This window comes from Pseudalkalibacillus sp. JSM 102089 (genome assembly GCF_041366475.1).
Lineage (GTDB): Bacteria > Bacillota > Bacilli > Bacillales > Guptibacillaceae > Guptibacillus > Guptibacillus hwajinpoensis_B.
On record NZ_JBEWYW010000001.1, the window covers coordinates 921,943 to 970,822 of the forward strand.

The 48,880-nt window shown below is 39.3% G+C and carries 48 protein-coding genes (1 of these 48 cut by a window edge); 20 read left to right on the forward strand and 28 right to left on the reverse strand.

The features are described 5' to 3' along the window. Both ABVF21_RS04610 and ABVF21_RS04615 read left to right on the forward strand, forming a co-directional pair. Positions 1-569: the 3' portion of a cyclase family protein gene (locus tag ABVF21_RS04610; RefSeq protein ID WP_303536096.1), read on the forward strand. Its footprint begins 55 nt before the window's first position; the window shows 569 of its 624 coding nt (coding positions 56-624); the start codon falls outside the window, past its left edge; its stop codon occupies positions 567-569. An 84-nt stretch (positions 570-653) separates the two neighbouring features. Further along, positions 654-992 carry a hypothetical protein gene (locus ABVF21_RS04615; RefSeq protein ID WP_371017569.1) on the forward strand — a complete coding sequence of 113 codons (339 nt, stop codon included), beginning with the start codon at positions 654-656 and terminating at the stop codon, positions 990-992. A gap of 296 nt (positions 993-1,288) precedes the next feature. Here ABVF21_RS04615 and gndA read toward each other — a convergent pair whose 3' ends face one another. Next, positions 1,289-2,701 (reverse strand): NADP-dependent phosphogluconate dehydrogenase, encoded by a 1,413-nt coding sequence (gndA, locus tag ABVF21_RS04620; RefSeq protein ID WP_194221066.1) that lies wholly within the window; start codon positions 2,699-2,701, stop codon positions 1,289-1,291. Positions 2,702-3,046: 345 nt separating this feature from the next. Between gndA and rpiA the strand changes: the two genes are divergently transcribed. After that, positions 3,047-3,712 carry a ribose-5-phosphate isomerase RpiA gene (gene rpiA, locus ABVF21_RS04625; protein WP_303536091.1) on the forward strand — a complete coding sequence of 222 codons (666 nt, stop codon included), beginning with the start codon at positions 3,047-3,049 and terminating at the stop codon, positions 3,710-3,712. Between the two features lie 30 nt (positions 3,713-3,742). Here rpiA and ABVF21_RS04630 read toward each other — a convergent pair whose 3' ends face one another. Further along, positions 3,743-4,177, reverse strand: coding sequence for a universal stress protein (locus tag ABVF21_RS04630; RefSeq protein ID WP_371017570.1), 435 nt, complete (start codon positions 4,175-4,177; stop codon positions 3,743-3,745). An 82-nt stretch (positions 4,178-4,259) separates the two neighbouring features. Then, positions 4,260-5,540, reverse strand: a complete 1,281-nt coding sequence (locus tag ABVF21_RS04635; RefSeq protein ID WP_371017571.1) for a purine/pyrimidine permease — start codon at positions 5,538-5,540, stop codon at positions 4,260-4,262. 185 nt (positions 5,541-5,725) lie between these two features. Between ABVF21_RS04635 and ABVF21_RS04640 the strand changes: the two genes are divergently transcribed. The 5 genes from ABVF21_RS04640 to ABVF21_RS04660 all read left to right on the forward strand — a co-directional run bounded on the left by ABVF21_RS04640 (position 5,726) and on the right by ABVF21_RS04660 (position 9,359). Beyond that, complete coding sequence (locus ABVF21_RS04640) at positions 5,726-7,000, forward strand: NCS2 family permease (protein WP_303535896.1); 1,275 nt, start codon at positions 5,726-5,728, stop codon at positions 6,998-7,000. 107 nt (positions 7,001-7,107) lie between these two features. Continuing rightward, the gene (locus ABVF21_RS04645) at positions 7,108-7,947 is read left to right on the forward strand and encodes a polysaccharide deacetylase family protein (protein ID WP_371017572.1); all 840 of its coding nucleotides are present in this window, start codon (positions 7,108-7,110) and stop codon (positions 7,945-7,947) included. A 58-nt stretch (positions 7,948-8,005) separates the two neighbouring features. After that, positions 8,006-8,125, forward strand: coding sequence for a DUF6254 family protein (locus ABVF21_RS04650; RefSeq protein WP_226612411.1), 120 nt, complete (start codon positions 8,006-8,008; stop codon positions 8,123-8,125). A 60-nt stretch (positions 8,126-8,185) separates the two neighbouring features. Next, complete coding sequence (locus tag ABVF21_RS04655) at positions 8,186-8,392, forward strand: heavy-metal-associated domain-containing protein (protein ID WP_371017573.1); 207 nt, start codon at positions 8,186-8,188, stop codon at positions 8,390-8,392. Positions 8,393-8,558: 166 nt separating this feature from the next. Then, the gene (locus tag ABVF21_RS04660; RefSeq protein ID WP_303535903.1) at positions 8,559-9,359 is read left to right on the forward strand and encodes a sensor histidine kinase; all 801 of its coding nucleotides are present in this window, start codon (positions 8,559-8,561) and stop codon (positions 9,357-9,359) included. On the opposite strand, the gene ABVF21_RS04665 is transcribed toward ABVF21_RS04660, so the two are convergent. Together ABVF21_RS04665 and ABVF21_RS04670 are read right to left on the reverse strand one after the other, a co-directional pair. Further along, positions 9,356-10,207: a YihY/virulence factor BrkB family protein gene (locus ABVF21_RS04665; protein ID WP_194221059.1), complete on the reverse strand. Its 852-nt coding sequence runs from the start codon at positions 10,205-10,207 to the stop codon at positions 9,356-9,358. The two genes, ABVF21_RS04660 and ABVF21_RS04665, sit on opposite strands and share 4 nt — an antisense overlap. A gap of 144 nt (positions 10,208-10,351) precedes the next feature. Beyond that, a complete protein-coding gene (locus tag ABVF21_RS04670; RefSeq protein ID WP_371017574.1) occupies positions 10,352-11,386 on the reverse strand; it encodes an LCP family protein in 1,035 nt (344 codons plus the stop codon). Between the two features lie 259 nt (positions 11,387-11,645). On the opposite strand from ABVF21_RS04670, the gene ABVF21_RS04675 reads away from it, so the two are divergent. The 4 genes from ABVF21_RS04675 (at position 11,646) to ABVF21_RS04690 (ending at position 16,499) form a co-directional block, all read left to right on the forward strand. Further along, entirely contained in the window at positions 11,646-13,295 is a 1,650-nt protein-coding gene (locus ABVF21_RS04675) for a PAS domain-containing sensor histidine kinase (RefSeq protein WP_303535909.1), read from the forward strand. Between the two features lie 130 nt (positions 13,296-13,425). Then, positions 13,426-14,454 (forward strand): SEC-C metal-binding domain-containing protein, encoded by a 1,029-nt coding sequence (locus ABVF21_RS04680; protein WP_371017575.1) that lies wholly within the window; start codon positions 13,426-13,428, stop codon positions 14,452-14,454. Positions 14,455-14,665: 211 nt separating this feature from the next. Continuing rightward, positions 14,666-15,511, forward strand: a complete 846-nt coding sequence (locus ABVF21_RS04685; RefSeq protein WP_303535914.1) for an STAS domain-containing protein — start codon at positions 14,666-14,668, stop codon at positions 15,509-15,511. Between the two features lie 304 nt (positions 15,512-15,815). Next, positions 15,816-16,499 carry a DNA alkylation repair protein gene (locus ABVF21_RS04690; protein ID WP_303535917.1) on the forward strand — a complete coding sequence of 228 codons (684 nt, stop codon included), beginning with the start codon at positions 15,816-15,818 and terminating at the stop codon, positions 16,497-16,499. Between the two features lie 33 nt (positions 16,500-16,532). Here ABVF21_RS04690 and ABVF21_RS04695 read toward each other — a convergent pair whose 3' ends face one another. Continuing rightward, entirely contained in the window at positions 16,533-17,324 is a 792-nt protein-coding gene (locus ABVF21_RS04695; RefSeq protein WP_303535919.1) for a CAP domain-containing protein, read from the reverse strand. Positions 17,325-17,631: 307 nt separating this feature from the next. Continuing rightward, positions 17,632-18,186 carry a signal peptidase I gene (gene lepB / locus ABVF21_RS04700; protein ID WP_303535920.1) on the reverse strand — a complete coding sequence of 185 codons (555 nt, stop codon included), beginning with the start codon at positions 18,184-18,186 and terminating at the stop codon, positions 17,632-17,634. 167 nt (positions 18,187-18,353) lie between these two features. Between lepB and ABVF21_RS04705 the strand changes: the two genes are divergently transcribed. Beyond that, positions 18,354-19,022 (forward strand): haloacid dehalogenase type II, encoded by a 669-nt coding sequence (locus ABVF21_RS04705; RefSeq protein ID WP_371017576.1) that lies wholly within the window; start codon positions 18,354-18,356, stop codon positions 19,020-19,022. 301 nt (positions 19,023-19,323) lie between these two features. After that, entirely contained in the window at positions 19,324-19,659 is a 336-nt protein-coding gene (locus ABVF21_RS04710) for a hypothetical protein (RefSeq protein ID WP_303535922.1), read from the forward strand. Here the strand turns inward: ABVF21_RS04710 and ABVF21_RS04715 are convergent. Further along, on the reverse strand, positions 19,654-20,487 hold the full coding sequence (locus ABVF21_RS04715; RefSeq protein WP_303535924.1) for an STAS domain-containing protein: 834 nt from the start codon (positions 20,485-20,487) through the stop codon (positions 19,654-19,656). The two genes, ABVF21_RS04710 and ABVF21_RS04715, sit on opposite strands and share 6 nt — an antisense overlap. 164 nt (positions 20,488-20,651) lie before the next feature. Beyond that, positions 20,652-23,816, reverse strand: a complete 3,165-nt coding sequence (locus ABVF21_RS04720) for an efflux RND transporter permease subunit (RefSeq protein ID WP_303535926.1) — start codon at positions 23,814-23,816, stop codon at positions 20,652-20,654. Between the two features lie 227 nt (positions 23,817-24,043). Between ABVF21_RS04720 and ABVF21_RS04725 the strand changes: the two genes are divergently transcribed. Next, on the forward strand, positions 24,044-24,928 hold the full coding sequence (locus tag ABVF21_RS04725; RefSeq protein WP_303535928.1) for a TetR/AcrR family transcriptional regulator: 885 nt from the start codon (positions 24,044-24,046) through the stop codon (positions 24,926-24,928). Between the two features lie 398 nt (positions 24,929-25,326). Then, the gene (locus ABVF21_RS04730; protein ID WP_303535931.1) at positions 25,327-25,809 is read left to right on the forward strand and encodes a sigma-70 family RNA polymerase sigma factor; all 483 of its coding nucleotides are present in this window, start codon (positions 25,327-25,329) and stop codon (positions 25,807-25,809) included. An 83-nt stretch (positions 25,810-25,892) separates the two neighbouring features. Here ABVF21_RS04730 and ABVF21_RS04735 read toward each other — a convergent pair whose 3' ends face one another. After that, on the reverse strand, positions 25,893-26,135 hold the full coding sequence (locus tag ABVF21_RS04735; protein ID WP_048310190.1) for a type B 50S ribosomal protein L31: 243 nt from the start codon (positions 26,133-26,135) through the stop codon (positions 25,893-25,895). A gap of 338 nt (positions 26,136-26,473) precedes the next feature. Between ABVF21_RS04735 and ABVF21_RS04740 the strand changes: the two genes are divergently transcribed. Beyond that, on the forward strand, positions 26,474-26,641 hold the full coding sequence (locus ABVF21_RS04740; protein ID WP_194222344.1) for a hypothetical protein: 168 nt from the start codon (positions 26,474-26,476) through the stop codon (positions 26,639-26,641). On the opposite strand, the gene ABVF21_RS04745 is transcribed toward ABVF21_RS04740, so the two are convergent. From ABVF21_RS04745 to ABVF21_RS04755, 3 genes are all read right to left on the reverse strand, one after another. Further along, positions 26,594-26,716, reverse strand: a complete 123-nt coding sequence (locus ABVF21_RS04745; RefSeq protein WP_194222263.1) for an aspartyl-phosphate phosphatase Spo0E family protein — start codon at positions 26,714-26,716, stop codon at positions 26,594-26,596. The two genes, ABVF21_RS04740 and ABVF21_RS04745, sit on opposite strands and share 48 nt — an antisense overlap. Positions 26,717-26,973: 257 nt before the next feature. Next, the gene (fbpA, locus tag ABVF21_RS04750; protein ID WP_303535944.1) at positions 26,974-27,153 is read right to left on the reverse strand and encodes a Fur-regulated basic protein FbpA; all 180 of its coding nucleotides are present in this window, start codon (positions 27,151-27,153) and stop codon (positions 26,974-26,976) included. A gap of 16 nt (positions 27,154-27,169) precedes the next feature. Next, positions 27,170-27,868, reverse strand: a complete 699-nt coding sequence (locus tag ABVF21_RS04755; protein ID WP_303535947.1) for a DUF421 domain-containing protein — start codon at positions 27,866-27,868, stop codon at positions 27,170-27,172. A gap of 258 nt (positions 27,869-28,126) precedes the next feature. On the opposite strand from ABVF21_RS04755, the gene recQ reads away from it, so the two are divergent. After that, positions 28,127-30,217, forward strand: coding sequence for a DNA helicase RecQ (recQ, locus tag ABVF21_RS04760; protein WP_371017577.1), 2,091 nt, complete (start codon positions 28,127-28,129; stop codon positions 30,215-30,217). A 38-nt stretch (positions 30,218-30,255) separates the two neighbouring features. On the opposite strand, the gene ABVF21_RS04765 is transcribed toward recQ, so the two are convergent. The 13 genes from ABVF21_RS04765 to ABVF21_RS04825 all read right to left on the reverse strand — a co-directional run bounded on the left by ABVF21_RS04765 (position 30,256) and on the right by ABVF21_RS04825 (position 46,412). Next, a complete protein-coding gene (locus tag ABVF21_RS04765) occupies positions 30,256-31,443 on the reverse strand; it encodes an ABC transporter permease (protein WP_303535952.1) in 1,188 nt (395 codons plus the stop codon). Next, positions 31,440-32,132: an ABC transporter ATP-binding protein gene (locus ABVF21_RS04770; RefSeq protein ID WP_371017578.1), complete on the reverse strand. Its 693-nt coding sequence runs from the start codon at positions 32,130-32,132 to the stop codon at positions 31,440-31,442. Before ABVF21_RS04770 ends, ABVF21_RS04765 begins: the two co-directional genes overlap by 4 nt. Beyond that, complete coding sequence (locus tag ABVF21_RS04775; protein ID WP_303535957.1) at positions 32,129-33,250, reverse strand: efflux RND transporter periplasmic adaptor subunit; 1,122 nt, start codon at positions 33,248-33,250, stop codon at positions 32,129-32,131. The genes ABVF21_RS04770 and ABVF21_RS04775 overlap by 4 nt, the downstream gene beginning before the upstream one ends. Before the next feature lie 3 nt (positions 33,251-33,253). Beyond that, positions 33,254-33,934: a Yip1 family protein gene (locus ABVF21_RS04780; RefSeq protein ID WP_371017579.1), complete on the reverse strand. Its 681-nt coding sequence runs from the start codon at positions 33,932-33,934 to the stop codon at positions 33,254-33,256. 700 nt (positions 33,935-34,634) lie between these two features. Next, positions 34,635-35,879: a DHH family phosphoesterase gene (locus tag ABVF21_RS04785; RefSeq protein WP_371017580.1), complete on the reverse strand. Its 1,245-nt coding sequence runs from the start codon at positions 35,877-35,879 to the stop codon at positions 34,635-34,637. Between the two features lie 246 nt (positions 35,880-36,125). Next, positions 36,126-37,688, reverse strand: a complete 1,563-nt coding sequence (locus ABVF21_RS04790; protein ID WP_371017581.1) for a fatty acid--CoA ligase — start codon at positions 37,686-37,688, stop codon at positions 36,126-36,128. A gap of 183 nt (positions 37,689-37,871) precedes the next feature. After that, complete coding sequence (locus ABVF21_RS04795; protein WP_371017582.1) at positions 37,872-38,468, reverse strand: TIGR00730 family Rossman fold protein; 597 nt, start codon at positions 38,466-38,468, stop codon at positions 37,872-37,874. A 22-nt stretch (positions 38,469-38,490) separates the two neighbouring features. Further along, a complete protein-coding gene (locus ABVF21_RS04800) occupies positions 38,491-38,979 on the reverse strand; it encodes a GNAT family N-acetyltransferase (protein WP_371017583.1) in 489 nt (162 codons plus the stop codon). Positions 38,980-39,096: 117 nt separating this feature from the next. Then, positions 39,097-39,810: an NAD-dependent deacylase gene (locus tag ABVF21_RS04805; RefSeq protein ID WP_303535970.1), complete on the reverse strand. Its 714-nt coding sequence runs from the start codon at positions 39,808-39,810 to the stop codon at positions 39,097-39,099. Between the two features lie 189 nt (positions 39,811-39,999). Continuing rightward, entirely contained in the window at positions 40,000-40,824 is an 825-nt protein-coding gene (locus tag ABVF21_RS04810; protein ID WP_303535973.1) for an STAS domain-containing protein, read from the reverse strand. Between the two features lie 212 nt (positions 40,825-41,036). After that, complete coding sequence (locus ABVF21_RS04815) at positions 41,037-42,608, reverse strand: glycine betaine uptake BCCT transporter (protein ID WP_303535976.1); 1,572 nt, start codon at positions 42,606-42,608, stop codon at positions 41,037-41,039. 193 nt (positions 42,609-42,801) lie between these two features. Further along, entirely contained in the window at positions 42,802-43,089 is a 288-nt protein-coding gene (locus ABVF21_RS04820) for an HNH endonuclease (protein ID WP_303535978.1), read from the reverse strand. Between the two features lie 80 nt (positions 43,090-43,169). Further along, positions 43,170-46,412 (reverse strand): SNF2 helicase associated domain-containing protein, encoded by a 3,243-nt coding sequence (locus tag ABVF21_RS04825; protein WP_371017584.1) that lies wholly within the window; start codon positions 46,410-46,412, stop codon positions 43,170-43,172. A gap of 337 nt (positions 46,413-46,749) precedes the next feature. Here ABVF21_RS04825 and ABVF21_RS04830 point away from each other — a divergent pair, with 337 nt between their 5' ends. Continuing rightward, positions 46,750-47,388, forward strand: a complete 639-nt coding sequence (locus ABVF21_RS04830) for a LysE family translocator (RefSeq protein WP_303535982.1) — start codon at positions 46,750-46,752, stop codon at positions 47,386-47,388. 84 nt (positions 47,389-47,472) lie between these two features. Here ABVF21_RS04830 and ABVF21_RS04835 read toward each other — a convergent pair whose 3' ends face one another. After that, positions 47,473-47,667, reverse strand: a complete 195-nt coding sequence (locus tag ABVF21_RS04835) for a hypothetical protein (protein ID WP_194221031.1) — start codon at positions 47,665-47,667, stop codon at positions 47,473-47,475. A gap of 132 nt (positions 47,668-47,799) precedes the next feature. On the opposite strand from ABVF21_RS04835, the gene ABVF21_RS04840 reads away from it, so the two are divergent. Then, positions 47,800-48,651 carry a glycine betaine ABC transporter substrate-binding protein gene (locus tag ABVF21_RS04840; protein WP_371017585.1) on the forward strand — a complete coding sequence of 284 codons (852 nt, stop codon included), beginning with the start codon at positions 47,800-47,802 and terminating at the stop codon, positions 48,649-48,651. Positions 48,652-48,783: 132 nt separating this feature from the next. On the opposite strand, the gene ABVF21_RS04845 is transcribed toward ABVF21_RS04840, so the two are convergent. After that, a partial coding sequence (locus ABVF21_RS04845; protein WP_160917705.1) for an IS3 family transposase occupies positions 48,784-48,880 on the reverse strand: 97 nt, incomplete at its 5' end.

The following is a 48,880-nucleotide window of genomic DNA, read 5'->3' on the forward strand; positions in this document are numbered from 1 at the left end:
ACAAGGAAGAAAAACAGCCTGAAATCAACACGAAGACGAATGGACATGTAACAGAGTCTCGTCTATCACTTGATGTACATACGGGAACTCACGTAGATGCTCCGCTTCATATGGTGAATGATGGAGCAACGATTGAATCGATTAATCAAGAAGATCTTGTTGGTAAAGCCAAAGTAATCGACGTCACCAATGTAAAAGGTGCGATATCTGATAAAGATATTGAAGCAGAAGACATCCAAGAAGGAGACTTTATCCTTTTCAAATCACAAAACTCTTTCGAAGAGGAATTTAACTTTGACTTTGTTTTCGTTGGTGAAGACGCTGCACGCTACCTTGCAGAGCGAAACATTCGCGGAGTTGGCGTAGATGGTCTTGGTATTGAACGTAGCCAGCCTGAGCACCCTACACACCGCTCTTTATTCGAAAAGGATGTTATCATCATGGAAGGCTTACGCCTAAAAGACGTGGCCGCTGGAGAATACTTCATGGTTGCTGCACCTTTAAAACTTCAAGGAACAGATGCATCACCTGCTCGCGTTTTATTGTTTGAAGGATTAAAAGAAGCATAGTACAAAGAAAGCCAGGGAGAATCCCTGGCTTTCTTACTATCTTCTGTGATTGATTTACCCATACTGATAATATGGAGGGTTTTCATGAAGTCCCTACTTTATCTTTCTAGTAAGTTAAATTCTCGATTGACTCCATGTATATGGTTCTTCTCTGTGGTCATTTTCGCCTTATTTCTCGCATTTATTCTTCCTGAAGTATCGGAAAGATCTCATGAAGTCACTGGGACAAGTGATTCTCCTGATGGCTCTTTCTTTTATACTCCCGAAAAGCTATATAGCGTTGCAGAGCAATATGGAGAAAGCGGGAGAAGCTATTATATTAAAGAGCGTTTCAGCTTTGATATTATTTGGCCGCTCGTTTACTGGTTCTTTTTAACCACATCGATTACTGTTCTCTTCCGATCTATTTCCAACGAAAAATAGCTTCTTCTTAACTTACTCCCCGCTTTCGGTGTTCTATTTGATTACTTAGAAAACATTTCAACATCTGCTGTCATGTATTTTTATCCAACTACGTTCTCATTCATTTCATGGAGTGCACCATTCTTCACCTCAATCAAATGGTCATGCATTTATGCTAGTTTTTTACTCATACTCATTGGCGTTCTTTTGCAATTCATTCAAGTTGGCATAAAGATGGTGTATAAATTAAAAAACTGAAAGTAAAAAAACCGCTAACCCTCCCTTAAGGAAGTGATTAGCGGTTGTTTGTTTAACTTTTAGTCTTCAAGCCATTCTGTGTGGAACACACCTTCGCGATCAATACGCTGATACGTATGAGCGCCGAAATAGTCTCGCTGCGCCTGTAGAAGGTTTGCTGGAAGAGTTTCGCTACGATAGCTGTCATAGTAAGCAATCGCGCTTGCAAGCCCAGGAACAGGAATTCCACGCTGTACAGCAAGTGAAACGATATCACGAGCAGCACCCTGATAAGATTCAACGATTTCCTTGAAGTATGGATCAAGAAGAAGGTTCGTTAAGCTTGGCTCACGGTCATAAGCTTCTTTAATGTTTTGAAGGAAACCAGCACGGATAATGCAACCACCGCGGAAGATCATAGCGATTGAACCGTAATCTAGGTTCCAATCATACTCATCTGAAGCAGAACGCATTTGTGCGAAGCCTTGTGCGTAAGAACAAATCTTACTCAAGTAGAGAGCTTTACGAATCTTCTCAATTAGTTCTTCTTTATTACCATCAAACGCTGGGACATTAGGTCCAGCAAGAAGTTTGCTTGCTTTCACGCGCTCTTCTTTCATTGCAGAAATGAAGCGGGAGAAAACAGATTCCGTAATGATTGAAAGTGGTACACCAAGATCAAGAGCACTTTGACTTGTCCATTTACCTGTACCTTTTTGTCCAGCTGTATCGAGAATGACGTCTACAAGCGCTTTGCCTGTTTCAGGGTCTTTCTTCGTAAAGATATCAGCTGTAATTTCGATAAGGTAGCTATCAAGCTCACCTTTATTCCATTCTTTAAATACTTCGTGAAGCTCATCAGTCGAAAGACCAAGCACGTTCTTCATCATGTAATAAGCTTCGCCGATTAACTGCATGTCACCATACTCGATGCCGTTATGCACCATTTTCACATAGTGACCCGCTCCATCTGGACCGATATATGTTGTACAAGGATCGCCATCTACGTTTGCAGCGATCGCCTTAAAGATATCTTCAACTTCACTAAACGCATCCGGTTGTCCACCAGGCATAATAGAAGGACCATTAAGTGCGCCTTCTTCTCCACCAGAAACACCAGTACCAATAAAGCGAATACCTTTTTCTTTCAAATCTTCGCTACGCTTTTGCGTGTCTTTAAAGAACGCATTCCCGCCATCAATGATGATATCATCTTTATCAAGATGTGGAAGCAACTGGTCAATCGTCGCATCCGTCGGCATGCCAGCTTTAACCATTAGCAAAATTTTTCTAGGTGTTTCTAGAGATTGAACGAACTCTTCAATGCTGTATGTATCCTGAAAATTTCGTCCTTCAACTTCTGACATCATTTCTTTTGTTTTTTCTTCAGATCGGTTATACACAGAAACAGAATAGCCGCGACTTTCGATGTTCATCGCAAGGTTCTTCCCCATAACCGCCAATCCAATAACACCAATTTGTTGTTTTGACATCTTATTCCCTCCAGCTCATTTCCTATTTTTCGTTAACTCACCAATCGCAAACCGTTTTGTTACAAGTGAACATACTATTTAAATAGTATGTTCACCTGCTATCAACCTAGTCACGCGAACAGTCTGACAGTATGCATTATACGTCTTTCCTGCTAACCGTGCAAAGATTAGTAACTAAATAACATGGTATAAATAACCTATAAATATCATGATTTAAAATGACCTATTCACTAGATCCTTATCACGCCAACGAAGTATGCGCTTACAAAATTCATCATTGGGAAACAGGGGAAATAACGATTATACTTAATGAGTTAACATAGATAGAAAAGGAGTGATTGAATTTTGAACGAAAAACAACGCGCAGGCGAAGAAGCCGCTAACTATGTTCAGAATGGAATGGTTGTTGGGCTCGGTACTGGCAGTACTGTCTATTGGACAATCCTCAAAATCGCCCGCATGGTTAAAGAGGGATTGGATATTAAGGGAGTAGCCACATCGACCAATACTGAAATACTCGCTCGCGATAACGGTATTCCCCTTCTATCCCTTGAAGAAGTGTCATCCATTGACTTAACAATTGATGGGGCAGATGAACTAACAGAAGATTTAACCCTTATAAAAGGAGGTGGCGGTGCCTTACTTCGCGAAAAAATTATCGCTTATCACTCGACACATATGATCGTTGTTGCTGACTCTAATAAATTTGTGAAAAAGCTTGGATCCTTTCCTCTTCCAGTAGAAATCGTTCCTTTTGGATATTTAAAAACCATTAACGCTTTAAAGAAATTTGGATGTCAAACGGCCATACGAAAAAATGAAGGTTCATTTTACGTCACGGATAATGGAAACTACATCGTCGATTGTCAGTTCGGAGAAATTGATTACCCTTCTACTTTGCACGACAATCTTAATCAGATTCCAGGTGTTGTAGACAACGGGCTTTTTATTGGCTATGCAGCTAAAGCCATTATTGGTCAGGAAAACACAATTACATATGTGGAGAAATAATAAAACCCGGCAGATATGCCGGGTTTTGCATTATTTAATGATTAACACGGGACAATGAGAACGCTGAAGGACCGTATGACTCACGCTTCCAAGGAACCACTCACGTAAACCGTTCAGTCCCCTGCTCCCCATAATAATAAGATCACGATTATGCTCATCTGCATATTTCACAATTTCATTTCCAGGGTTCCCTTCAAGAACCATTGTCTTCACTTTATGATTTGGTAGCTGAACGTCTAACTTCTCGCTAATTCCCTTCAGCATATCCACCGCTTCTTTTCTAAGTTCATTTAAGATGCTCGCGTAAACAACAGCAGAGCTAATTTGCGCTGTAGGGTTTAATGCAGTGACAACATCAATTTCAAGAGAGTCATTTTCTTTTGCCATGGCAATCGCGTCATTTAATGCTTTAACACTCAGGTCAGATCCATCAAAAGCTACAAGAATTTTATTATATTTTTTCATTGCAACATTCTCCTCCCCTGTTCTACTATCATTTTAACATAAGAAAAGAACTAGTCCTGTGACATTAATCACGAAGAGATGGTTATTTACGTTGCCTTTTGTAGAGAATTTGTTCTGTCAAAATAGCTGTAATGGAACCGAGAATAAGTCCGTTGTTTAGAATAGAAGCCGCAATTGGAGGTGCTTGCTGAAAGGCTTCGGGTGGAATAAACATTGTTCCAATCCCAACCATAAAGGAAATCCCTATTATAAATGGTTTTCCCTCTGACTGATCTTTCTTAAACTCATTAAAAGCAATTCCAACCATATTCACAAATACAATAAAGATAACAGCATACCCAACCGGTTCAGGTAGCGCTGCAAAGAAGCCCATTAAGGCTGGAAACAAACTAATGATAATAATAAATCCACTTCCAAGTACAAAAGGAAGTCTCTGCTTTAATCCTGTTGTTAATATAAATCCAGCGGCACCTGAGATCGGCACGCTTCCCACCGCAGAAAAAACGCCTCCAAGTAATTGATTTATGCCAGAAACAAAACCTGCTTGTCTATAGCGCCCCATTGGCTTCGTATTAGCCAACTTATTCAACACCTCTTCGACTACGCGTATACTCGCAATCATGTTGGTGAGAAGAAGCAGCGTGACTAGAAAAGCTGTGATAATCATGCCGGAATCCCATATAGGATAACCAAATGCAAGCACCTCTGGAAGCTCAATCATTCCTCCCTCAGGAACAACGATCGGTTTGGCTAGTCCAAACACCGCAAAAATGATCCACCCTATAATTAGGATAATGAGAATACTGTATTGTTGAATCATGGCAGGCATAGAACGTGAAAACCAAATGGAGATAAATACAAGTAAAAGCGATAGTCCAGCAATTCTAAGATCAATGCCTTCTTTTAAATAACCAACGCCCATCATCCCATTTAGAAACGATCCGCTAAGTTGAGCAACAAGAAGCAAGAGATAAATTCCTGTCACGACCGGTGTAAAGAGACGAGATAACTTTTCTACTAATCCAAACGCACTAAGCAGAATGAAGATCACTCCGCTTGCGATCATCGCAAGTTCAAGTGCTTGTAGCGTCTCTATATCAGATCCGAAAAGGGTAGAGCTTAATCCCGCATAAAGCACAAACACTCCCCACCATAACCCGGCAGGACCTTCGTTAATAGGTAATCGATGACCGAACGTTACTTGAAGTATTCCCGCTACGCCAAGCACAAACATCGTTCTTTGCACGAACCCTGCTGCCATCGCAGGATCCATATTGAACAAGCTAGCGATAGCAACGGGAGCAACGATTGACCCTGCAATCATAAAAACGGCCCATTGAAGGGCTGATAAGGTATTACGCATGTAAAAGCCTTCTTTCCTTAAAACAAATTATATACCCCACTTATTTTATCAAAGTGACTGAATGAGGTCATTACGTATTTTTCCACTATAAAAAAGATCAAGGCTCTGTTATACTATTTTATTGGTGATTTGATTTAATCAAATACACGGGTGGGAGAGGGAAACACAAGTAAGAAGGGAATAAAGTGAAAACGAAAATTAATTTTGATTTTCAGGCTCACGATACTTCACTGAAGAAAGAAATTCTTGCAGGCATTACATCATTTTTTACGATTGTTTATATTGCAGCGGTTAACGCGTCAATCCTTGCTGATGCAGGAATTCCTTTCGAAGCAGGAATGATTGCAACAGTCCTGACGTCAGTGTTCGGCTGCCTGTTAATTGGTTTCTATGCAAATGCACCGATTATCCTCGTACCAGGAATGGGTGTAAATGCGTTCTTTACGTATACAATGGTTGAATCAATGGGATTAAGTTGGGAGGTGGCACTCGCTTCCGTCTTTGTTGCAGGGATTCTCTTTGCGATCACGGCGTTCACACCACTATCCGGTGTCCTTTCAAAGTCAATCCCAAGATCATTAAAAGAAGCAATTACTGTTGGAATAGGCTTATTCTTAACATTTATCGGATTACAAAAAGGTGGCATTGTCGTTTCTAGCGATACGACTTTTGTAGAACTTGGAAACCTTGGATCTGCTCATGTTATTGCAACTCTTGTGACGCTTGCATTAGCAGCCATCCTGTTTATTCGAAATGTAAAAGGTCATTTCTTAATAAGCATGCTTCTCGGCACAGCACTTGCCTGGTCACTAGGCTTAATTTCAACCGGAAAGCAGGAAAGCTTTTCTTTTTCATCATACGGATCTGTTTTTGGAGCGATGTCATTCGATGATATTCTTATGCTCCCTTTCTGGATCGCCACCTTTTCGATGGCGATGATTCTTGTTTTTGAGAATATGGGCTTGCTTCACGGCTTACTTCCAGATCAATCGAAATTCGATAAATCCTACAAAGCAAATGCCATTTCAGCTATCTCGTCTGGTCTTTTCGGCACAAGTCCTACCGTCTCAACTGTCGAGAGCGCCTCAGGTATTTCTGCAGGAGGGCGTACTGGTTTAACGTCCATCACAACAGGATTATTGTTCTTAACGTCTCTCTTTTTCATACCTGTCTTCAAGATGATTCCTGATTCTGCGATCGCTCCAGTTCTTATTATTATAGGCGGACTGATGATCACATCCATTCAGAACATCTCATTGCAGGATTTCTCTGAAGGGTTTCCAGCGTTCTTAATCATTGTGATGATTCCACTCACGTATAGTATTGTGGACGGTATTGCATTTGGTTTTATCGCCTATCCTTTTCTTAAAATTGCTCTAGGCAAAGCAAAAGAAGTTCCTGTTCCAATGTACATTATCGCGAGTTTATTTTTCATTAACTTCTTTTTGCATACGATCTAACATTAACGTTGTAAAGGTATGAATGAAACCTCCCTTGTTGGGAGGTTTTTTTATTCTCCATCACTACATCCAAACATTGTGTGATAAGCTTAGAAAAGGTGATAAAATTGACGAACACGAAAACAGCTTTTCTTTTACTATCCTTTCTTCTTATCTCTGCTTGCGAGCAACGAGAAGCCCAACACTCCTTTTCTGAAGCCACTTTCATCAAAAGATCTATTCCCTATATGCATCATGACGTGCCAACAGAACTTATCCTTACAAAATACGAAACCGTTCAGCCAAATGAATGGGGGGAACGCACCACAGGAGTCCAAACACACTTTGAAACAACAGAAAAAGAAATCGCTCTTACATTCGATGCATGTGGTGGCCCTCATGGAAGTAACGTCGATCGTGAACTTATCAGATTTTTACAAAAAGAGCAGATCCCTTCAACCCTTTTCATTAATAGCAGGTGGATTGAAAAGAACACTAAACTATTTCAGCAGCTCGCTACTAATCCGCTATTTCAGATTGAAAATCACGGCACCCATCATCAACCTCTATCTGTAAACGGAAAATCCGCCTGGGGTATTTCAGGAACGGCATCAGTCAAAGAAGTGATTGCCGAAGTCAAAGAAAACCAGGAGAAAATAGAAAATCTTACAGGATCAAAATCAACTTTGTTTCGGTCAGGAACGGCATATTACGATGAAGTGGCAGTACAAATCGCTAAGGATCTTGGTATACAAATTGTAAACTATACCATTCTTGGAGATGTTGGTGCGACTTTTACAAGCGGACAAGTGAAGAACGCTCTTATAACGGCCAAACCTGGTGATATCGCTTTGTTACATATAAATCAACCAAAAAGTGGAACGTCTGAAGGCGTGAAACAAGCCGTTCCTATTCTCCACGAGAAAGGTTTTACCTTTGTTCAACTTCACAACCAGAATTTGCAGTGACTACAATTATTCTGAATGGTCACCTTATAAATGAACAACTAATAAGGGGTGACAACACATGAGCCAATCAAAAGGCCAGCGTGAAAGACAATTTCGAAAAAGAAAAGAAGCGCAAAACCCACATGGCAAGATTAAGTCGCTTGAACAGCTCGCTAACGAAACACCGAATAAACCTTAGGTCGATTAAACTCCTTCTAATATGGGTAAAGGTTTGTAGAGTAAGAAAGGAGTTTGTGATATGAATGAAATGACGGTATCCGTATCCGGTATGAAAGGTGAAGACTGCATTCAACGCATTGAATCTGCCCTTCTCTCTTTAAACGGTATCGATCGAGCTCTCGCCGATCTGAATGAAGAAACAGTGACCATTGTATATGATGAAGATGCCGTTGATCCATCGGCAATCATGCAAACAATTGAAGAAGCTGGCTATCAGCCTTCGTAGCTCCGTTAGAGTCTGTGCAAATTGCAGGCTCTTTTTTAGTGACGATATTCAACACATATCAACAAAAAAAATCGAATTCTTTCCTATGAACTTTCAATCTTCGCATTTTCATGGTGGTAAGGTATAACTATGCGCTAATGAAAAGTTAAGGAAAGGGGTGGCGTGAGTGGATCACACTAACCTGAATGTCGAAAAAAAACTCCCTCTAATGCCAGAACATTATCCATCACCTTGCTCATTAGAGGAATACAACGAGTTAATCGAGAAACTTGAAGCTTTAGCTTATGAAAATAAAACACTAAGTACTGTTCATTATCTTGTCGCAGGTGTAGCACATGAAATCAAAAACCCTCTTACCATCATGAAAGGTTTCCTCCAGCTCATTAAACCCGATTTGGATAAATTACAAAAAAACGATATAGCTGATTTACTATTATCAGAAATCCATCGAACCAATACATTGATTGAAGAATTTCTTCAAGCTGCACGTCCTATAGAACATATCAAAGAGCGTATTGATGTTGTGCCATTCCTAAAAAATATTATTCTTCTTTTCCATAGCCAGGCAACTCTGAACAGATGTGATATTACTACGAATCTAAATCACTTCTCCGAACCACTCGAAGTGACGATCGATTCAGGACAATTTAAGCAAGTGTTCTTAAATATGATTAAGAATAGTATTGAATCGATTCGTAGTAGCAATAAAGAAAACGGAAAGATTTCATTATCAATTGCAAAGCGTCTTCACTCCGTTACGATCAAAATTAGTGATAACGGAGCTGGCATGGATACGTCCACCCAACAAAAGGTCTTCCAACCTTTTTATACGACAAAAGAAAAAGGAACAGGACTTGGCCTATTCCTCTGTAAACAAATTATTCAAAACCATAAGGGAACGATTAAGGTGAGCAGTGCCCCATCGTTTGGAACAACTTTCACTATTCAATTACCACTGACTCATTAAAATCCAATTTGTTCGCTTTCTGCTGAAGTCGTTGCTCTCCTTCTGTTCTTATGGAGAAGCGCGTTTACCTCACCGCCTACGAGAAGAATGATGCCCGTTAAATAGAACCAAAGCATTAAGATAATGACACCACCAAGACTACCGTAAGTTGCTGAATAGTTACCGAAATTACTTACGTAAAAAGCAAAAGCAAGAGAAATCACTTGCCAGCCAATCGTCGCAACGACTGCTCCAATAATAACTTCTTTAAATGGAAAATGCTTATTAGGAGCAAATCGATAAAGAGCTGCCAGAATACACGCCATAATCCCTACAGCTATAACCCAACGTAAAATACGGAAAAGAAACTCAGTCGAGCTCGGAAGGTTAAGCGTCGAAGTAACAGCATCTATAATGACGTCGCCGAAAACTGGTAGAACAAGTGTGACAATAAAGACAAGTATAAGTCCAACTGTTAGGCAAATCGAAAGCAGTCTAGCTTTAATAAAAGATCTCGTTTCTTCAACGTCATATGCAAGGTTAAGGGCCCGCATCAGAGCCATCATACCGTTCGATGCAGACCAGAGAGTACCGAGTAAACCAATCGTTAAGAGCCCTCCCTGCGGCTCACTTATGATTGATAGAACGTTATCCTGAAGTATACTTCCGGTCTCTCCGGGAGCATATTTTGTGAGAAAATCCACTGCTTCCTGTTTATCAATCGATAAGTATGGAAGAATTGAAAGAATTAAAATAAGTAAAGGAAAAATGGAGAGCATAAAGTAGTATGCTAATTCTGCTGCAAGGCTTGTTACACGATCTTCTCCTATTTCTTTACCTAATTTTTTAACGAATGCAATCCCTGACATCTTTACTAGTCCCCTTTCTATAGTTCTTCCCTTCTATTCCCTATTATGACTCACTGTAATCATCAACACGAAAAGGGAGCAGACGCGATGTCTGCTCCCTTTAGGCCTTACTTTTTACTCACAATTTAAGTTCATCCATTCCATTTAAGGCGTTGTTGAACTTTGCTCTTCTTCTATAGCATTCATATTCCCATTTGGATCGTCAATTTGATCTTCCAGGTTCAAATGAGTTTTAAGCTCCGTTTTTGCAGTCGCTAGCGACTGATCGTCCAGTTTGAAATAATAAGTCCCAGCAGGTTGAAAATCAGTACCTGTTAACTGTAGTTTTTCAATTGAATCGATTTTCGAAATAAATGGATAAAGTCCTAGAGCTTCGTTAAATGTAAAGCTCATCGTTAAGTTCTCACCTATTCGATCTACTAAGTCCCCATATTTCGGAATAGAAGATAGTGAACTGACTTTATCAATGGCCGCAGTAATAACTTCCATTTGGCGCTGACCACGCTTCAAATCTGAATCAGCCTTACGGGTTCTTGCAAAAGCAAGGGCCTCTTTCCCATTTAGCGTCTGCTCTCCTACTTCTAAGTCAATTTTCCCTTTTGATTCCTTGTATAGTTGATCTGCGATAAGCTGCGAATCGATATTAACTTTGATTCCGCCCATTTCATCAATCACTGTTTTAAAGGCATCAAAATTAACTCTCACAACTTCATCAATTGGAATTCCTAACAAACCTTCCACTGTATCAATCGTCAAGTCAATTCCACCATAAGCATGAGCGTGAGTAATCTTGTCCATTCCTCTTCCGGGAATGTTAACATAAGAATCACGTGGGATACTAAGAAGCTTCATTGATTTATCATCTTGATTAAATGTGGCTACCATCATCGAATCACTGCGCCCATTCGATGTATCCTCTTCATCATCAACACCGAGTAATAACACAGAAAAATGATCTTTCCCCATATCAACTGCACCATTTCTAAGATCTGACTGGTTTCCACGTTCTGGCTGCATTACTGATTGGTCTGATACGCTGGAAACTTTATAATAAAGGTATCCTGCATACCCACCAAAACCGACTATAATAAATAATAGAATGAATAGCGTTATTCTTAATCCACGTCGTTTTTTCTTAGGCTTATATCGACTTCGAGGTTCCATCTGTTCATCATTCATAGAAATTTATCTCCTTCAATATAAATCTTCTTTTACTACATGCATAGATCATTCGTATCCCAAACCGAATGATCGTCGGTCTTTCGCTGACCGATTCCATTGTAAAAGGTTTATTCTGAAATAATCCTAACTATAAATGTATCACTCTTTATTACGACTTTCTACCTAAATATTTTTCCAATTAGTTGGGAGTACTTTGTAAAAATCTCGAGATATATGTAGAATACAATAAGATGCTATAGAGAAAGGACAAACTCCAGTGCACATAAAAACCGAATCAATCCCCTGGATCATTATAGGAAGCTATTTTCTATTCGGCTCAGTTTGGATATTGCTTTCTGATACAATTCTGTATCACTTCTCTTCCGATTTCTTAGCGAATAAGCAAATTGGTCTATATAAAGGCTGGTTTTTTATTTTACTAACTTGTTTGTTTCTTTATTTTCTATTGAAACACCTTCTCTATAAAAATGAAGTAATGGAAAATCAGCTTCTTGAGAGTGAAGAACGATATCGGCGCCTTGTTGAATCTTCTCCGTATGCCATTTGTCTTATGGAAAATGATGAAATCACCTATACCAACCGTACTGGACTGCAAATGGTAGGTGTTGAATCGATTCAAGATCTCTATGTTAATCGTCAATCACTTATCGCTAACTTGGAAGATACTGAGAGATTCAAAAGCCTACTAAATAAAATACAAGCTCAAGAGGAACCGTCTTCTGAAACAATTGAATACCAGTTGTTACGTTCAAATAACGAAGTCATAGATGTAGAATCAACGCTGATTCCTATTATGTTCAATCACAAATCCACCACGATCATCCAAACTCGAGACATTACAGAACGAAAAAAAGCTGTGAAAGAACTATGGGAAGCGAAACAACTCATACAAGCTATCATTAGCGCTTCTCCTATCGCCACTCTTGCCCTCGACATGGAGTCAAATATTCGATTGTGGAATCCAGCTGCCGAAAAAATATTTGGATGGAAAAGCGAAGAAGTGATCGGCAAGAAAAGTCCCATTGTTCCTGTAGAGGAAAAGGATATTACTATTCCTGAAATTATTGAATATGGACATATCGTAAACAAAGAAGTCAAACGGATGCGCAAGGATGGATCCATCGTCTATACAGCTTTGTTTACAGCGCCTATCCAAGATGAAAATGGTCAGATCAATGGGATCATGGCTGCGTTTATGGATATAACAGACAAAAAGAAGACAGAAGATGCTCTGCTAAAAACAGAAAAGCTATCCGCTGTTGGCCAACTTGCCGCTAGCGTAGCTCATGAAATACGGAATCCTTTAACATCAGTCAAAGGATTCATTCAGCTTCTAAGTAGTGATAATGATTTCGCTGATAAGACGCCGTTCCTTTCCATTATGCTATCTGAGATTGATCGGATGGATTCGATCATTAAAGATTTGCTTGTCCTTGCCAAGCCTCAGGCTGAGCATTTTACATTTTTTAATGTAAACACATTGCTCTCATATGTCGTACAGCTTTTAAGTACTCAGGCATCTCTGTACAACATTACTTTTATAACAGACTTCACGGAGCGTCATGAATCTCTATACGGAGAAGAGAATCAGCTGAAGCAAGTTTTTATTAATTTAATCAAAAATGCGATGGAAGCAATGCCTGATGGCGGCGTTTTACGATTAAAGACTGTAGTAAAAGACACTAACATTAACGTGATCATTGTCGACGAAGGTGTTGGTATCCCTGAGCACAAACTAAAAACACTTGGAGAACCTTTCTACACAACAAAAGAAGAAGGCACTGGTCTAGGTTTGCTATCTAGTTTTAAAATTATTGAGAACCATCAAGGGGAAATCGATTTTGATAGTACTGTCGGAATTGGAACCACTGTGACCGTTTGCTTTCCGATTGAACGTGAGACATGATAGGAATGAATACAAAAATAGTCATTTCCGCTCGGATTTTGTCCATTTTTTGTGCTTTTAGCCATTTCTATGCTAAAATATCATTCGTCTCTTATTCTCGAATAAGCTTGACCTGAAGGAGGAAGCAACATTGCAAAAAACAAAAAGAAATGATCCCTGTCCTTGTGGCAGCGGCAAAAAATATAAAAAATGCTGTATGACATCTGAAAGTGCACAGGATCAATTAGAAGAACAGCTTTATACACAAGAACTATATACAATTCAAGCACAGCTTGTAGAGTATGCGATGAGTGAACATGATCAAAAAATGGTCTCTCTAGCAAATGATTTATTTAACCGTTTTGAAATCCCCAAAAATCTTGAGGAAGCTTATATGCACGGTATTTTCCCATGGGCAATCTTCCATCAATCTCTTAACCAGTGGAACAAAACGATTGTTAGAGAATATCTTCAACTTTATGCGCACACCTTCTCTACTGAGAAAGTTAAAGAAACCGTGAACGACTGGCGCGATGCTTACATGTCTATTTATACAGTGGAAGAAGCATCAGGCCACACAGCGGTCGTAAAAGAACTGGGATCAAACCAACCGATCAGTGTCCTTCTACATGAAGAAGTAATCCTTACTAGCGGAGAAAGTTTAGCAGGCATTCTTCTTCCTGTCAAAAATGGTGCCATGCCATTTATTGAACTTCTTAAAATCGCACCAGATGCTATGGAAATGGTGGAAAAGAAACTTTCATCAGAAGAATCAAACTACAATGTTCGTTCTATGATGCAACGTGATTTCCCAGAAGTACTTAGTCAAATTGTGAAACACGGCAACGGTTCAGAAGAATCAAACGAATCGATTGAAATGATTTGGTCTAGAAAAGAAGATGCAGAAGTAGCTTCACTCTTTATGGAACAGGTTAGTGAAGAGTACTCTCAGGAACAAATTCAAGAAATTCTTCGTTTTTGGAAGAAATATGCTGATGATGAAAAGCCTATTGTTAGAAAAGCTTCTATCTTTGCAGCATCTCTTGAATATCTTGCTGCCAAAGTTTATGACACTTCAATTAGCCAGAGTACTCTTGCGAAAAAATATGGAACATCTGCTTCTAGTATTTCTAGTAAATATAAAGCTTTCCACGAACGCTTTATCCCTGCTATGAGCTAAAATTAATGATCTTACATTCAAGCTGGTTTTATCCTAAAACCAGCTTTTTCATTAATTTCGAATGAAATGTAAGATATAATAAGATGGTTACGTAAAGGAACATTGTAGTTTACAGCTCCTTTACGTTCTATAATAACCTATTACTACGAGCAAAAAACCGAGAATCAACAATAGAAACGAACTTGGCTAATAAGAAAAAGGGGGAACTGAAGTGACCGATCAAACATCTACTCAACAAGTAGGAACTTATATACTTGAGCAAGCCTTAGAGATTGCACAAAGTACATACGAACGACAGCGCCAGGACCTTGATGACGCAGATTTTAATAATGAACCGAAACTTTCCATAAAGAACACGACTTATCTTATAAAATTGATTGGTAAAAGTCTTCAAAAAGACAATTTGAACGCATTTGCAGCAATAGAAGAATTTGGAGAAGAATCTGGAGAACTTGTTCAAGACGAAAATGAGATGATCATTTCTCTTATTGTAACTGTACCTCTCATTCGTGAGGCGATATGGGAGGCAATTGAACCTGTCGTTGAAAAATTAAATATGAAACCACGGGATGTTATTCAACTACCAAGTAGAATTGACCCACTACTTGACCAGTTTGTGTATAGCTATGGGAGTTCTTATATCACTAGTAATCAACAGCTTGAAACAAAATATAACTCGACTCTCGAAGAACTTTCTACACCTATCATTCCTATTATTCAAAACCTTGCTATTCTTCCACTCGTTGGTAATATCGATACGTACCGCGCAACGCTAATCATGGAGAAAACGCTTGACCAATCTCGTAAACTTCAACTCGACCATATGATCATTGACTTGTCAGGAGTTGTGACAATGGACACGATGGTCGCAAAGCACTTATTTGACATAACAGAAGCGTTAAGTCTTATGGGCGTTCAAGTGACATTGACAGGGATAAGCCCTTCGATTTCGATTTCAGCGGTACAGTTAGGAATTGATTTACACAAACTAACCATCAAATCTAGTCTTCATAACGCACTTACTGAACTAGCCGTTCTTTCAAGCCCCTCTGAATAGTTCAAAAGGCTGTTCACAAATCTGTCATTCTTATCAAAAACATCCCATAATCCTCATTTCTTTATGAAAGCCTGCTATACTTTAGTCATTCCAGAAAAGCTTTCTCCCAACCCGGAAAGCTTCTCTGGTTCCAACGTATAGTAAATAATGCATCCCTTCCCTCCCCCGGGAAACCTCCTTATTTTAGTAAAGAAGAAGGCGCGTCGAATGACGCGCCTTCTTCTTTTTGTAGCAAAAAGTATTATTGAAATCGGTCATCATTCTACCAATAAAAACTAAAGCTCATGTAAAATATAGGAAGGAGGTGAGAAGTATTTTAACCGTAACCATTCTTCAACAAGAGCTTGAACCGCTCCAAAATCCAGAGCAAGCTAAAAAAATGCAAAAGTATATGCGAAATCAATTTCCCTTTCTCGGCATTAAGACACCAGAACGAAGGAAAGCAGTTATTAATGCGCTTAAAAGGCATGGGAATCCAGATCTTGATACCCTTAAAGAACTACTTGAAAAGCTTTGGGCATTACCAGAACGAGAATATCAGAATGCCGCCCTTGATCTTCTTGACCGAGTCAAACGTTTTCCCAAAGACTATATCGTTCTTATTGAACAACTTATTATCACAAAATCCTGGTGGGATACTGTAGATGGACTTGCTGTTCATAGTGCAGGTATTTATTTTCAACAATATCCTGATCAAATTGCACCGATTACAAACAAATGGGTGAACAGCCCAAACTTATGGCTAAACCGTAGTGCGATTCTTTTTCAACTTTCTTATAAAGATTCCACAGATTTTGGTCGACTCAAAAGATACATCCTACTACACAAAGATTCAAATGAATTTTTCATCCAAAAAGCCATCGGCTGGTCGCTCAGAGAATATTCCAAAACAGATCCAGAAACCGTGAAAACCTTTATAGAACATCAAACCTTACCTCCTCTTAGTAAACGTGAAGCGAGTAAGTACATTCATAAAGTAAAAAAATAACCCATCTGCTAGAGATGGGTTATCATTCCATTATTACTTACCAATAAATTGTTGTGTCCAAATATTACCTTCTTCTACATAACCAACACCAATATGTGTGAAGCTACCATTCATAATGTTCTTGCGGTGTCCTTCGCTGTTCATCCAAGCATTCACGACTTCTTCTGGTGTTTGTTGTCCTTTAGCAATGTTTTCTCCAGCTGATTGATAATCTACGCCAAACTGGTTCATCATATCGAAAGGTGAGCCGTACGTTGGGCTATTATGAGCAAAGTAGTTATTATCTCTCATATCTTCAGACTTTGCTTGTGCTACTTTACTTAGTTCAGTATCTACTTCAAGTGCTGGCAATCCAGCTTTTTCACGCTCTGCATTTGTAAGATTAACAACCTGCTGTTCAAATTCTGATAATCCTGTGTCTTCATTAGTTTCCTTAGCTGGTTCTGCCTGCTCTGTTTCTGGTGCAGGTGCTTCTTCTGGCTGTGCTTCAGAAGGTGTAGCTTCTTGAGCTTCGGCTTGTTTAGCAGGTTCTTCAGAAGGAGCTTCAGCTTTCTCAGTCTGCTCCTCTTGTGCTGGCTGTTCAGTCTTACCTTGCTGTTGGAAAAGCTGATCTAGATTAATAGAATCTTTAATAGAAATATTGTATTGATTTTCAAAACGATCCAGAATAGACTGCAACTCATTTATATTGTTAACCTGGAATGTTTGTGCATTAACTTCTGCTTTGACAGCGTGTTGATCACCTGTATTAGCAGAACTATTAGATGGATTTGCTGCCAGCAGGGCTGCTGCCGCTGTGACACCTAGAATAATTGACTTTTTCAATGTGATTCCTCCCTGATTGGTGAAATTTCTTACACACTGAGAATATCATAAGATTGCTAGTCTAAAAGACCATAATAACTTCCTACGCTAGTAATTCATACCAGGTAATTATTCGTATAAATCAGGTTAACTTTTCATCAAAACCCTTTTATACCAACGGTTTTGAGAAGAACCTCTTGAAATATTTGAAAATGTAAATTTGGTAATAGACCCACATTTTAGGAGGTTATTTACTGTTAACGTTTCATTTCAACTGTTTCAAAAACGTAACAAAAAAAGAAGAGCGATTACGCTCCTCTAGTTTACTTCAATTTGTTGATCTCACTTCTTTAAAAGGAAACCACACCACTTCTGCTTTTCCAACAACTTCTTCCAGCTCAATTTTCCCAAGACCATTTCGGCTATCCATACTTCTTAAACGATTATCCCCCATCACAAAAAGCTGTCCTTCGGGTACTTCAACAGGACCAAAATCTTCTGTTAATCTCATACCCATTGTTTCTGCATCAGCACGATTTCCGTCTAAGTAAGGTTCTTTAAGCTGTTTGTCGTTTACATAAAGGTTATCCTGATTCATTTCGATAATGTCTCCAGGTAATCCAATCACTCGTTTCACATAATGCTTCTCTGCATCCTCATCCTTAATAATAATAATGTCTCCTCTTGCTGGCTCTTCCTGCACATAGGAGATGAATTTATTAACGAGCAGACGATCTCCATCATGTAGCGTTGGATCCATTGAAGCTCCTTCTACAATGTATGGAGCGATGATAAACATTTTAATCACAAATGCCAGGATAATAGCAAAAAGGAGAGGTGCGCCCCAATCTTTTAGCCAATTTGCTTCTATTTCTGTTTTCATTTCACCCTCCAGCGTTCAATCAAGATTCTATATTAAGTCTAGCATAATTTTCCTATAAAGTTCCATATTAATACCACTGTCTTTCAGCCTATTTTGAGCAAAAAATTTTATCTTCCCTTCTTTTTGTGGAACACTTAATCAAGTTACATCTATAAAGGAGGATTCTTATGAAAAATATAAAGGCTTTCGTATTTGATGCATATGGTACGTTATTTGATGTTTTTTCAGTATCTAAAAAGTGTGAGGAATTGTTTCCTAGTAAAGGAGATCAAATCAGTCAAAGTTGGAGAAAAAAACAACTTGAATATAGCTATCTCAGACAAATGATGGGAAACTACCGACCTTTTTCTGAGGTTACTCGGGATGCACTTCGTTACGCTGTAGAAGAAGCAAAAACAGAGTTAAGTCATGAGAATGAAGAAATTCTTCTCGAAGCTTATCAGCAACTAGATGTGTATGAAGAGGTTCCAAAGGTACTTAAAGAATTAAAAGCACAAGGTATGACGCTTGCTATTTTTTCAAATGGTTCACACGATATGCTCGATCCGCTTGTAAAACAGTCTCCTTTATCTGAACACCTGGATTACATTATAAGCGCAGATGACATTAAACAATTCAAACCATCACCTGCTGCTTACACTCATGCACTTGATTTCCTTGAGCTTAAGCGAGAAGAAGTTCTTTTCATGTCCTCAAATGGATGGGATATATCTGGCGCCAAGAACTTCGGTTTTCATACAGCCTGGATCAATCGTAATGAAAACCCTGTTGAAAAGCTAAACCTTCACCCAGATAGTATCTACCATGAGTTAAGTGGTATAACGAGTTGGTCTTAATTCTTCACTCATAATCAAATGGATATCTCTCCGTTTCGCCCGCTTGCGTCAAACTAAGAGTATTAAATATACTTATGAAAACCTGAACGTAAGTTCGGGTTTTCGTATTGACGTTTTTTCCCCATGCTTAAATCAGAAACGATAAGATCGTTCTTTTACACGAACGATACTTTAGACCCACAGCCAAATCACCCATTTACCAAAATAGGCCCATTGACCAGCACTACGCTTAGCCGTATAATCTACACATCAAAGCGTTCATTTACTAAAATTTGAGAGAAAGAAGCCAGGTACTCGAACTATGATACAGGTAAATCATTCGATTCAGAAAGAAATCATTCGCTATCAGGAACAGCTACGTTTATTTCGTATTACACTAAAAAAGCTGCCAGCTAGTACGCCGGCAGAGCATGCAACTCGAGACTTGTGTAAAGAAATAGCCTTTAAACTCGCTTCAACCGAAGATCTTGTTAGGAGCATTTTTAAGTCAAGAAAATTACCCTATCGTGAGCTTTCAAAGCAATTCTTTTATAGCGTTAGCATCCTTAAACGTAATAGCAAATACATCATAGCTCTCTTTCTGTTGAGGCATGGCAATTATCAATTGCTTAATGAACACCTTACCTGCATGCTATAGAATAGCTCTCAAAGCTTGATGCAGGTGAGCATAAGTATTCACATTATTAAAATCAATTCCAAGCTGCACAGCGGTTTGCGCAATTTCTGGCCTAATGCCCGTTAGAATCGATTCAATCCCTGAGAGTTCAAGCATTTTGATAAGCTGGAAGATTTCATTTGCTACCATCGTATCCATAATTGGCACGCCTGATAAATCAATCACAAGGTATGATAGCTGGAGCTCCGAGCTACGCTCAATTCCTTTTCTTTGAATAAGTGAAGCACGGTATGTGTCAATCGTTCCAATAAGAGGTAGAACGCCAATTTCTTTTGATATTGGAATGATTGGCACGCTTAATTCGGTAATTTTCGTTTGCTGAGCTGCAATCTGTTCTTCATTTAATTGATTTGTATAGACAGTTACCTTATGAAGAAGCAAATCAAACGATTTGTTCATGTAACTGCCCCACTCCGCTAATCGACTTGCTTCAATTAACTGATCTTCTTGTGAACTAAACTCTACCATTACATCCCAAAGAATTTGCCTGAGATAGGTTAGACTTGCCACTGACTGCTGAAGTGAGAAGGTATGATTCGAAAATATTCGCACCATTCTTTCAGCCCATTCTTGAACATCTCTGTTATTCGATTCAAGAAATATCATTTGTTTAACAAAATCAGAACAAAATGATTGCACTTCCTTTTTTAATTCTGGAACTTTAAGAACCGCCGTATCGGTTGCTTCTCTCTCATCAACCAACAGTTGAAGTCGTTTTGTCCATTTGTCTCCAATCTCTTCTAGACGCTCATGAAAATATTCGACATACATTACTTCCACTTTTTCCATTGTTATGTCTCTCCTATTTCATCATTAATAGTTCATTGTTTCCCGAAAATACCATTTTGTACACATCTGGCAAATCATTTAGAAAAACCGTGCTTTTTGTATGTTTATTCACTTAATCAAAGCACAAAAAGACGGAGGCCTCATCGGCCTCCGTTTTTTATTCTCTATTTGCTTTTGGGTTTCCTTCTAAACTTCATGAAGAATTCGTACACAACAGGCACAATAATTAGCGTAAGAAGAGTTGAACTTGTTAAACCACCGATAACAGTTACACCAAGTCCTTTGGAGATGAGCGCTCCGCCTTCTAAACCGAATGCAAGTGGTGCTAATGCGCCAATTGTCGCAAGTGCAGTCATTAGAATTGGTCGAAGTCGCGTACCACCAGCTTCAAGTAGCGCTTCCCTTGTTGTATATCCTTCTTTTTCCTTATGAATCACTCGGTCAATCAGTACAATCGCATTTGTCACAACAATACCGATTAACATGAGCATTCCAATCAGTGAAGAAATACTAATTGTTTCTCCAGCAATCAACAGTCCGACAAGTCCACCGATCACGGTAAACGGAAGTGAGAACAAGATCGCAAGTGGTGCAAGACCACCTCCGAAGGTAATAACAAGCACAAGATACACAATCGCAATAGCAGCAAGCATTGCTAAACCAAGCTGAGTAAAGGACTCATTGATATCCTGAGTTACCCCACCAAGACTTACTTCTGATGAGTCCGGTAAGTCCATGTTATCAATCGCTTCTTGCACATCTGCAGAAACTTGTCCAACATTGTCATCAAGTACTTCCGCTGTCACGTTAGCATACACTTTGCCATCGCGACGAGTGATTGTGTTAGAAGACTCCCCTTCTTCAATCGTCGAAATTTCACTTAGGGGTACGTCCACTCCAAGTGGTGACGTAATTGTTGTACCTTCTAAATCTTCTTGATCTTTATATGTCTTCTCATTCACTTCAAGAACGACATTTATTTCTTCTCCATCTTTTTGAATGGTTGTAAGAACTGGTGCTTCCCCTGTGTTTCGAAGCTCCATTCCTATTTGACCAGCTGATAGCCCTAGCTCACTTAGTTTTTCTTGATTTGCTACAATCGTAAACTGATCGTAGGATTCAGAAATACTAGAACTAATATTTGTAAGATCCTTTTCTTTCTCTAGAATGGCCGTTACATCTTCAACAACTGGACCAAGGTCATCCATTGTTTCTCCATTCACAACTAAAGTGATCTGGTTACTTCCTCCAGAAGCTGAGATGTCCTGATAGCCCCATTCACCTTTTTCACTCATTTGTTTCAAATCTTCGAGCACGTTTTTGCGTTCTTCCTCAAATCCTTCTGCTTCTTCATCATAACTTACGAAGAAGAGAACCTGGTTACTTGCACCTGGATTCATTGGGTTTTCTCCACCAACTGAGAACTGAATTGTATCAACATCTTCCTTATCAAGGAAATAATCTTCCGCTTTAAGAGCGAGATCATTGATATTTTCAGTCGTTTCACCTGGCTCTGGATTATAGGTCGCTACAATCATTTTCTCTTGATCGGAAGGTAAAAAGCTTACGCCAACGATCGGTGCAAGGAAAAGACTTCCTACTAATACAAGTACACTTGCTCCAAAGGTAATCAGCTTATGATTGAGTACCCAATTCAGCATCTTCTTATAACCATTCGCAAGACGACTAGTTCCTTCTTCTTTATGCGAAGGTTTTCCAGATTTTTTCACAAGCCCTTTTTTAAAGAGAGAGTGAGCCATCGATGGCACAATGGTAATCGCAACAAGCAATGATGCAAGTAGTGCGAAAACAATCGTTAGTGCAAATGGTAAGAATAGTTCACCTACTGGTCCCTGCACTAGGCCAAGTGGAAGGAATACGGCAATCGTTACAATGGTAGAAGACATAATTGGAAGGAACATTTCCTTCGTAGCTTCTGTAATGAGTTCTTTCCCTCGTAGCTCCTCGCCTTCAATGGCCATACGTCGATATATATTCTCTATGACAACAATGGAATCATCGACAACACGACCAATCGCAACCGTCATCGCACCAAGCGTCATAATGTTCAGTGTAATATCTAATTGATTTAAAACTAACAATGCGATTAATAAACTCAGCGGTATTGAAATAACTGAGATTAAAGTTGAGCGAATGTTACGTAAGAACAATAGGATAATTAGTACTGCGAAAATCGCTCCAATAATGGCTTTATTCAACATTGTACTAACAGATTCTTCGATAGGTTCTCCTTGGTCGAATATCGTCACAATACTAATGTCGCTATTCGAATCTTCAAGTGATGCAATTTTATCTTTTACACCATTTACAACATCAACAGTGTTAGCATCTGCGCTCTTTGTAACTTGGATACCAATCGATTCTTGACCATTCGTACGTGAAATGGATTCCGCTTCACCAACTAATTCAATGTCTGCAATGTCCTGAAGCTGAACGGTTGGAACTTTCGGTTGTGCTTGAGCTTCGCTAGCTCCTTCAGCAGAAGCGGACGGGGCTTGTGCACCATCAGTTGATGAAGGTGCTTGAGTAGCTGAGCCTGCTTGAGCTCCCTGACCCTGCTGTGATGGAATGACTGGAATTTCAAGTTCTTTTAAATCTTCTAATGACGATACATTACCGTCTACAACAACTGCTTTTTGATTATCGTCAAAGTTATATAGTCCAAGAGGAATGTTAACAGCAGAACCTTTAATGAGATTCTTAACAGTCTCTTCGTCTAAACCGTACTCTTCCATTTTCTCATCTTTAAATGAGAAGGATACTTCTTCGACTTCCTGCCCAGCAATCGATACAGAAGAAACACCTTCTACTCCTTCAACAGCTGGAAGTACTTCATCTTCTACACGCTGGGTTAATTCTGTAAGTGAACGATCTTTCTCTGAAACGCTTAGAGACATGACTGGAAAAGCATTAAAACTTAGTCGTGACACGTCTGGGTCTTGCGTTTCTTCAGGTAATGAAAGTGACTGAATGGTTTCCCTTACTTCATCTTCAGCTTCATCCATGTTTTTACTGAAATTATATTCAATTTGTACATTCGAAGCATTTTCAAATGAAGATGAACTAACGACCTTCACTCCTGGAAGACTTTCCACTTTGTTTTCAATTGGTTCTGATACTTTATCAGACACTTCTTCTGGTGTTGCACCAGGATACACTGTCGTCACGGAAACGAGCGGGGTATTAATATTTGGAATGGTCTCCATCTTCATATTAAACCCTGAGTATAATCCGGCAGCGGTTATGATAATCGTTAATAACCAAACTGCAAACTTATTATTTAATGAAAATTGAATCAGCTTTCTCAAGCAGCTTCCACTCCTTTTTTCTAGTTCTACTATGACTGACCGGTCATTACACAATAACTATACTTAATTAAACATTATAATTCAAGTTATTTTGTTTACAAATCCCTGTAAAATATACGTAAAAAATGAGGTTAGGAAAAAAATCTTGAACATGATATAATAGATGTGACCAATTGGTCATCAAAACCCGGTCAGTGAAATTACTGGCGAACAGAGGTGTAAGATGAATGAATGATAAAAAGAAAGTGATCCTTGAAACGGCGATGCAGCTTTTTGCCAAAAAAGGATTCCATTCCACGTCTATACAGGAAATCGCTAATGAAAGTGGAATTTCTAAAGGAGCCGTTTATCTCCATTTCCAATCTAAAGATGATGTGCTTTATTCCATTTTCGCTTATTATTATGAGAAATTAAAAAAGAAAATATCAGAAGCGAAATTAGATTCCTTCACCCCTGAAGAACGGCTAGAGAAGCTTCTATACGTTCAAGCACAAGAAATTTTGCATCATAAAGAGTTTATTATTATGCAATTCCGGGAACAAGCTATTTCGATGAACAAAGAAATTGACGATTTAATTCTTAAGATAAGAATGGAGTCCCTTGAAACGTTAGCGAGTAGCATTCAAGACTTATATGGCGATCGGATTACTCCGATTCTCCCGGACTGTGTTTTGCTCCTAGATGGTATGTACTCCTCCTATATCAAGTTAATTGTCTTACAGAATGCTGACCTGGACCTGGAGTATCTTCCACGCTTTATATTAAGTCGCTTGAATGACATGGTAAGCGGTATGTTAGAAAATAACACTGCCCCCTTCCTCTCATTGGATCATGCCTCTGCAATCTTCCAGAACATGAGTCATTCAGATGGATGCGAGCGAAAATCCCCTTCTCATATATTGAATGAAATGGCTACGTTGATTAATCGAATGAACATTCAAGAAAATCAGCGTAAAGAGTTGCTTGAAACCATTCAATTTTTGAAGAAGGAAGTAAGTGATCCAAACCCGCGTCGCTTTATCTTTAAAGGAATGCTACACCAGTTTGAAGGATTCTCCGAACTTGACTTATATAAGACTGCACTTATTGACGCATTGGAACTTGATCAGTAATCCAAAATTAGTGGAGGTGGAAGATTGTGAAAGAGCCGCTCCTAACAAAAGAAGAGTTAAGACGTATTGTCCGCGAACTTCAATTAAAAGGAATTAATGCCCAGCTTTGCTATCGAAAAGCATAAGTCCTCTCCTCCGAAAACGATCTAATCTTAGATCGTTTTTTTATGTTTCTTTAAGATTTTGGTATACCGAATCTGAAAAAGGAATGATTGTCTGTTAGGGAATTATAAGTGTGCCTGTACTCCCCATCTCCACAAGCATGAAGTGATGTACATATTAATTCTCCTATACGAAACTCTAAGTTTGCTCATATGACTCTTCCCCCTTATTAACGTATCGTCTGATTTACCGGCGGAATAAAAGTAAGGTGCACCTGATTACAGGAGAAAATTTCATTGGAAGATAGCGTATTTGAAGATTTGGTTGAACAATACATGCCACTCATCAAAAGTCAGATTAAAAAGCTTCACCTCACGAACCATTATATTAGATATGAACAGGTAGCCATGATCGCCCTATGGGAATCTGCCGAAAGCTATCAAAATGGGAAAGGAAGTTTTTCATCTTACGCCTACATGAAAGTCCGAGGCAAGCTAATTGATGAATGTCGCCAAGAAACACGATTGTCTAAACAGCTCTCTCTTCACTCAGATTGGAGTGAATATGAAGAAAGGCTACCATTTCATCAACAAACTCTATTACCTGAACTTGACTTAAGTAATCTTACAGAAAATCAGAGTAAATGGGTGGACATGGTCGCTTTGGGTGGGGAATCCCTTAAGACATTAGCAGGTGTTGAAGGAGTGAGCATTGAAGCAGTAAAATCCTGGAGAAAAAGTGCATTATCAAAGTTACGAAAACAGCTTTCATCGTCTTGATAGTTTCATAAAAGCTCCTATCACTTTTATCGTTTATTTTGAGTAAAAAAAGAAAACACTCCTGGGAGTGTTTTCTACTTTTATTAGCGGTTGTATTTCTTTTTGAACTTTTCAACACGACCACCAGCATCGTTAAAGCGCTGCTGACCAGTGTAGAATGGGTGAGATTCAGAACTAATATCAACTTTGATTAGTGGATATTCGCTACCGTCTTCCCACTCAATCGTTTCGTTAGATCCCATAGTAGAACCAGTTAGAAACTTAAAACCAGTACTAACGTCTAAAAATACAACTTGCTGGTATTTTGGATGGATTCCTTCCTTCATTGCTAGACCTCCTTTATCAATCAAATCATCATTTACGTTAAATGAATGTTATAGAAATAAACAGAGGTTTGGGGCCACATAATAATGGGCACCAAAACCCGTCCTTTCTAGTATATAATTTTTGAGCCATTTGTTCAAACATTGTATGAAAGTTTTTTTAAGAAATTAATAAACAATATGTAAGTCATACAACTCAAGTAGTTCAAAAGACCTAATTTTACAGAAAATAATGAATTTTTCAAGAACATTTGAACGATTTTAAGGAAAAAGGATTGACGATTAAGTATCTAATTTGTCATGATTGGGTGTATAAACTGAATCTCGAGGAGGATGTTGAAATGAACGATGCAGTTCGTGAGGAAATCATACTAATTCAACAAATTCGTGATTGTATTCGTGAGTTCCAAAACGATTATCCACCAGTCGTTAAGGAAGCCATTTTTCACTCGATCCAAAGGTTAACTTCTAAGTTGGTTGACGGAGGTCAAACGTTGATACGAAGTTAGTAAATCATCCAACTCCTGACTACACTGTAAAGTTTCTTGATGTGATATCCCTTTAGTTGTGCCAATCTCAATCATTTCCTCTTGCTTACGCTTTATCCAGTGAAGCAATTCTTCTTTTGCGTCCTGTTTAACATATAACAAGGTTCGTCACCCCTCCTATCCATTTAAGTACAAGCTCTATTATCCAAATTATTCTATGTCTTGTGAAGGCTTTCGCCAAAACTAGACAAAATGACTCTATTTCTTTATTAAAACGTTCTTTACACTATTCGAACAAGTTCTTAATATAAGACCATTCATGAATAAAAATAACAGCTTCTATATAGAAGCTGTTACAAACTAACCTTTGTAGTTAATCGTTGTAATTTATCTCTCGTTATTGAAAGATAGTAGTAGTACAATTCTGTTTGGGAGCACTCATATAATTGCTTGTGCTTCACTTTATATATTCCACGATCTAGAAGAAGCACGATTAGCTCTTCTTTTGATCGGAACGATCTTTCTTTTTCCATAACATCCTCCATTGTGCTATTCAACTTCAGAAATGCCATCTTCATAGTAATCAAGCGTTAACTTTCCATCAGAGTGAAGCTGCGCAAGAAAAACATCTTCTACTACAACCTCTTTGTCTAATAGGTAGCTTCTCAACCACTCTTCGCTCTTCCCTACTTCATTAAGCATTTCTTTAATAATTTCCCCATCCATAATCACGGTTTTTGGCTCTTTCTCTTCAGGTAGACTAAGCCAGATTTCAGTTGGCCGTATCATCCGATAATCTCGCTTCAATAAAACGCTGAGCTCACCATCCGCTTCAAATAGTGCAAACTCTACTTCATTTACAGAAAAGACGCTTTTTTTGCGGAGCATTTCTAGCAGTTCATCAATTGTAAAACGCTCTTTCTTTAAGTTACCCTCAAGGATCTTTCCATCTTTTATAAAAATTCGTGCTTTTCCTTCCACGAAATCTCTTACTTTTTTATTTTTCATTGATAAATAGCTGAGTAATACAGATGCGAGCGTCCATATTAAAAGGCTTGTAGTTCCATGAAGGACGCTTACCTCGATGTCCATTGATAAACTACCGGCAATGTCACCAATAATGATGCCAACAATATATTCAAAATAGGAAAGCTTAGATAATTGCTTTTTCCCTAGAAGCTTTGTAATGAAAAATAGTCCGATAAGAATAAACAAAGATCTTATTATAACTTCAAACCAATCCACCATACTCATGTTCCCCTTTGATTACGCTTAAAAACCACTTTTTATTTGCACATTCTACCATTTTGCCCATTTCCTAAACATTTATCCTCTAATAATACTGAAAGAACGATTGATGAATGCTTTCATTAATCTTGTTCATTAACCCTTGCAGTGATCACTTCCATTTTGAAAGAATCACGGAGGTTGTCTATACACAATTCAACGGGTACGGTAAGATGAGAAAAGCAAACGAACTTCTGACGAACCAGAAAGGAAGATACGATGCTCCAACAAGCACGAGAACAACTTAAACATCATTTTGGGTATGATCAATTTCGAGGTGGACAGGAACAGATCATTTCAAGTGTTCTATCTAACTATAATACGCTTGGCATTATGCCTACTGGTGGAGGAAAATCAATTTGTTACCAAATTCCTGCTCTTCTATCAGATGGATTAACGATCGTCATTTCACCGCTAATTTCACTAATGAAAGATCAGGTTGATGCGCTTGCCGGATACGGTATAGAAGCTGCCTATATTAATAGCTCACTTACAGAGACTGAAATTAGAGACCGTATGGCTGAAGCTGAAAGTGGAGAAATAAAATTACTGTACGTAGCTCCAGAACGCTTAGAAGCACCAACTTTTCAGCGGTTGCTTAAGCGGACTAAGATTTCGCTTATTGCCGTAGATGAGGCCCATTGTATTTCCCAATGGGGGCATGATTTCAGACCTAGTTATATGAAGATTAGCCAGATGCTTCATCACTTTGAAGTGCAGCCTCCCGTCGTTGCTTTAACCGCTACGGCAACACCTGAAGTTATTCAGGACATCCAGCGAATCTTAAACATAACCCCAGAGCAAACCTTTATCTCCGGATTTGCCAGGGAAAACTTGCACTTCTCTGTTATTAAAGGAGAGAAGAAAAAATCATTTATCGATAAATACCTTAGCCAAAACGCTTCTGAGTCCGGTATTATCTATACCGCCACTAGAAAGGAAGCAGATCAACTTTACGCTTCCTTACAAAAACAGGGCATTAAAGTAGGCAAGTACCACGCTGGTATGACAGAAAAGCAGCGCAAAACAGCGCAAGAAGAATTTTTGTTCGATAACATTTCAGTGATGGTCGCAACTAATGCTTTTGGGATGGGGATTGATAAATCGAATGTTCGGTTTGTGATTCATCATAATCTTCCAAAGAATATGGAATCCTACTACCAGGAAGCTGGACGAGCTGGGCGTGATGGAGAAGAAAGTGATTGCTTCGTTCTCTTTTCCCCTGGTGATATTCACGTGCAGAAGTTTCTCATTGATCAGAACCAACATGAACCTGAACGTAAATCCGCTGACCTCGCCAAATTAAAAGCGATGGTTGATTATTGTCATACTGAAAAATGCCTCCAAGGAACCATTCTTCATTACTTTGGAGATGAGCGGCCGGGCTATAAATGTGGTAAATGCAGCAATTGTATTGACGACAGAGAAGCGGTTGATATTACCCGTGAAGCGCAAATGATTTTCTCAACGATTAAACGAGTGAATGAGCGATTTGGGAAAACGATCATTGCACAGGTACTGAAAGGATCGAAATCAAAGCGTTTGAACGAACTACGACTCGACAGCGTCTCAACCTTTGGTTTATTAAAACATCTCACACAGCAAGATATTGTGGATATGATTGATTTTCTAACAGCCGAGCAATATATTCTTTTAACTGATAGTAAGTACCCCACCCTCGTTCTACAGGAAAAAACGTTACCTGTGTTAAAAGGACAAGAAAGTATATATAAGAAAGTAGCTCGTAAACCAGTAGCGATTGAAGAGGATGATCAACTCTTTACACAGCTGCGAACGCTACGGAAGCAAATTGCCGATCGAGACAACGTGCCACCTTACGTTGTGTTTGCCGATAGTACATTGCGAGAAATGAGCGCAAAAACACCTTCCACACGTGAAGAAATGCTTGAGATCAAGGGCGTCGGGGATATGAAGTTTGATAAATACGGCGAAGACTTTCTTGAGCTACTCTCATCGGCGAAATCGGCGAAACCAACCTCTTCAGAGGATGCGAGTCATAAAGCTTCATTAAAATTATTTGATGAAGGTAAAGACATTCCAAACATCTCAGCAGCGCGTTCATTAAGTCCAACCACCGTCGAGAGTCATCTACTAAAGGCAATGGAAGAAGGTTTACTTGAAGATACGAGCCGACTCATCGATCAGGAAACAGAACATAAGATTCTTGAGAAAGCGGCAGATGTAGGGTTTGATAAACTAAAGCCAATTAAAGAAGCACTACCCGAATCGTTTACTTACTTTCAAATTAAGGTCGCTTTAACAAAACATCGTCAAACTTCGAATAGTTAACGCAAAAAAGAGGATGAGCTGGGTCATCCTCTTTCTTATTATTCATAACGAAGGGAGTCAATTGGGTCTAACCTTGAGGCTTTGTTCGCTGGCAATAAACCAAATACAATTCCAATCAGCATGGAAAAGACGACGGCACCTAAAACGACCTGCCATGAAATTAACGATGGCCAGTCTGCAAAAAAGGAGACAAGGTAAGCCGTACCAGATCCTAGCAATATACCAATGATTCCTCCAATTAACGTTAAAATAATGGATTCGACGAGGAACTGAAGCAAGATTTGCTGCCTTGTCGCACCTAAAGACTTGCGAATTCCAATCTCACGCGTTCGCTCTGTTACAGAAACGAGCATAATGTTCATCACACCAATACCACCTACAAGAAGCGAAATTCCAGCAATACTCCCGATGATCGTGGTCATAATGGTCGTTACCTGACCAATTCCCTGAGCAATTTCTTCCATATTGATGACTTGATATGAATCTTCTGTATCGTGTAGCTGATTTAATAATAACGTTGCACGGTCTCCAATCGGTTGGATATCATCAGCGTTCTCGACTTGAAGCGTCACCTGACTGTAGTTACTCGTTCCAAGCATATTTCGCATCGCCGTCCAAGGAATGTACGTTTCGACTGAACCGAACGCAAAAAGCCCTGTTGGTTTTTCAAGTACCCCAATCACTTCAACAGGCTGAACACCAATACGAATGATTTCTCCAATTGGTGATTTACCTTCGAATAATTCTTCCTGCATCGCTGCACTTACAACGGCTACTCTTCGACCACCAAGAAAATCCGCACTTGTAAATGAACGACCTTCTTCTACTTTTAGTTGGTTCACATCTAAATAAGCTTCATTGATACCTGTAATCGAAGTTTCGGCTTCCTCTTCTCGAAGTCGAGCCGTGGAAAACTCGGAGGAAGAGGCCACAACATTCGAGACCTTTTCCACTCCCTCTAACTGACGGATATCTTCCTGTGTAAAGGGATTATCTTCCCATTTCCCCTGCTGCATTTCTTCTTCAGAAGGCTGGTAAAATACTTCAATCGTGTTTCCATCACCAGCAATTTGAGACTTTAGCATCGCCTCTCCACCCTGCCCAATAGCGACAACAACAATCACGGCAGCAACACCGATGATAATGCCAAGCATCGTTAAGATGGAACGCATCTTATGCGCTTTGACTGATGTCAAAGCCATTTTGATATTTTCCCAGAGACTCACGTTGTATGCCCCCTGTTCGAAAGAGGATTCTGCCCGAGTAAACCGTCCCGTACGTAGATCACACGGTTTGCATACTCGGCTACTTCTGGCTCATGTGTGACGACAACAATCGTCGTTCCTTCTTGGTTAAGCTGAACGAACAAATCCATAATTGCAACGCTAGTAGTCGTATCAAGGGCTCCTGTAGGCTCATCAGCAAGAATAAGAGAAGGGTCATTCACGAGTGCTCTTGCAATAGCGACACGCTGTTTTTGGCCGCCTGAGAGTTCATTCGGAAGGTGTTCTACCCGATCCTGTAGTCCGACCTTCGTCAAAGCATCTCTAGCGCGCTCTTCTCGTTCTTTTTTTGAAGCCCCAGCATAAACCATGGGAAGCTCCACATTTTTGAGCGCTGTTAGTCTTGGTAATAATTGAAACTGTTGAAACACGAAACCAATGGATTGATTTCGAACTTTCGCTAGCTCCTGATCTTTATGTTTCGACACATCTTCTTCATTTAAGAAATAAGATCCAGTTGTTGGGCGATCAAGGCAACCAATTATATTCATTAAGGTTGATTTACCTGATCCAGAAGGGCCCATAATGGCAACAAATTCACCACTATTAATTTCCAAACTAATTCCTCTAAGAACATTGACCGATTCCTTACCAAGGGTATAGCTTTTTGTAATCTCATCAAGTTGGATCATTGTACGGTCACTTCCATATTGTCTTTAAGCTTATCCGGCGGATCGATAATAACTTGTTCCTCCGTAGAGACCCCTTTCGTAATTTCAATCCGCTTCGTTGTAGAAGAACCTGTTTCAATCTCGCGTTTCACAGCTTTTCCATTCTCCACAATAAAGACAAATGATTCTTCCCCATCTTGCTGAACCGCTTCAAACGGAAGTGTTAATGCTTCATGTGATTCTGTTTCAATTTCAAGAATCATCTGGAATCCTGGCTTTAAATTCAACTCTTCTGGCTTCTTTAATTTAACCGTAACAGGATATTGAACAGCAGAAGCGTTTGATTCAGCTCCCGATGCTTCTGGTAAATAGCCTACATCCATTACTTCCGCTTCCCATTTTTCGTCAGGTAGCACATCTGTTGTAATGGTAACTTTTTGACCTGATTCAATGTTCAACGTATCGTATTCAGAAAGTGTTCCTTCGACGATAAGATTTTCCATGCTTCCAATCCGCAAAAGAGGCTTTTCCACTTGAGTCGACTGCGGTGCGCTTGCATCATTGGCTTCTAGCACAACACCGCTAATGTCACTTGTTACTTCAAGATCGCTTATTTTCTGCTTCAAACGATCTTGCTGCAATAATGCCTGACGTAAATCAAGATTCGCCATCCGCTTATCCATTTTCACTTGATCAAGCTCTGCTTCCATTGTTTCGTCTGCTTCTTCTTCTCCAACATCATCAGCTAAGTCGCTTTTTTTCTCGTTTAAACGCTTTTCTTGTTTATCAAGTGAATTGATTCGTAGATAAAGCGACTCGATGTTAATATCGTTCTGCTCTTTCTCCATTTCTAAATCCTGATTCTCGTATGTAAGTACTGAATCTCCCTTTTTCACGGAGTCTCCTTCTTTAACAAGAACCTCCTTCACTTCACCCTTAGCAGGATCCTGATAAAGGGTGCTTTCATCAGCCATCGCTAACGTACCAGGAGTCATAACTGTGGAGTTTATTTCTTCTTTTATAGCTTTTTCAGCTTCAACAGTAGCCGTGCTATCCGCATAAGTCCGATAAATGTTCACACCTACTACAATAACAATGACTATAACAACAGTGATTGCAATCCAAATTTTCTTTTTCATTGCTTATATTCCTGACATGTTATTCGTTACACCAGTGATTACGGCGCCACCGATTGTAAAAAGAAAAAGGATAATAACGATTGTCCATACGAGTGCCTTTGGCCATTGAGCTGTAATACGAAGACCTAGAGCCGTCAGGATAATCGTCCAGATACCAAAGATCTCAATTCCATTCAGAAAACCACCTAGAAATCCTTCTCCACTCACTAAACTACCAAGACTTGTGTAGAGCTTATCAACTGTGCCTCCAACAATAGCAATAATAAGTCCGTTAAGAACAGCACCTATTGCTCCAATAAACCCAATATACGTATTCATCGAAAAGAATTGTTTGAACGTAGCTTCTGAGCTTGTTGCTTTATTAATCAACCAAAGAATAAAACTACCAACGAGGATGGATAATACCGGCCCAACTCCAACAGAAACGATTGTAATAATTTTAGTAAATAAAATAAGACCGTCTACATTTTCTCCTTGCAAATCCCCTGTAGCGAATTGCTCTTCGAATCCTGGCCCAAGTATCATCAACCACCCGCCGATTAATGATAGGACCGTAACAACGATTAAGGGCAACCATACTTTAGGAGCCTGTCGAATGCTTTTAAACTGTTCACCAGGACTCCAAATCATTCCAAGTAGTGATGGCTTTGCTGCATTTCCTTTTTCTTCATAATCTTCGTTCATTATGTACACAACCTTTCAAAATAATGTCATCTCTTTCTACGAGTCTAACAGAAAAAGGTTCCATTATTTTTGAAAAATAGTTATTTTTTCTATAAGACGTCATATTTTAAAACACAAAAAAAGCTGATTATTTCATAATGAAATAATCAGCCTCCAGCTATAGTGATAGCTGCTCTCTTAATGAACAAAGTTCATCTAAGAGTTACATGCCCTAATAGTGGCTCTACAACGCATAACGTTACGTCTAGCTATAGTGCAAACGCAGCTTCCTGATGTAATCGACATCACCAAATTCGAGAGATTCTAAGATCTCTTCTTCTGAGAATCCAGTAGCGGTCGCGATCGTCCTGATGTACGGTTTCTTATCAACCTTTAAGCATCGTGCCCTGGCTTTCTGTGTCTGGTAAAGGACTTGCGAATAGCGATTGTTAGAGATCATTCGCTTCACTGATTTCTCCTTTCACACCCATAATGCATGCTCGCAACGCTATGGTTGAAGTGCCATGGGCATGTAACATTCTATACCCCGGTATCAAAGAAAAGAAACAGAATTTAATGTACTGAGCAGCACCAAAAAACCTATTTCTCATCATATTAAAGAATTTTTTTGATTTCATATGTTATCATCCAAATAAGATGATAGCAAGATAGTTTTTTATTCAGAAAATCCTCCTAGACACTAAACGATAAAAAAAGACGCTCAGCTAAGAGCATCTTCTTCTTGATGGAGCATTGATTTGATCATATAGTGATAGCGATCGATGATTTGTTTCTTTGTAAGAGGAAGTATACGGGCAAAGTCTTCAACGACTTCCTTATCAGAACGGAGCCACGCATGATAAGAGCGTTTGACGTATCGTTCTGCATCCTCAAAGTGTTCGAAGTCATTCTTTTCAACCTCGCCACGGCACATGATTTCCCATTGGTCTTCTCGACCAGGACGAATGTAGATGGTCTTTCCTTCATGATTCTCATAGAAAGTACCACTTTCACTGTTTCGCTCATTGAGCTTATTCCGTTCAGGATCTTTACGAAGTGGCTTGAGAGCGAAGGATGGCGCTACAAAAATCCGAAAGGTCTCCTCATTCATTTCACAACCGGAAGCTTTAGGGTGGCCTCCGCCTCCATAACGTGATGCAAATTCAGAGACATCCGCTTCATCATGAATCGTTCGAAAACCAAGTCGTCGGCTTCCATCATTGATGATCGTAATGAAATCAAGATGTGGATTTCGTTTATTTAACTCATTACCAAGTTCTGAATGGTACGATTCAGCATGAACAAGACCGATACAGTATTCATCCACTTCCATTTGAACGAGCTGACGATTTTTCTGATGAATGTAACGCTCAATTTTCCGCTCCTCTAGATCAAGAATCATTTCTTCTGATTCATTGAAAGCAAAGGAATCGGGATCTCGCGTTAAACGTCTCAGCATCTCTGATTTAAATGTTTCTCTTCCCATAATGGAAAATAGATCATTCAATCGTTTCGCATCGACCTCATTATCCTCTTCCCATTCCCAAGTATCATACTTTCGCACAAGCTCAAGAAACTGTTCTAATGATTCCAAACGCTCGATTTTCTCTTTTTCCAACAGAAACTGATAAAAAAGTGTTGCGGCACACGTTTTTTTATCATCACCTGGATCAACATAGCCCCAATCGTAGTCGTTAAAATGCATCGCTGTAGCATGATGATCAATCATTTGGACATGACTTCCTTTTTGAAATCGTTCCTCCAAGCGTTTTTCAACATGCTCATTCACTGATAAATCAGTAATAAAAATCGGATCACCGCTGTTTTGTAAAAGAAAAGCTTCTACCCTGTCATCTAAATTGCGATATGTACAATGTGTGGTCTCAGCTTCATTCTCAAATGCCAACTCGGCAATAAGAGCACAGGCCGTTCCATCAAGATCACTATCCGTAAACAATTTAATCATGAGCAACTCCTCCTATTCGATGTTAGTATGTACGCCATTTCAAAATTCATGAATACACGATTCATTGAAAAAAGCGAGCAAATGCCCGCTTCCTTCTTACAATTTTTCAATTATACAGGTCTTTTACAACCCCTGTCCAATATAAAAGAACAAAATCATTTCACATGTGAATGAGCCGCTTATCGAATGATCAACCATATTAGCTAATAAAGTCTCAAAGGGCCCTCCCCTAGCTGACCTTAACGTTTAGGAACCATTTGTTTCAACTTGATACTTTTCTCGCAAGCGAAACTTTTGAATTTTGCCACTAGCATTTCGCGGAAGTTCTTCTAAGAATAAATATTTTCGAGGGCGCTTATAGTCAGCAAGGTTTGGACTTTCTTTACAATAACGATCGAGTTCTGCCTCTGTTAACCCTTCCGCTTTCTTCACAATAATAGCGGTGACAATCTCTCCCCACTTCTCATCTGGCTGCCCTAGTACCGCCACATCTAAAACTCCTTCATGACCATGGAGAACATCTTCCACCTCTCTCGGGTAGACGTTCTCCCCACCTGAAATAATCATATCATCCACCCGATCCGAAACGTAAAGGTAGCTATCTTCATCCATATAGCCGAGATCTCCTGAATGATACCACCCTTTATACATCGATTCGTTCGATGCATCAGGACGATTAAAATACCCCATCATCATACATGGTCCTTTTACAATAATTTCACCTACTTCCCCAGGAGGAAGCACATCATCAGGTTCTGAAGGACCTCGTTCATTCGGACGAACAACTCTTACTTCATGGTTTAAGGCTGCTCTTCCTGCAGAACCTACTTTTGTTAACTGTTCGTGCTCATCAAGAAATGTGACAGCCGGCCCCATTTCAGTCATGCCGTAAGCTTGAATTAAATGAATACCAAGCTTTTCTTTTACCGAAACGACTAGGGAAGGCGCCATTGGGGCAGCACCATAAAGGCCGACCCTTAAACTACTTCGATCATATTTAGCGTAATCTTCTTGAAGAATCATATTCCACATCGTTGGAGCCGCAAAGAGAACTGAAACTTTCTCGTTCTGAATGACTTCAAGTACTTTTTTCGGTTCAAAGTGATGAATAATGATATTCGTTGCACCAAAATGAACTCTTGGTAAGAAGTTACAGTGCAATTCTGCACAGTGGAACATTGGCGCCGCCACAAGTCCCCGATCGGCTTGTGTGAGCTTTAATGATGCGCCACATAAGATGCTTTGCTCTATCATATTACGATGACGATGCATGACACCTTTAGGTCTACCGGTCGTTCCACTCGTATACATAATCGCATACGTATCATTCTCATCTACCTCAACTATGGGCTCATGATCGTGCGAAAGACGAACATGTTTCTCGTAGCTCTCTGCGTAAGATGGCTCATGATCATCGATTGACCAGAACGAGACATCCGGATACTGAGACTGTATCTCTGAAACAATCGGTTCCAGAGCACGTTCAAATATGAAAATAGATGGCTTCGCATCTTCAATGATGTAAGCGATTTCATTAGATTTCAATCTGAAATTAATTGGATTAATAACAGCTCCGATTTTTGCACTCGCAAAATAAAGCGTAGCTAATTCCACAGTGTTAAATAAGAAGGTCGATACGCGATCTCCCTTTTTAACTCCTGCATCTAGTAAAGCATTCGCGAGACGGTTCACCTCGTTATTCCATTCCCTATACGTCCATCTTATGTTTCGATCTACATCAACAAGCGCTTCTTCCTTACCATACTTTTTTACCGTTTGAAGGAACAAAGAACCGATGGTTATATACATTTAGAAACCTCCACATCTTTCTTCTCTTAGATTTGGTTTGCGTATGTATAGTTCCATTTTCACAGAGGTAATCCCTTCTTTTTTATCTGAATACTTAATTAATTTAGGTGTGTTTCCTTTTTGAATAAACAATCCTACTTTAAAGTATAAGAAAGCACAAAAAAATACCGGAATGTCCGGTATTTAAATGCGATCACTTATATCATCCTGCTTCCATTTATTCATCATAGGAACCGAATGTCGACTTATCATAGCTACAAGTTTCTCAGGGTTTTCTTCTGTAAGCAACGGCTCCATATATTGCTTATGAAGAAAGCCTTCCTCTACCATGTGTTCAAGCATGAGATAAAAGCGATCATAATAGCCTTTTGTATTCAAAAGTCCAATCGGTTTATTATGATATTCAAGCTGATACCAGGTGAATATTTCCGTTAATTCTTCAAGGGTTCCAATTCCACCAGGTAACGCTATGAAAGCATCTCCTAACTCATACATCTTGGCTTTACGTTCATGCATTGTATCGACTATAACTAAATTCGATAGCTCTATGTGGGTCACATTATCATATATTTTGCGAGGAATGACCCCTGTCACTTTGCCTCCAGCTTTTAAAACCGATCTTGCTAGTGCCCCCATTAACCCGACATTGCCTCCACCGTATACCACTTCAATCTCCTTCTCTGCAAGCTCCTTGCCAAGCTGCTCGACGGCTTCAAAATAGTGGTTATCAACATTCTCACTGGATCCACAAAAAACTGTCATTCGTTTCAATTCGTTCATTTACAGATCCTACCCCCTTATATCAATCAGACAATAACGACTTTGGTTGTAAGCTTTTCTTCATATTTATATTTGTTGTTTTAAATCCTAAACGCTCATAAAGTCGAATCGCTTTTGTATTATGACCAAAAACATGAAGTGAAAGTCCTTCAATGTCTTTTTTCTCTAACAGTACTTCAAGTGCCTTTATGGCTTCTGTTCCAAAGCCTCTACCTTGTTTATCTTCATTTATAGCAAACTCATAGATAAATGCTTCCTTTGCTTCGTTATCCACCTTCACCCATAAGCTTCCTAGCTTTTCCTCTATAGCTTGATTAACAATGGTATACAGAAAGTGATCTTCGGTGTGTCTTCCTTCAGGCAATAATCGCTCGAATTCCTGCTTGGACTTTTCATATGCCTCTTCTTGTTTCCAATTCCCCGCTGAAGCTTTTTCCTCTGCATAGCTATCAATCGATACTTCCAGAAATTGTTTGAAGTCATAATCATTCATTGGTTGTAATACTATCAAAAACTGCCATCTCCTTTCCATCTCTTTTTATCTTACTATTAAATATGTTTGAAAAATAGTGTCAATTCGACCATAAAAAAACACCGATATGTATCGGTGTTTTTTTGTCTCCATGTGCTATTGTGACTTAGCTTCAGCCAGATTATTTAGAACCTTGCCTATTTTTTCATGTATAACAAGGTCAGCTGCGCTGTCATACCCCGTTTCCTCTTGATTAACAATAACCAACTTAGCACCATTTCGTTTCGCTTCCATCGGGAAAACGTTCGCGGGTGATACTTCAAGTGAAGAACCTAGAACGATAAAAAGATCAGCCTTCTTCGCTTCCACTTTTGCCTGATGAATCGCGTTCATTGGAAGGGGTTCACCAAATAATACAATGCCAGGTCTGTTAAATCCTCCGCAGTGGCAGACAAAATCATCATTCATGTATCTTTCACTTGAAGCTTTTTCTCCACATTCATCACAATAGATCGATCGCAATGAGCCATGCATTTCCGCAACGTTTTGACTACCGGCCAACTGATGAAACCCATCAACGTTTTGAGTCAGAATACAGCCAAGCTCTCCGCTTCGTTCCCAATCAGCAAGATGATAGTATCCTTTATGAGGAGAAGCTTCATTTAACTTTTGTATTCGTTGCTTATAGAATCGAACAAATAAATCTCGTTCGTATTTCATCGCATCTCTGCTAGCAAATTGAAGCGGGTCTACCTCATTCCACATTCCATCAAGTGCAGATCGAAAGTCAGGCAAACCGCTTTCTGTACTCATCCCTGCCCCTGTTAAAACAACAGTATGTTTGGATTTATTAAATAGTTCCGTAAGCATAGAATCACCAGCTTTCATTTATCCAATAGTTAACCATTCACATATTTTCCGCTTTCTAAACCACTTGTCCCGTTTTTTGTTATCTAATCGTAAAGTCGTTTTATCTTTTTTTACAATTTCATATGAAAGAATGATTACATCAACCTTTCTAAAAACTGCCCTTCACATGGCTGTGAAGGGCAGTTTCACTTAAGACATATTCACTAAATCGGCTAGCGCTCGCTTTAATGTTGAGTAGGTGTTAGCTTGACCAAAATTTGTTTCTAACTTTACAACTGATAAGGCTATTTCTGGTTTGATGCCACTAATTCTTGCTTCTACTCCTACTAACTTAAGAGCTTCTATAACTTGAAAGAGCTGTTGAATGACAAATGTATCAACGATGGGAACCCCTGAGAGATCGATCACAAAATAATTAAGATTGAGATTCACAGATTGATGAAGTGATTCTTCCATGATTAACTTCGCCCGGTATGTATCTATCGTTCCAATCAAAGGTAGAACGGCAACACCATCCATTATTGGCACGACTGGCGCTGACAATTCAAGAATCTCCTTACGTGATTGTTCAAGTAAATTTGTTTGATAGTTAACATAAGGAACACTAAAGTAATAAACGACCAAATTCATTGTATAATCTAGCTTCGTAATCATTCCATAAAGCTCTTCAATACCCATGTCTTGCTCAATCGCATATCCCTTCAATACTTCACCTATAAAATTGCGATAGTGAGGCACCTCACTTAACATCGCATCAAGCGTTGTTCCAATTCTTGCACACTCTTCCCCAGTCTCAATACCCCACTCCTTAATCTTCTGCTCACTCTCAACGTCATCAAGCGCTAACGCTTTAGCATAGACGGTGACCAATTCAATACGCATTGGGAGCAGTTCATTAGATAGACTCTCCAACTGATCTGGGAATTTCTTATTTTGCTCTACTGTAATTAAATGGGCAATTTCCTCTTTTAGCTCGAGGACTCTTTCACTTGCAGATTGCAATCTCACCGTCATCTTCCATCCCTACTTATCCATAATTTCCTATATGCCAAATCATTTTATAACGACGGGGGGGGAAAAGTAAAGATTGAGCGATAGACACCTGAGTTTATGAATGAAGATAGTTAAATTTTGACTTAGTTACGATTAATGTAAATCAATTCAATGAGTCAAATAAGTATAAGCAAAAAAAGAGACGATAAGAAAATCCTTATCGTCTCAAAACTTTACTTTGTAGCAGGCGCAGTTGAATCTGTAGGTTCAGAACCTGCTTTCTTTTCTTTTCGTTTTTCTTTTCGAGGCTTTGGATCTTTCGCCACTAAATATTTCTCTTTCTTTAGAGCTTTATAGAAGGACACGGTCATTAATATCATAATAATGGAGAACGGCAGAGCAGCGAGAATCAATACGTTCTGCAACGCCTGTAGTCCACCAGTGTATAGAAGTACCGCAGCCATAGCTGATTGTGTAACCCCCCACGTTAACTTCACGCTTGTACCAGGATTTAAGGAACCGTATGTTGTTTGCATTCCAAGAACAAACGTAGCGGAGTCAGCTGAAGTAATAAAGAATGTACCGATTAGGGTTATGGCTATAATTGATAAAATAAGCCCTAGAGGGTAATTCTGGAACGTACCGAAGAGTGATTCTTCTGTTGCTAGTGATGCAATATCAGCAATTCCCTGCTGTTGAATGTTGATTCCTGAAATCCCAAATGTTGAGAACCATAAGAATCCAACAATCGAAGGAACAAGAAGCACAGTTACGAGAAACTCTCGGATCGTTCTTCCCCTTGATACGCGGGCAATGAAAATCCCTACGAATGGTGACCATGAAATCCACCAGGCCCAATAGAAAATTGTCCAGTTATTAATCCATTCACGGTTCTCTGGATTTAATGGCGCAATACGGAAACTCATTGCCATTAAGTTCGTTAAGTAAGAACCGATTGTATCTGTAAACATATTCAGAATATAAACAGTAGGTCCTAGAATGAACATCGCTAGGAAAAGAACTCCTGCTAATCCTATATTCGCATTACTTAAGTATTTGATTCCTTTTCCGATCCCTGACCAGGCTGAAATCATGAATAGTACCGTAACAACACCGATAATAATCAGCTGTGTACTAAAGCTATTTGGTACATCTGTTAGGAACGATAAACCACCGTTAATTTGAACGGCACCAAATCCTAATGTTGTCGCAACACCAACGATTGTTGCAAAAACCGCTAGCGTATCAATAACTTTACCAAAAAGACCATTCACGCGCTCACCAAAAATTGGATATAAAGTCGCACTAATTAAGCCGGGACGATCATGTCTAAATTTAAAGTATGCAAGAACTAACGCCACAATGGCATAAATTGCCCATGCATGAATACCCCAGTGGAAAAATGAATACTGTAAAGCTTCCTTAATAGCAGCGGGTGTGCCAGTTTCTGCAGTAGGAGCATTAACAGCGTAATGAGACATCGGTTCTGCTGTACCCCAGAAAACCAGTCCAATACCCATACCAGCACTAAACAGCATGGCAAACCAGCTTAACCTTGTGAATTCAGGCTTCTCATCGGGTTTTCCTAGCTTAATTTTCCCGTACGGTGTGAAAATAATAAACACACAAAAAATAACTAGCAATGTTACAAGAATTAGGTAATACCACCCAAACTTATTCGAAATAAATGATTGGGCACTCGCCGTCAACGACTGTAATGTGTCTGGAGAGATCGCTCCCCAAGCAACCATTAATAAACTTATAATGAGCGTGCTCCAAAACACGGAGGATACTTTTCCCCTCATACACTTCACCTCAACTTAAAATAATTTTCTTTTCCTATAGCATAAGAATTAGTACCTTTTTACCTATATCTACATATACCACTATAAAAAATGTCGAAACGCCGAATTTCGAATCCAAACTAACTCATTTTCGAGATTTTTCAATTAACGTTGCATTTTATAAGGATTTTTAATAAAAAATCGATTCGAAAATTTATTTTTTCTGTTTTCGACTGTTTGCCTTCTTCGTTTTAACACTCTTCGTTCCTGGCTGTTTTTTTATCCACTTCAAATAACGACGAATTCGATCGTCTTCTTTGAGCTGTGTGATCGTATTGAGCCTAATAGCAAGCTCCTTGTTCGTATAAAGAGCATGGATCTGCTTATGACAAGGCACACATAGCCAGGCGGTTGGTTTGAAAGAACCGCCTTCTTCTCTAGGGGTTAAATGGTGCAACGTGCATTTGGTAACCGTTCTTCCGCATAATTCACACACATCCATCTTTACACCCCTCTATAAGGTAGTGTTTGTTACTTTAATAAGGGCTATTCAAACCAATTAAAACCCTTAAGTTCTAGCGATTAAATGCTCAGAATATCTTTTATTTCATCTTCAGATAGACTAGAGATCATCGTTTCTCCAGGTTGGATAACTTTCTCAATGAGTTCTTTTTTCTTTTGCTGAAGCTCATAAATTTTCTCTTCAATGGTACCCTGGGTAATTAACCTCATGACTTGAACAACTTTTTTCTGCCCAATTCGATGAGCTCGGCCTGCAGCTTGTTCCTCAACAGCTGGATTCCACCATAGATCATAAAGAATAACCGTATCGGCACCAGTTAAATTTAATCCTGTTCCTCCTGCTTTCAATGAGATAAGAAAAATTTCATTCTCACCATCATTGAATCGCTCGGTCATTTCAACTCGATCTTTCGAAGGCGTCTGACCATCCAAATAGAAAGCGGAATAGCCTAGATCCGTTAGCTTTTGATGAATGATCTTTAACATGCTCGAGAATTGCGAAAAGATCAGGAGACGTTTCTTGTTTTCGATTGATGTCGTAACAATATCTAAAAGCTGCTCAAGTTTACCCGATTGCCCCTGGTAATTCTCAACGAATAAAGACGGATGGCAGCATAGCTGCCTTAAACGAGTAAGTCCAGCCAGTATTTTCATGCGATTTTTTTGGAAACCATCGCCAGCAAGGCTTTCTTTAGTTTCCTGCTGAATACGGTGCAAGTAGCCAATGTACAGTTCTTTTTGCTGTTTTGTAAGCTCTGATACTTGAACCGTCTCAATCTTATCAGGAAGCTCTTTAAGTACATCCTTCTTCACACGTCTTAGAATAAATGGCTTTACCATTCTCGAAATTCGCTCATGTGGTAAATTTCTGAACGTGGATTGATCCGGGAAGAAACCAGGCATAATCGAGTGAAAAAGTGCCCAAAGTTCATCAAGTGAATTCTCAATTGGAGTTCCGCTGAGTGCAAACCGCTTCTTAGCACTTAATTGTCTCACAGCTTGTGAGGTCTTTGTGGCAGGATTCTTAATTGCCTGAGCCTCATCAAGAATAACGGAATCAAATTGAATGGTTTCATATTGGGCAATATCCTGCCTGAGCGTCGGATATGAAGTTATCCAAACGTCTGGCTGAAGCCCTTGACTTAGAAGCTCTTTACGCTCAATAGGCGTACCAGTATTCACTTCAATCTGAAGTCCAGGAGCAAATTTCTCAAACTCCTTTTTCCAGTTATAAATAAGTGATGCTGGTGCGACAACAAGCGCCATCGCTTCTGGATTATCTTTTTTCTCAGACAGCAAGTAGGCAATGCTTTGCAATGTCTTACCTAGTCCCATGTCATCTGCAAGAATCCCACCCAATTGATAGTGGGCAAGTGCTTTTAGCCATTGATATCCCGTCATCTGGTACGAGCGAAGATCCGCTTCTAGCCCTGATGGAAGATCAAACTGAAGGTCCTCCGGGTGCTTTAAACGGGAGATAAGATCTCGAAAAGCCTTGCTATAACGTGAAGCGTGCTTTCCGCCGCTCATTCTTTCGTCGAGCTGGAGCCCTCTATAGAGTGGCAGATGGAGTTCTCCTCTTTCGATATCTTTTTCTTTTATATTCAGGTCGTCGAATAGCTGACTAACATGTTGAAAATCTTCATTTTCAATTGAAACGAAGGCACCATTCGCAAGGCGATAATAGCGATCTTTTTCGATCACAGCTTTAAGAATATGAGAGATTTCTTCTTCATCTAATCCCTTCATGTCAAAGCTTACATCAAGCCAATTTCCACTATGATCCATATCTACTGATGTTACCGGAGCCGATGATTCATCCAATAACCAACCTCGAGCAGATTCTGTCAGAAACACATCAGCAAGGTCATTTAGTTCTGGAATTGTCCAGTAAAGAAAGTCAAATATCACCGCTTCATCTTCTGCATAAAGTTCTTTACCGTTGAATTTTAGTGATGCTTGTTCAATAAGAGACATAATGGTCTGTTCCTTTTCACTGTCTCTTAAGACAATGCCTCCCTGGTCATTTACGATCCGGGAATCATCTTTAAAAGGATTAATCACATCTTCGCCATATTCATATTCAACGTTAACTAGAAGTCGCTGTCCTTCTGCATTTACATAGACTCTCGCACGCAAATCAGGATTGATGATTTTTTCATTGATCTGTTCAGAGATCAATACATCCCCAAGCTTTTTGAGACCTGGAACGACCTGAGAAAGAAATGGTTCAATCTGCGTTTGTGAAATGGATAAGTCACTTTTTCTAGCCGCATTTCGAAAATGAGACAGATCCCTTAATAAGGACTGCTGTTTTTTCGACAGTTTATAAAGCTTCTCATCGTGAAATAACCACCCATAAGTAGGAAAGTAAGCTGCGCTTTGAAATCCATTTAACTGAAGTACGTAATCATCTTCCCGCTGTTCAATCTCAAAAGAAAATGGTAACCCACCATCGAAAAGTTCAGTCTCTTCATAAAGCGTCCGATTGTATTCAAAACGAATCAATCTGTTTTGCTTTAAAAACTCTGAAAGAAACTCATTCGCTGTCAATGGAGGTAAAATCAATTCACGGTTTTCAGTAAAACGCCCCCAGTTATCAGGTAAATCCAAATAAACCTTCTCATTCCTTCTTATTGCGAGTAGAAGTTGAATAAAAGGCTCATCGAGTTCATGAAACGTATGTTCATCTGGTTCATAACTGAACTTTTTCGTAAACAAATAAGATTGCTCATCAAGAATCGCATCAAGAAATGCGCGAATATCTTTCACAACATATAAACGGTTTACCCCTACTTTAAGTTCAAGAGTCCACGGTGAATCACCTTGAGATTTACGAAGCGTCGGGTAAGAGCTCGCTTTCAATGTAAACTCAATCTTCAACTCATCCGCTCTCAATCTTGAGCGGTTCACTTCGGGTTGATAATCACTTAACACTTGAATGAGCTGATTTGTTTCACTGTAGCTTCGTGGTGATTGAGGTACCTGTGATGGTTTTTCCTTTTCACTTTCTTCCGGCCCTTTCTCGCTGATTGCAATAAGCACAGCAGCAAGATGCTTACAAGTGCCATATGTTTCAAATGCTTGACACTCACAAGACCCAAACCAGTTATCACCAAGTAGCTCAATTAACACGCCATATTCAGAACTTCCGTTTACATAAGCTCGATAAGACTGATCTTCTTTATCATATGTAAGCTCAGATACGCGCCCATTCTGAAAATAGGTGAGACCTCTTTGATAGAAGCTCACTGGAAAACGTTCTTTTATTTCACTTTTAGTAAACATAGAAAAATGCTTCATATCCACATCACATCAATTCCAATGGTAGTAGTAACCTTCATTATACAATTTTCCACATCTTCTTCAAAATATTGCGCGACCCAAAAGAGCATAATAGCATATTTTTCCCTAAATTCAAAATGAGACTTCTAATTTAGACCGTTTGGACATGTATTAAAGAAAGAGGAATTCCTTATTTCAAGGTACATTCGTTACGAAAAATGATCTCTAGATGTTTGATTCATTCGAGTGAACCCTTCACTTCATTCGAATAAATCAACTATCTATCCACTCCAACAGCCTGCTCAAAAGTATTTATCTTGAATCAGAATACATAGATAAAAGGAGATTGCTCGCCATGCTAGAAATTGCTATTGCTCACATTATCCTAGGCTTATCCATTGCTGCTCCGCTCGGCCCAATTAACATCGAAATCATGAAGCGAGGAATTCATAAAGGGTTCTGGTCTTCTCTCTTCGTAGGAGCAGGTGGAATGAGTGCAGACCTTGTACTCATGTATTTGATGTATTTCGGTATTGCAACTTTTGTTAAGTTGACTATTGTCCAAATTAGTTTAATGATTCTCGGAGCCATTATCTTAACGATTTCTGGGATTCAAGGCTTTCGATCTCAAGTAAGTCTTGATGAAGACGAGGACAAAGAAAAAACGGGCTTATTTCATTCCTACGCAGCTGGTTTCATGATCGCTGCATTTAATCCGATGAACCTTCTTTTCTGGCTCGGTATTTACGGATCAGTGCTTAGCGTTTCACTGCAACAACCAGACAAATGGCAAGCCTTTTTCTTATCTGCACTCGTTTTCATTGGGATCGGCCTTTGGAATGTCAATCTTTGTATGACCGTCCACTTCGGAAAATCACTAATGAAACCTCGAACGCTCCGCGCGATTAGTGTAACAGCCAGTCTCGTATTATTATTTTTTGGATTACGGTTCGGCTACCTTGCAGCTGAAATGATTTTCGTTGCTTCAAAATAGGATTGGCTATGCAGCCAATCCTATTACGTCTTCATTTATGACTACGAATGTTTTTGAGGCAGCATTCTCGTTACAATGATACGTTTACGTAAAATAAACATAAGCTGCAATGCCTGCTATAGCGAGAACGCTCACAAGAAGATAAATAGCGGAAATGGTAACCGTTGTATTCTTCGCTTTCTTCCCATACCCAGGATCACTTTTTCCGGCAACCATTAGCGTACCAATTAAAATAATAACAAGAAAAATAACAATAAGCGTTGTTGCAATTGTGATCATCCCCATCCCTCCCTACCTTCATCATACACTGTCTCCTTTCTGTAATAAACCTGCAAAAGTGTGACACATTTGTTATGATAGAAAACATGTGCGTTTTCGCACAAAAAATAAGAAAGAAAAAGGAGAGTATTTATGAGGAGAGGAATCTTAGTCCTAGTCATTGCAGCACTTTCAATTTTAGCAGCTTGTGGATCTGGAGAAAGTGAAGAATCGAAAGGAACGGTTACGTTTGGATTAAACAACTGGGCTGAAAACATCGCCGTTTCAAATATGTGGAAAGTGATACTTGAAGAAAAAGGGTATGATATTGAACTCAAATCAATGGAAAAATCACCTGTTTGGGCTGGTATTTCACAAGGCGACCTTGATGTAGCAGCAGAGGTTTGGCTACCAACAACAGATAAACCGCTATACGAAGAGTATAAAGAAGATGTTGAGATGCAAGAAACATGGTATGAGGGTACAGGTCTTGGGCTAGTTGTACCTTCGTATATGGATATCAATAGTATTGATGATCTGAACGACAAAAAAGACGAACTTGGATTAGAACAAATTGTTGGAATTGATCCGGGCGCTAGCTTGATGGAAATGAGCAGAACGGCTGTTGATGAATATGAATTAAATTATGACCTTGTCGATAGCTCTGGTCCAGCGATGATGAGTGAGCTTAAGAAAGCTTATGAAGACGAAGAACCTATAATTGTCACGCTGTGGAATCCTCACTGGGCTTTTGCAGAATATGACTTAAAATACCTAGAAGATCCCAAAAATGTATATGGTGAAGCGGACGATATTTACTTTATGACAAGAACAGATTTCAGTGACGATCACCCTGAAATCGTTAAGTGGATGAACAATTGGAAGATGGATGATGATTCACTCGGTAGTCTAATGGCAACGATTAAGAATGCTGACGACACCGAAACAGGCGCAAAACAGTGGGTTGAAGAGAACGAAGAACTTGTCTCTAAATGGACTGAATAACGGCCTGAACTCATCTTCGAATTCTTTATCTATTCGCTCTCATGAATGGCTTTATTTTTAGTTCATTTGTTTGACTAATCAATATGAAAAGGAACCCGAATGGGTAGTGACCCCTAAAAGTTAGAGTTTTTATTATGCAGCTGTTTGGCTGGTTTGAGTTCGGTATTGGATCGGACTTAAACCAGCCAATTTTGCTTTTACGCGTTCATGGTTATAGTAGTCTACATAT

Coding starts and splice junctions, on each gene's coding strand:
- ABVF21_RS04615 (WP_371017569.1), top strand. CDS start 654: ATGAAGTCCCTACTTTATCTTTCTAGTAAGTTAAATTCTCGATTGACT.
- gndA (WP_194221066.1), bottom strand. CDS start 2,701: ATGTCAAAACAACAAATTGGTGTTATTGGATTGGCGGTTATGGGGAAG.
- ABVF21_RS04630 (WP_371017570.1), bottom strand. CDS start 4,177: ATGAAAAAATATAATAAAATTCTTGTAGCTTTTGATGGATCTGACCTG.
- ABVF21_RS04635 (WP_371017571.1), bottom strand. CDS start 5,540: ATGCGTAATACCTTATCAGCCCTTCAATGGGCCGTTTTTATGATTGCA.
- ABVF21_RS04650 (WP_226612411.1), top strand. CDS start 8,006: ATGAGCCAATCAAAAGGCCAGCGTGAAAGACAATTTCGAAAAAGAAAA.
- ABVF21_RS04655 (WP_371017573.1), top strand. CDS start 8,186: ATGAATGAAATGACGGTATCCGTATCCGGTATGAAAGGTGAAGACTGC.
- ABVF21_RS04665 (WP_194221059.1), bottom strand. CDS start 10,207: ATGTCAGGGATTGCATTCGTTAAAAAATTAGGTAAAGAAATAGGAGAA.
- ABVF21_RS04670 (WP_371017574.1), bottom strand. CDS start 11,386: ATGAATGATGAACAGATGGAACCTCGAAGTCGATATAAGCCTAAGAAA.
- lepB (WP_303535920.1), bottom strand. CDS start 18,186: ATGAAAACAGAAATAGAAGCAAATTGGCTAAAAGATTGGGGCGCACCT.
- ABVF21_RS04705 (WP_371017576.1), top strand. CDS start 18,354: ATGAAAAATATAAAGGCTTTCGTATTTGATGCATATGGTACGTTATTT.
- ABVF21_RS04710 (WP_303535922.1), top strand. CDS start 19,324: ATGATACAGGTAAATCATTCGATTCAGAAAGAAATCATTCGCTATCAG.
- ABVF21_RS04715 (WP_303535924.1), bottom strand. CDS start 20,487: ATGGAAAAAGTGGAAGTAATGTATGTCGAATATTTTCATGAGCGTCTA.
- ABVF21_RS04725 (WP_303535928.1), top strand. CDS start 24,044: ATGAATGATAAAAAGAAAGTGATCCTTGAAACGGCGATGCAGCTTTTT.
- ABVF21_RS04735 (WP_048310190.1), bottom strand. CDS start 26,135: ATGAAGGAAGGAATCCATCCAAAATACCAGCAAGTTGTATTTTTAGAC.
- ABVF21_RS04740 (WP_194222344.1), top strand. CDS start 26,474: ATGAACGATGCAGTTCGTGAGGAAATCATACTAATTCAACAAATTCGT.
- ABVF21_RS04745 (WP_194222263.1), bottom strand. CDS start 26,716: ATGATTGAGATTGGCACAACTAAAGGGATATCACATCAAGAAACTTTA.
- fbpA (WP_303535944.1), bottom strand. CDS start 27,153: ATGGAAAAAGAAAGATCGTTCCGATCAAAAGAAGAGCTAATCGTGCTT.
- ABVF21_RS04755 (WP_303535947.1), bottom strand. CDS start 27,868: ATGGTGGATTGGTTTGAAGTTATAATAAGATCTTTGTTTATTCTTATC.
- recQ (WP_371017577.1), top strand. CDS start 28,127: ATGCTCCAACAAGCACGAGAACAACTTAAACATCATTTTGGGTATGAT.
- ABVF21_RS04770 (WP_371017578.1), bottom strand. CDS start 32,132: ATGATCCAACTTGATGAGATTACAAAAAGCTATACCCTTGGTAAGGAA.
- ABVF21_RS04775 (WP_303535957.1), bottom strand. CDS start 33,250: ATGAAAAAGAAAATTTGGATTGCAATCACTGTTGTTATAGTCATTGTT.
- ABVF21_RS04780 (WP_371017579.1), bottom strand. CDS start 33,934: ATGAACGAAGATTATGAAGAAAAAGGAAATGCAGCAAAGCCATCACTA.
- ABVF21_RS04785 (WP_371017580.1), bottom strand. CDS start 35,879: ATGATTAAATTGTTTACGGATAGTGATCTTGATGGAACGGCCTGTGCT.
- ABVF21_RS04790 (WP_371017581.1), bottom strand. CDS start 37,688: ATGTATATAACCATCGGTTCTTTGTTCCTTCAAACGGTAAAAAAGTAT.
- ABVF21_RS04795 (WP_371017582.1), bottom strand. CDS start 38,468: ATGAACGAATTGAAACGAATGACAGTTTTTTGTGGATCCAGTGAGAAT.
- ABVF21_RS04805 (WP_303535970.1), bottom strand. CDS start 39,810: ATGCTTACGGAACTATTTAATAAATCCAAACATACTGTTGTTTTAACA.
- ABVF21_RS04810 (WP_303535973.1), bottom strand. CDS start 40,824: ATGACGGTGAGATTGCAATCTGCAAGTGAAAGAGTCCTCGAGCTAAAA.
- ABVF21_RS04815 (WP_303535976.1), bottom strand. CDS start 42,608: ATGAGGGGAAAAGTATCCTCCGTGTTTTGGAGCACGCTCATTATAAGT.
- ABVF21_RS04820 (WP_303535978.1), bottom strand. CDS start 43,089: ATGGATGTGTGTGAATTATGCGGAAGAACGGTTACCAAATGCACGTTG.
- ABVF21_RS04825 (WP_371017584.1), bottom strand. CDS start 46,412: ATGAAGCATTTTTCTATGTTTACTAAAAGTGAAATAAAAGAACGTTTT.
- ABVF21_RS04830 (WP_303535982.1), top strand. CDS start 46,750: ATGCTAGAAATTGCTATTGCTCACATTATCCTAGGCTTATCCATTGCT.
- ABVF21_RS04835 (WP_194221031.1), bottom strand. CDS start 47,667: ATGATCACAATTGCAACAACGCTTATTGTTATTTTTCTTGTTATTATT.
- ABVF21_RS04840 (WP_371017585.1), top strand. CDS start 47,800: ATGAGGAGAGGAATCTTAGTCCTAGTCATTGCAGCACTTTCAATTTTA.